The organism is Psychromonas sp. psych-6C06, from assembly GCF_002835465.1.
In the GTDB taxonomy this organism is placed as follows: Bacteria; Pseudomonadota; Gammaproteobacteria; order Enterobacterales; family Psychromonadaceae; genus Psychromonas.
Map to the genome: position 1 here is coordinate 288,358 of NZ_PIZM01000006.1, position 57,671 is coordinate 346,028.

General features: G+C 39.7%; 53 protein-coding genes (2 of these 53 only partly in view). 29 read left to right on the forward strand and 24 right to left on the reverse strand.

The annotated features are described in order from the left end of the window. From CW745_RS09855 to CW745_RS09875, 4 genes are all read right to left on the reverse strand, one after another. Window positions 1–1,278, reverse strand: the 5' portion of a protein-coding gene (locus CW745_RS09855) for an EAL domain-containing protein (RefSeq protein ID WP_101108478.1). The gene continues 999 nt to the left of window position 1, outside the view; 1,278 of the gene's 2,277 nt are visible here — the first part of the coding sequence; the start codon lies at window positions 1,276–1,278; its stop codon lies off the left edge, out of view. Window positions 1,279–1,552: 274 nt separating this feature from the next. Then, window positions 1,553–3,121 carry an alkyl hydroperoxide reductase subunit F gene (gene ahpF / locus CW745_RS09865; protein ID WP_101108480.1) on the reverse strand — a complete coding sequence of 523 codons (1,569 nt, stop codon included), beginning with the start codon at window positions 3,119–3,121 and terminating at the stop codon, window positions 1,553–1,555. A gap of 136 nt (window positions 3,122–3,257) precedes the next feature. Then, a complete protein-coding gene (ahpC, locus tag CW745_RS09870) occupies window positions 3,258–3,821 on the reverse strand; it encodes an alkyl hydroperoxide reductase subunit C (protein WP_202973190.1) in 564 nt (187 codons plus the stop codon). Window positions 3,822–3,948: 127 nt separating this feature from the next. After that, on the reverse strand, window positions 3,949–4,653 hold the full coding sequence (locus CW745_RS09875; RefSeq protein ID WP_101108481.1) for a UTRA domain-containing protein: 705 nt from the start codon (window positions 4,651–4,653) through the stop codon (window positions 3,949–3,951). A 189-nt stretch (window positions 4,654–4,842) separates the two neighbouring features. On the opposite strand from CW745_RS09875, the gene CW745_RS09880 reads away from it, so the two are divergent. The 7 genes from CW745_RS09880 (at window position 4,843) to CW745_RS09910 (ending at window position 10,882) form a co-directional block, all read left to right on the forward strand. Further along, entirely contained in the window at window positions 4,843–5,892 is a 1,050-nt protein-coding gene (locus tag CW745_RS09880) for an ABC transporter substrate-binding protein (RefSeq protein WP_101108482.1), read from the forward strand. A 12-nt stretch (window positions 5,893–5,904) separates the two neighbouring features. After that, complete coding sequence (locus CW745_RS09885; RefSeq protein WP_101108483.1) at window positions 5,905–6,708, forward strand: alkaline phosphatase family protein; 804 nt, start codon at window positions 5,905–5,907, stop codon at window positions 6,706–6,708. Next, window positions 6,705–7,601 carry an ABC transporter permease subunit gene (locus tag CW745_RS09890; protein ID WP_238596772.1) on the forward strand — a complete coding sequence of 299 codons (897 nt, stop codon included), beginning with the start codon at window positions 6,705–6,707 and terminating at the stop codon, window positions 7,599–7,601. The genes CW745_RS09885 and CW745_RS09890 overlap by 4 nt, the downstream gene beginning before the upstream one ends. Continuing rightward, complete coding sequence (locus CW745_RS09895) at window positions 7,591–8,379, forward strand: ABC transporter permease subunit (protein WP_101108485.1); 789 nt, start codon at window positions 7,591–7,593, stop codon at window positions 8,377–8,379. The genes CW745_RS09890 and CW745_RS09895 overlap by 11 nt, the downstream gene beginning before the upstream one ends. Further along, the gene (locus CW745_RS09900; RefSeq protein ID WP_101108486.1) at window positions 8,376–9,398 is read left to right on the forward strand and encodes an ABC transporter ATP-binding protein; all 1,023 of its coding nucleotides are present in this window, start codon (window positions 8,376–8,378) and stop codon (window positions 9,396–9,398) included. Before CW745_RS09895 ends, CW745_RS09900 begins: the two co-directional genes overlap by 4 nt. A 1-nt stretch (window position 9,399) precedes the next feature. Beyond that, window positions 9,400–10,065 carry an HAD family hydrolase gene (locus CW745_RS09905; RefSeq protein ID WP_101108487.1) on the forward strand — a complete coding sequence of 222 codons (666 nt, stop codon included), beginning with the start codon at window positions 9,400–9,402 and terminating at the stop codon, window positions 10,063–10,065. 103 nt (window positions 10,066–10,168) lie between these two features. Continuing rightward, the gene (locus tag CW745_RS09910; protein WP_101108488.1) at window positions 10,169–10,882 is read left to right on the forward strand and encodes a transporter substrate-binding domain-containing protein; all 714 of its coding nucleotides are present in this window, start codon (window positions 10,169–10,171) and stop codon (window positions 10,880–10,882) included. 391 nt (window positions 10,883–11,273) lie between these two features. Here CW745_RS09910 and tesA read toward each other — a convergent pair whose 3' ends face one another. Then, window positions 11,274–11,888 (reverse strand): multifunctional acyl-CoA thioesterase I/protease I/lysophospholipase L1, encoded by a 615-nt coding sequence (gene tesA, locus CW745_RS09915; protein ID WP_101108489.1) that lies wholly within the window; start codon window positions 11,886–11,888, stop codon window positions 11,274–11,276. On the opposite strand from tesA, the gene CW745_RS09920 reads away from it, so the two are divergent. Together CW745_RS09920 and CW745_RS09925 are read left to right on the forward strand one after the other, a co-directional pair. Beyond that, window positions 11,887–12,573, forward strand: coding sequence for an ABC transporter ATP-binding protein (locus tag CW745_RS09920; protein ID WP_101108490.1), 687 nt, complete (start codon window positions 11,887–11,889; stop codon window positions 12,571–12,573). The two genes, tesA and CW745_RS09920, sit on opposite strands and share 2 nt — an antisense overlap. Next, window positions 12,570–14,984, forward strand: a complete 2,415-nt coding sequence (locus tag CW745_RS09925; protein ID WP_238596773.1) for an FtsX-like permease family protein — start codon at window positions 12,570–12,572, stop codon at window positions 14,982–14,984. Before CW745_RS09920 ends, CW745_RS09925 begins: the two co-directional genes overlap by 4 nt. Before the next feature lie 484 nt (window positions 14,985–15,468). Here CW745_RS09925 and ssb read toward each other — a convergent pair whose 3' ends face one another. Further along, on the reverse strand, window positions 15,469–16,104 hold the full coding sequence (gene ssb / locus CW745_RS09930; RefSeq protein ID WP_101108492.1) for a single-stranded DNA-binding protein: 636 nt from the start codon (window positions 16,102–16,104) through the stop codon (window positions 15,469–15,471). Window positions 16,105–16,117: 13 nt separating this feature from the next. Next, complete coding sequence (locus tag CW745_RS09935) at window positions 16,118–17,479, reverse strand: MFS transporter (protein WP_101108493.1); 1,362 nt, start codon at window positions 17,477–17,479, stop codon at window positions 16,118–16,120. Window positions 17,480–17,587: 108 nt separating this feature from the next. Here CW745_RS09935 and rlmJ point away from each other — a divergent pair, with 108 nt between their 5' ends. After that, a complete protein-coding gene (gene rlmJ / locus CW745_RS09940; RefSeq protein WP_101108494.1) occupies window positions 17,588–18,430 on the forward strand; it encodes a 23S rRNA (adenine(2030)-N(6))-methyltransferase RlmJ in 843 nt (280 codons plus the stop codon). Window positions 18,431–18,731: 301 nt separating this feature from the next. Here rlmJ and CW745_RS09945 read toward each other — a convergent pair whose 3' ends face one another. After that, window positions 18,732–18,965 carry a hypothetical protein gene (locus CW745_RS09945; protein WP_153069758.1) on the reverse strand — a complete coding sequence of 78 codons (234 nt, stop codon included), beginning with the start codon at window positions 18,963–18,965 and terminating at the stop codon, window positions 18,732–18,734. Further along, on the reverse strand, window positions 18,943–20,448 hold the full coding sequence (locus CW745_RS09950; protein WP_101108496.1) for a hypothetical protein: 1,506 nt from the start codon (window positions 20,446–20,448) through the stop codon (window positions 18,943–18,945). The genes CW745_RS09945 and CW745_RS09950 overlap by 23 nt, the downstream gene beginning before the upstream one ends. A 110-nt stretch (window positions 20,449–20,558) precedes the next feature. On the opposite strand from CW745_RS09950, the gene CW745_RS09955 reads away from it, so the two are divergent. Further along, window positions 20,559–21,131 (forward strand): nucleoside triphosphate pyrophosphohydrolase family protein, encoded by a 573-nt coding sequence (locus CW745_RS09955; protein WP_101108497.1) that lies wholly within the window; start codon window positions 20,559–20,561, stop codon window positions 21,129–21,131. 17 nt (window positions 21,132–21,148) lie between these two features. On the opposite strand, the gene CW745_RS09960 is transcribed toward CW745_RS09955, so the two are convergent. Further along, window positions 21,149–22,678: a HAMP domain-containing sensor histidine kinase gene (locus tag CW745_RS09960; protein ID WP_101108498.1), complete on the reverse strand. Its 1,530-nt coding sequence runs from the start codon at window positions 22,676–22,678 to the stop codon at window positions 21,149–21,151. Between the two features lie 357 nt (window positions 22,679–23,035). Next, window positions 23,036–25,603, reverse strand: a complete 2,568-nt coding sequence (gene mutS / locus CW745_RS09965) for a DNA mismatch repair protein MutS (RefSeq protein ID WP_101108499.1) — start codon at window positions 25,601–25,603, stop codon at window positions 23,036–23,038. A 261-nt stretch (window positions 25,604–25,864) separates the two neighbouring features. On the opposite strand from mutS, the gene CW745_RS09970 reads away from it, so the two are divergent. Both CW745_RS09970 and recA read left to right on the forward strand, forming a co-directional pair. Further along, the gene (locus tag CW745_RS09970; protein WP_101108500.1) at window positions 25,865–26,353 is read left to right on the forward strand and encodes a nicotinamide-nucleotide amidohydrolase family protein; all 489 of its coding nucleotides are present in this window, start codon (window positions 25,865–25,867) and stop codon (window positions 26,351–26,353) included. Window positions 26,354–26,471: 118 nt separating this feature from the next. Beyond that, the gene (gene recA / locus CW745_RS09975; protein ID WP_101108501.1) at window positions 26,472–27,527 is read left to right on the forward strand and encodes a recombinase RecA; all 1,056 of its coding nucleotides are present in this window, start codon (window positions 26,472–26,474) and stop codon (window positions 27,525–27,527) included. 492 nt (window positions 27,528–28,019) lie between these two features. Here recA and CW745_RS09980 read toward each other — a convergent pair whose 3' ends face one another. The 3 genes from CW745_RS09980 to CW745_RS09990 form a co-directional block, all read right to left on the reverse strand. Next, window positions 28,020–30,875, reverse strand: a complete 2,856-nt coding sequence (locus CW745_RS09980) for an HD domain-containing phosphohydrolase (RefSeq protein ID WP_101108502.1) — start codon at window positions 30,873–30,875, stop codon at window positions 28,020–28,022. A 126-nt stretch (window positions 30,876–31,001) separates the two neighbouring features. Next, the gene (gene crp / locus CW745_RS09985; protein WP_101108503.1) at window positions 31,002–31,640 is read right to left on the reverse strand and encodes a cAMP-activated global transcriptional regulator CRP; all 639 of its coding nucleotides are present in this window, start codon (window positions 31,638–31,640) and stop codon (window positions 31,002–31,004) included. Between the two features lie 253 nt (window positions 31,641–31,893). After that, window positions 31,894–32,127, reverse strand: a complete 234-nt coding sequence (locus CW745_RS09990; RefSeq protein WP_101108504.1) for a YheU family protein — start codon at window positions 32,125–32,127, stop codon at window positions 31,894–31,896. A gap of 731 nt (window positions 32,128–32,858) precedes the next feature. Between CW745_RS09990 and CW745_RS10000 the strand changes: the two genes are divergently transcribed. Beyond that, window positions 32,859–33,167, forward strand: coding sequence for a cytochrome c (locus CW745_RS10000; RefSeq protein WP_101108506.1), 309 nt, complete (start codon window positions 32,859–32,861; stop codon window positions 33,165–33,167). A gap of 424 nt (window positions 33,168–33,591) precedes the next feature. Here the strand turns inward: CW745_RS10000 and CW745_RS10005 are convergent, their stop codons facing one another. The 5 genes from CW745_RS10005 to CW745_RS10025 form a co-directional block, all read right to left on the reverse strand. Further along, window positions 33,592–34,194: a peroxiredoxin C gene (locus tag CW745_RS10005; protein ID WP_101108507.1), complete on the reverse strand. Its 603-nt coding sequence runs from the start codon at window positions 34,192–34,194 to the stop codon at window positions 33,592–33,594. A 208-nt stretch (window positions 34,195–34,402) separates the two neighbouring features. Then, complete coding sequence (gene menB, locus CW745_RS10010) at window positions 34,403–35,239, reverse strand: 1,4-dihydroxy-2-naphthoyl-CoA synthase (protein ID WP_101108508.1); 837 nt, start codon at window positions 35,237–35,239, stop codon at window positions 34,403–34,405. Between the two features lie 25 nt (window positions 35,240–35,264). Continuing rightward, window positions 35,265–36,044 carry a 2-succinyl-6-hydroxy-2,4-cyclohexadiene-1-carboxylate synthase gene (menH, locus tag CW745_RS10015; protein WP_101108509.1) on the reverse strand — a complete coding sequence of 260 codons (780 nt, stop codon included), beginning with the start codon at window positions 36,042–36,044 and terminating at the stop codon, window positions 35,265–35,267. Beyond that, complete coding sequence (gene menD, locus CW745_RS10020) at window positions 36,031–37,758, reverse strand: 2-succinyl-5-enolpyruvyl-6-hydroxy-3-cyclohexene-1-carboxylic-acid synthase (RefSeq protein ID WP_101108510.1); 1,728 nt, start codon at window positions 37,756–37,758, stop codon at window positions 36,031–36,033. Before menD ends, menH begins: the two co-directional genes overlap by 14 nt. Then, complete coding sequence (locus CW745_RS10025) at window positions 37,758–39,026, reverse strand: isochorismate synthase (protein WP_101108511.1); 1,269 nt, start codon at window positions 39,024–39,026, stop codon at window positions 37,758–37,760. Before CW745_RS10025 ends, menD begins: the two co-directional genes overlap by 1 nt. Before the next feature lie 93 nt (window positions 39,027–39,119). Here CW745_RS10025 and menA point away from each other — a divergent pair, with 93 nt between their 5' ends. The 3 genes from menA (at window position 39,120) to CW745_RS17010 (ending at window position 42,566) form a co-directional block, all read left to right on the forward strand. After that, window positions 39,120–40,037: a 1,4-dihydroxy-2-naphthoate octaprenyltransferase gene (gene menA, locus CW745_RS10030; RefSeq protein ID WP_101108512.1), complete on the forward strand. Its 918-nt coding sequence runs from the start codon at window positions 39,120–39,122 to the stop codon at window positions 40,035–40,037. A 203-nt stretch (window positions 40,038–40,240) separates the two neighbouring features. Then, window positions 40,241–42,334: an elongation factor G gene (gene fusA / locus CW745_RS10035; RefSeq protein ID WP_101108513.1), complete on the forward strand. Its 2,094-nt coding sequence runs from the start codon at window positions 40,241–40,243 to the stop codon at window positions 42,332–42,334. A 37-nt stretch (window positions 42,335–42,371) separates the two neighbouring features. Continuing rightward, window positions 42,372–42,566, forward strand: coding sequence for a hypothetical protein (locus CW745_RS17010; protein WP_274521246.1), 195 nt, complete (start codon window positions 42,372–42,374; stop codon window positions 42,564–42,566). 208 nt (window positions 42,567–42,774) lie between these two features. Here the strand turns inward: CW745_RS17010 and CW745_RS10045 are convergent, their stop codons facing one another. After that, window positions 42,775–43,251, reverse strand: coding sequence for a PaaI family thioesterase (locus CW745_RS10045; RefSeq protein WP_101108515.1), 477 nt, complete (start codon window positions 43,249–43,251; stop codon window positions 42,775–42,777). 83 nt (window positions 43,252–43,334) lie between these two features. On the opposite strand from CW745_RS10045, the gene CW745_RS10050 reads away from it, so the two are divergent. The 4 genes from CW745_RS10050 (at window position 43,335) to CW745_RS10065 (ending at window position 45,403) form a co-directional block, all read left to right on the forward strand. Further along, on the forward strand, window positions 43,335–43,628 hold the full coding sequence (locus CW745_RS10050) for a DUF134 domain-containing protein (protein ID WP_101108516.1): 294 nt from the start codon (window positions 43,335–43,337) through the stop codon (window positions 43,626–43,628). Then, window positions 43,625–43,999, forward strand: coding sequence for a NifB/NifX family molybdenum-iron cluster-binding protein (locus CW745_RS10055; protein WP_101108517.1), 375 nt, complete (start codon window positions 43,625–43,627; stop codon window positions 43,997–43,999). Before CW745_RS10050 ends, CW745_RS10055 begins: the two co-directional genes overlap by 4 nt. After that, window positions 43,996–44,199, forward strand: coding sequence for a (Na+)-NQR maturation NqrM (gene nqrM / locus CW745_RS10060; protein ID WP_238596774.1), 204 nt, complete (start codon window positions 43,996–43,998; stop codon window positions 44,197–44,199). The genes CW745_RS10055 and nqrM overlap by 4 nt, the downstream gene beginning before the upstream one ends. 463 nt (window positions 44,200–44,662) lie before the next feature. Next, window positions 44,663–45,403, forward strand: a complete 741-nt coding sequence (locus CW745_RS10065; protein WP_238596785.1) for an endonuclease — start codon at window positions 44,663–44,665, stop codon at window positions 45,401–45,403. On the opposite strand, the gene ccsA is transcribed toward CW745_RS10065, so the two are convergent. Then, window positions 45,396–46,187, reverse strand: a complete 792-nt coding sequence (gene ccsA, locus CW745_RS10070; protein WP_101108518.1) for a cytochrome c biogenesis protein CcsA — start codon at window positions 46,185–46,187, stop codon at window positions 45,396–45,398. The genes CW745_RS10065 and ccsA overlap by 8 nt on opposite strands. A 138-nt stretch (window positions 46,188–46,325) precedes the next feature. On the opposite strand from ccsA, the gene ffh reads away from it, so the two are divergent. The 6 genes from ffh to CW745_RS10100 all read left to right on the forward strand — a co-directional run bounded on the left by ffh (window position 46,326) and on the right by CW745_RS10100 (window position 50,418). Then, window positions 46,326–47,741, forward strand: coding sequence for a signal recognition particle protein (ffh, locus tag CW745_RS10075; RefSeq protein ID WP_101108519.1), 1,416 nt, complete (start codon window positions 46,326–46,328; stop codon window positions 47,739–47,741). Between the two features lie 243 nt (window positions 47,742–47,984). Next, complete coding sequence (rpsP, locus tag CW745_RS10080; RefSeq protein WP_101108520.1) at window positions 47,985–48,233, forward strand: 30S ribosomal protein S16; 249 nt, start codon at window positions 47,985–47,987, stop codon at window positions 48,231–48,233. Window positions 48,234–48,257: 24 nt separating this feature from the next. After that, the gene (gene rimM / locus CW745_RS10085) at window positions 48,258–48,785 is read left to right on the forward strand and encodes a ribosome maturation factor RimM (RefSeq protein ID WP_101108521.1); all 528 of its coding nucleotides are present in this window, start codon (window positions 48,258–48,260) and stop codon (window positions 48,783–48,785) included. Between the two features lie 19 nt (window positions 48,786–48,804). Then, window positions 48,805–49,554, forward strand: a complete 750-nt coding sequence (gene trmD / locus CW745_RS10090; protein ID WP_101108522.1) for a tRNA (guanosine(37)-N1)-methyltransferase TrmD — start codon at window positions 48,805–48,807, stop codon at window positions 49,552–49,554. A 41-nt stretch (window positions 49,555–49,595) separates the two neighbouring features. Then, on the forward strand, window positions 49,596–49,952 hold the full coding sequence (gene rplS, locus CW745_RS10095) for a 50S ribosomal protein L19 (RefSeq protein WP_101108523.1): 357 nt from the start codon (window positions 49,596–49,598) through the stop codon (window positions 49,950–49,952). 124 nt (window positions 49,953–50,076) lie between these two features. Then, entirely contained in the window at window positions 50,077–50,418 is a 342-nt protein-coding gene (locus CW745_RS10100) for a YbaN family protein (RefSeq protein WP_101108724.1), read from the forward strand. On the opposite strand, the gene CW745_RS10105 is transcribed toward CW745_RS10100, so the two are convergent. Further along, window positions 50,383–52,335, reverse strand: a complete 1,953-nt coding sequence (locus tag CW745_RS10105; RefSeq protein ID WP_101108524.1) for an ATP-binding protein — start codon at window positions 52,333–52,335, stop codon at window positions 50,383–50,385. The two genes, CW745_RS10100 and CW745_RS10105, sit on opposite strands and share 36 nt — an antisense overlap. Before the next feature lie 485 nt (window positions 52,336–52,820). Between CW745_RS10105 and hldE the strand changes: the two genes are divergently transcribed. Further along, window positions 52,821–54,251, forward strand: a complete 1,431-nt coding sequence (gene hldE, locus CW745_RS10110) for a bifunctional D-glycero-beta-D-manno-heptose-7-phosphate kinase/D-glycero-beta-D-manno-heptose 1-phosphate adenylyltransferase HldE (RefSeq protein WP_101108525.1) — start codon at window positions 52,821–52,823, stop codon at window positions 54,249–54,251. 52 nt (window positions 54,252–54,303) lie between these two features. Here hldE and CW745_RS10115 read toward each other — a convergent pair whose 3' ends face one another. Both CW745_RS10115 and tolC read right to left on the reverse strand, forming a co-directional pair. After that, window positions 54,304–55,956: a M12 family metallopeptidase gene (locus CW745_RS10115; protein ID WP_101108526.1), complete on the reverse strand. Its 1,653-nt coding sequence runs from the start codon at window positions 55,954–55,956 to the stop codon at window positions 54,304–54,306. A gap of 230 nt (window positions 55,957–56,186) precedes the next feature. Then, window positions 56,187–57,530 carry an outer membrane channel protein TolC gene (tolC, locus tag CW745_RS10120; protein WP_193755582.1) on the reverse strand — a complete coding sequence of 448 codons (1,344 nt, stop codon included), beginning with the start codon at window positions 57,528–57,530 and terminating at the stop codon, window positions 56,187–56,189. 116 nt (window positions 57,531–57,646) lie between these two features. Between tolC and nudF the strand changes: the two genes are divergently transcribed. Further along, window positions 57,647–57,671, forward strand: the beginning of a protein-coding gene (gene nudF, locus CW745_RS10125) for an ADP-ribose diphosphatase (RefSeq protein ID WP_101108528.1). 611 nt of this gene lie beyond the right edge of the window; the window shows 25 of its 636 coding nt (coding positions 1–25); the start codon lies at window positions 57,647–57,649; its stop codon lies off the right edge, out of view.

Here is a 57,671-nt window from a genome sequence, read left to right on the forward strand (position 1 = left end):
TTGCTGGCGACTTTTGTTAAACGTAATAAGTACAAACTCATCACTGTTGGCACGAATCACTAAATCCTCTTTTGCTGCAATCGAATTTATCTTTGTCGCGATACTTTTTAATAGTTGATCGCCAATCAAATGGCCAAAGCTATCATTGATACTTTTAAAATGGTCAATATCTAAATAGATAAGTGAAAACTCGATATTATTTTTAATACTGGCGAGGTAGCTATCAAAATAAAATCGATTGTATAGATGTGTTAAATAATCATGGTTTGCTTGAAAAGCTAACTCACGTGTTTTCTTTTTTTCACTGGCAGCGATATTTTTAAACAGGAGGTAAATTAAGATAATAGAGAAAAAATGGACGGCAATAAGTACGCTGACTTTGTCTATAAAGTTTTGTTGTATTTGTTCAAATTTCACTGCAGTGACTAACCACAATTTATAATCCTTCATATAAACAGAGGCGTCGAGTGACTGCCTAGCCGGGTGTTTATTCTCGTTAACAATAACCACTTCATCTTGCTTTAGCTGGGCGTAAGGGGTATCTATAATCGTTGCTAAATGTTTAATGGCTTTATCAATATCTGATTGCGATATTTGATATTGGTAAATATTTGTATCGTGTATTTTATCAAGAGGAGCAAGCTGAAAATAACGATCTGTATCGCGATATAGGTAAGTGTTATATAAGCCACTCTCGTTGGCATTATGGACAAAGAAATCAAAGCCTTTATCCAGACTAACTGCGAGAGATAAGACGAAACTTGCTCTTCCACTTGCATCACGAATGGCTAATCTAAAGGGGATAATGAGTTCATTTAACTGATGGCTAAAGTAGGTACGACCAATAATCATTGAATCTGAGTTTAGGGTGTTATGAAATGATGCTTGGCTAGCTTGAATGCTTAATAGTGAAGCTTCTTTTGCAACGGTACTTTCAGGCACACTGGTATGCACAGTTCCATCGAGATTAAACAGCGCAAAACCACTGATTGTTGAATCAAGGTTAGTCGTTCCTTCCATTAATGATTTTATGGCCTGCTGATCGGTTAATTGATTTTCTTTTATTAGCTGGCTGGCCACAATATTAAGAATCGTTTCATATTGTTTAAACGCAGCTTGTAGTGAGTTTTTAGCCATGGTGGTTAAGCTCATCTGCTCGCTGATAAACTCATTATAGACTCGCTGATAAGTGCTGTAACAAGAGAGGCCTAATGAGACAGACCAAACTATTGTCACCAAATAAAATGCTAGCCAGATGTTTTTGTTAATGAGTGCCATGCAACCATTGCCCTATATGATTATCTTGGTTGCTTATAAAAAATTTCTTGATATGAGCAACAATATATTAAATCTAGATCAAAAGGATAGCCCAAAGAAGCGTATAGGGTTAGAAAGTAGAGGCGCTTTACCTGATAAAGTGTGTTTTTATAAACAACGCTTTTTCGAGGGAAGGATTTGCCGGTACGAATAGTATTTTAGATAAAATAAGAAGGGTGAAGAGTGATGGGCATGCTCTGCTCATCACTTGATAATAGAAGTCTCTGAAAAGTGTTTACAGCGGAGTACGGATTAAATAATCAAATGCGCTTAAGCTAGCTTTAGAGCCTTCGCCCATGGCAATAATTATCTGTTTATAAGGCACTGTAGTGACATCGCCAGCTGCAAATATGCCCGGTACTGATGTTTCTCCCTTAGCATTTACTTCGATTTCACCGTGTGCAGACAATGTAACTTCACTGCTTTTTAAGAAATCGCTGTTAGGTATCAAGCCAATTTGCACAAAAATACCTGCTAATTGTAACTGTTTCGCTTCTCCGCTCGCTCTATCTGTGTAGTTAAGTGCAGTAACGCGTGTACCATCGCCAATCACTTCAGTTGTTTGTGCCTGTTTAATAATATCGATATTAGCCATGCTATTCGCTTTATCCACCAAAACTTGGTCAGCACGTAATGTGTCGGCAAACTCTAGAACGGTGACGTGTTCAACAATACCTGCGAGATCAATAGCTGCTTCAATGCCGGAATTACCGCCACCAATTACTGCGACTTTTTTACCTTTAAATAATGGGCCATCGCAGTGCGGGCAATATGCGACCCCTTTATTTCGGTATTCTTGCTCACCGGGTACATTCATCTCTCTCCAGCGTGCACCGGTTGATAATATGACGCTACGGCTTTTTAAAGTTGCACCACTTTCAAGGGATACATGAATGTAGCCATCCTCTGTTTTTTCAGCGCTAACGATGCTGTCTGCACGTTGTTCGTTAATAAGATCAACATCATACTCTTTGACATGTTCTTCTAAAGCGGCTGCGAGTTTAGGTCCTTCAGTGGCTTTGACTGATATAAAGTTTTCGATGCCCATGGTGTCCATCACTTGCCCACCAAAGCGCTCAGCCACAACACCTGTACGTATCCCTTTACGGGCTGCATAAATGGCAGCAGACGCACCAGCTGGACCACCGCCAACGACGAGTACTTCATATGGGTCTTTCTCTTTAAGTGCTTCAGCTTGTTGCTCAGCAGCACCACTATCAACTTTGTTTAAGATCTCTGTTAATGAGATACGCCCTTGCGTAAAGACTTCTCCATTAAGGTACACGCTAGGTACAGCCATAATGTTACGTTGCGTCACTTCATCTTGAAAAGCCGCTCCATCAATCATGGTTGTTTTAATATTCGGGTTGATGGCAGCCATCATATTTAATGCCTGTACGACATCTGGGCAGTTCTGACAGCTAAGCGAAATGAATATTTCAAAGTTCAATTCACCTTCAAGACGAGCGATCTGAGCAATCACTTCTTGGTCCAGTTTCATTGGGTGCCCGCCACTGTGAAGCAGTGCTAGCACTAATGAAGTGAACTCATGCCCCATCGGTAATCCAGCAAAACCAATTGCGGTTTCTTTAACAGGGTTGATGACCTGCATAACTGGTTTACGTGTGCTCGCCGCTGCATCTTCAACGACACTCACTTTGTCGTGTAATGTCGCTATCTGATTGGCTAAGTCGCGTAATTTTGTTGCTGTTTCGCTTTCATCTAAGCTAAGAACAAGTTGCACCTCTGTTTTAAGGTTTTGTAAGTAGGCTTTAAGTTGCGTTTTCATGTTTTGGTCTAACATAGAGTCACCTTTATATTGTGCTTGTATCTAACGACAGTGCATTTAAAAATTGGTTTTTAATATCTAAAACCTATTTTTAAATGACCTCAGCCACGTTCGCTGTTACTGAGGTCTGATTATATTTCTCTAACTAGGATTAGATTTTACCTACGAGGTCAAGTGATGGTGCGAGTGTTGCTTCGCCCTCTTTCCACTTAGCTGGGCAAACTTCGCCTGGATTTGCTGCCACATATTGTGCGGCTTTCACTTTACGCAACAGGTCGTCTGCATCACGGCCAATACCTTCAGCGGTAATTTCCATTGCTTGGATGATACCTTGTGGGTCAACTAAGAACGTTGCACGGTCTGCAAGACCTTGACCTTCACGCATTACACCGAAGTTGTTCGTTAGGTTGCCTGACTGATCGCCAACCATGAAGTAGTTGATTTTGCCGATTGTCTCAGAGCTGTCGTGCCATGCTTTGTGTGTAAAGTGCGTGTCAGTAGACACTGAGTAAACTTCAACACCACGTTTTTGTAACTCTTCGTAGTGGTCTGCGACATCACCTAATTCAGTCGGACAAACAAAAGTAAAATCAGCTGGGTAGAAGAAAAAGATAGACCATTTACCTTTTACATCTTGCTCAGAGATCTCTACAAACTCGCCCTGTTTGAAAGCTGTTGCGTTGAAAGGTTTAATTTCAGTATTAATCATGTTGATATCCTATTTAAGTAAGTAATTTGCATTGTTGATTAGGTCTCCCTAACCGATGAACAAAGTATGCGACAACTTTTTTAATAGGTAAATTCGTTTGTTTCTATTGTATTGATAGGTTTTGATGTGTGAGTTAACGGTTTCTAATACTGATCATCATGGCATCGGGGCGCCAATATTCAAATTCACAATCAATGACCTGATGGTGCTGATTATAATTGATACGGCAGATCTTTAAGATCTGTTGCCCAGCCCGCATGTTCAGTGCTTGAGCAACATGTTCCGGTGCTGCTGTAGGAATAAAGTCAAAGTCAGATTGGCTATTTATAAATCCATATTTTTTTTCATAAAGCATGGTTAATGATTGCGCGAGATCTTCAGTTAATATATCTGGGAAATAGTCACTAATGAGACAATTTTCAACATATAGCACTGCTCGCCCATCAATATAACGTAAGCGTTCAATAACATGAATTTCAGTGAGCTCAGCGCGTTGCAAGGTGTTTGCAATTGCACTTGGGGCCATGATGCTTTTAACGTTTAAAAGTTGTGTTTTAGCAACACGTTGTTGGTCACGTATCATTTGATGAAAATGACATCTTGATAGTGGGTTATAGCTAATTCTAGGGGGAGAAACAAACCAGCCTCGACGATCTTCTCGATAAATCAATCCTTCAATCTCTAATGCATCCAGTGCACTTTTTACACTGATTCGAGTGATTGAAAAAAGCTCACTTAACTCTCGTTCTGATGGGATTTTTTGTAAAGGTAACCAGCATTTACCGCTAATTTGATCTCGTAAGACCTCTTTAATATTTTTCGAAAGCTTATTTGTCATATCAGTGTGGTCTAGCCCAGTAAAAAAGTTGGTTTCTTTTATTTAAACGATAAAAAACACAATATGCAACCTTATTGATGCGCAAATAAAACTTAATTGACTGTAAACAAATTGAAATATTACTGAAGTAGCATTGATCTGGTCAACTGGACTAGTCCAAATAACGCTAACGCACAGGATGGAAATACAATGAAAACTTTTAAAGCCACAACAGCACTACTTGCATTATCAATTGCTCATAATGTTTGTGCCTCGGAATCAATCGATTCACTGATTAAAGCTGCGCAAAAAGAGGGACAAGTATACAGTGTCGGTATGCCTGACAGTTGGGCAAACTGGAAAGATACATGGGCTGACTTGAAGCAAAATTATAATATCAAGCATCAAGATACTGACATGAGTTCTGCGCAAGAGATCGCAAAGTTTGAAGCTGAAAAACAAAACGCCACTGCTGATATTGGTGATGTGGGTTTTGCATTTGCGCGTGTTGCGACTAAAAAAGGAGTTACACAACCTTACAAACCAACGACTTGGAATGAGATACCAGATTGGGCAAAAGATAAAGATGGTCACTGGGCACTTGCTTATACTGGCACTATCTCTTTCATTTCGAATAATAATTTAGTTAAAAATGCACCTAAAACTTGGGCTGATTTATTAGAGGGCGATTACAAAGTAACCGTTGGCGATGTTGGCGTGGCTTCGCAAGCGAACAATGCAGTACTAGCCGCCGCTTATGCAAATGGTGGTAATGAATCGAATCTAAAACCAGCGATTGAATTTTTCGCAAAACTGGCCAAGCAAGGACGCCTTTCTTATACAGATCCAAGCGTTGCTAATCTAGAAAAAGGTGAGATCGAAGTAGCGGTAATGTGGGATTTTAATGCCCTTAACTATCGCGATAGTATCGATCGTTCGCGCTTTACTGTTGGTATTCCACAAGATGGTTCTGTGACCTCTGGTTATACGACAATTATTAACAAATACGCTAAAAATGCCAATGCTGCCAAATTAGCACGTGAATATATCTTCAGTGATGCAGGGCAGATTAACTTAGCCAATGGATATGCTCGTCCAATTCGTACTAATGTTGAACTACCTGCGGAAACACAAGCAAAGCTGATTGCCAATGTGCAATATAAATCTGCTCACCCAATCTCTGATTTTGCCGCATGGGAAAAATCGGCGCGTAAACTACCACGTGCATGGCAAGAAAATGTGCTTATCCATCAACAATAATTGAGACTTTAAATGAATAATAAGGTGATTCTTGTTGTTCTTGATGGCTTAAATCAAAAAGTAGCCCAGCAGTGCATGGGCTACTTATCTGGTTTAATAGAGCACAAGATGGCAAGTCAATATACGTTAACGAGTGAGTTACCCTCACTGTCTCGCCCTTTATACGAATGTATTTTAACGGGGGTGGCACCAGTTAAAAGTGGCATCGTACATAACAACATCACGCGTAACTCACACTTAGCATCGGTCTTTAGTTTAGCGAAGGAGCAGAATAAGAAAACAGCAGCCGCTGCCTATCATTGGGTCAGTGAGCTATATAATATTTCTCCTTATAACGCGCAGCGTGACCGCCATACTAATGATCATGATCTGAATATTCAGCACGGTATTTTTTATCATTGGGATCATTATCCCGATGAAGCTTTGTTTCTTGATGGTGAATACCTGCGCACACAATACGACCCAGATTTTTTACTTATTCATCCAATGAATATTGATGATGCCGGCCATCAATATGGTTTAGATTCTGCACAATACCGTAATACGGCTCGTCATGCAGATATTGTTCTCTCTGAGTTTATGCCTAAGTGGATAGCGCAAGGTTATCAAATAGTTATCACCAGTGATCATGGTATGAATAACGATAAAACTCATGGTGGAACACTTCAGGAAGAGCGTGAAGTACCGCTTTATTTCATTGGTGAGCAGTTTAGTCATCACGCTACGATCATCAAACAAACAGAGCTTTGTGGAGTGTTATGTGAATTATTGGGACTGGCGCATACAAAACCCTTTAATAAGGAATGTTTACTGTGAACAGCAAAACAATTTCATTAGCGACACAAGTAAATAACGAGCCGAAACAATCGAGCTTGTTGTTAATACTCCATCAATATAAACCAGCATTGTGGCTTATCCCTTTTGCGTTGTTTTTTTATCTATTTCAAATTGCGCCAATGATATGGGTATTTATTAATAGCTTTATTTATGAAGGGAACTGGTCATTAGAGAACTACCAAGAAATCTTTGATTCAACGTTTATATTACAAAGCTTTAGTAACAGTATCTGGATCAGTTTTTGGTCAAGTTTAGTAGGGTTAATGCTAGCCGCTTTTTTTGTGTCATCACTTAGGCACCTGAATAATCGTTTAAAAGAAGCGATTATCGCCTTCACGAATATGAGTAGTAACTTTGCAGGTGTTCCTTTAGCTTTTGCTTTTATCATTATTTTAGGTACCAATGGCGCAGTCACTTTGCTATTAAAGCAATGGGGGCTTATTGAAGACTTTAACCTATACAGCCGTTGGGGGTTACTAACCCTATACACCTATTTTCAAATTCCACTGGGCATATTATTACTTTATCCAGCCTTTGATGCGCTGAAAAAAGATGCCTACGAAGCCGCTTTATTATTGGGGTCAAGCCCTTTTAAATATTGGATCAAAATAGGCTTACCAATTCTTTCTCCTGCATTGTTGGGTACTTTCATTATTTTGTTTGCTAACGCGATTGGTGCTTATGCCAGTGTTTATGCGTTGACCTCAGGTAATTACAACATGATAACCATTAGAGTCGCGAGTTTAGTCTCTGGCGATCTTTTTTTAGAGCCTAATTTAGCCGCCGCTATTTCAGTGCTATTGATGCTTCTACTTTTTTTTATTACAGCCATCAATCAATGGTTAATTGCGCGGAGTTGTTATGCAAAGTAGTAAACAATTTGTACATAAAAGTGTTGTTTATAGTATTTCTACATTACTTTTTTTACCGATATTAGCGACCTTTATTTACTCGCTCTCATCAAGCTGGGGAGCAACGATTTTACCCGATGGCTTTAGCTTTAAATGGTACAACGCCTTATTAACGGATCCGCGTTTTATTGATGCTTTTGGGCGTTCATTACTTATTTGTCTTAGTGCGCTGTTATTAGCGACGGTATTGGTATTACCGATGATTTTTGTGGTGTTTTACTATTACCCTAAACTCGATAAAGTGATGAACCTTTTAATATTATTACCATTTGCAGTGCCTCCCGTCGTTTCTTCTGTTGGTTTATTGCAACTATATGCAGGCAGTTCAATTCAGCTCATTGGGACGCCGTGGATATTAATTGCGACCTATTTCACTATCGCTTTGCCTTTTATGTATCGTGCTGTGGCAAATAGCTTTACTGCGATCAATTTGAAAGATTTGATCGATGCTGCCCACCTTTTAGGGGCAAGCACGACAAAAGCATTTCTATTAATCATTCTACCAAACTTAAAAAAAGGGTTACTTGCTTCGTTATTTTTGTCTTTTTCATTCCTGCTTGGCGAGTTTGTCTTTGCCAATATTTTGGTTGGAACGCGTTACGAAACGTTGCAAATCTACCTATATAACATGCGACAAACCAGTGGCCATTTTACATCCGCACTTGTGATGACCTATTTTGCCTTTATCTTTTTGTGCACTTGGCTCGCTAGTCGTTTAACCAGAGGAACCAATCAATGAGTTACGTAAAAATTAATCAGCTGAGTAAGCGTTTTGGTGATGTAAGCGTTTTTGAAAATATTGAATTTAGCATTAATAAAGGTGAGTTTGTTACTTTGCTAGGACCCAGTGGTTGTGGTAAATCGACACTACTTCGCACCTTAGCTGGACTCGATCTTGCCAATAAAGGCGAGATTTGGGTTGATGGTATCGATATTACTCATACGCCACCACAACACCGAGAAATAGGGATGGTTTTTCAATCCTATGCGTTATTTCCTAATATGACGGTGGAAGATAATGTCGCATTTGGTCTAAAAATGAAGGGCATTAACAAAAAGCAAGCGCAACCAGAATTACAAAAAATTCTCACGCTTGTTGAGCTAAATGGTAAAGAAAAATTTTACCCACATGAGCTATCAGGTGGGCAACGACAACGTGTTGCATTAGCCAGAGCTCTGGTTGTAAAGCCAAGAATATTATTGCTTGATGAGCCTCTTTCTGCGCTCGATGCAAAAATCAGAAAGAACCTAAGACAGCAAATTTTAGATATTCAAAAAGAGCTTAACTTGACCACAATATTTGTGACTCATGATCAAGAGGAAGCGATGTTGATGTCAGATAGAATTTTTTTAATGAATCAAGGAAAGATTGTTCAGCAGGGGGCACCAGAAGAGATATATACCAAGCCGGCGAATGAATTTGTCGCTCGCTTTATGGGGCACTATAACCTGATTGAAGCTGATATCGCTAAAAACTGGTTCAAGATTGATAGTGGCCAGCGCCAGGTTGCGATTCGTCCGGAATCGATTTATATCAAAGAAGATGGACGACACTATGCAGCGCATATTTCTGCGCCTAAAATGGCTGAAATAACTTCTCATCAATTACTCGGTAATATTATTCGCTATAACTTATCGGTAGAAAAACAAGCATTAACTGTTGATCTTTTAAACCGTTCATCTGAACGATTGATGCCCGCAGGTAGCCAGGTTGAATTGCTATTTAACCTCAATGAAATACAGCCTGTAGGAGTTTAATATGCCACGAGCGCTACATGTTTTTGATATGGATGACACCTTGGTAAATGGTGATTGTTCAATGCTTTGGAATGAGTTTTTAGTGAAAAGGGGGATTATTACAGAGCCAAATTTCCTTGAAACAGATCGTAAAATGATGGCCCTTTATGCAAAAGGCGAGATGGATATGGCATCTTATCTGCAATTTTCTCTCGCGCCGATTGCAACAATAAGGGCTGATAAAATTGATAAGTTAGTCGATCAGTTTGTTGAAAATGTGGTTTTGCCAAGGGTTTTTCCTGAAGCGTTAGCGTTAATTCAGCAACTCAAAGAAGGTAAAGTACCTTTACTTATTATTTCTGCAACAGTTACTTTTATCGTTCAAAAAGTTGCTACTTGCCTTGGCATTGAACACGCAATTGGCATTGACCTTCATTTAGAAGATCGCTGTTATAGTCATAGAGTATCCGGTATTGCCAGTTATAGAGAGGGTAAGATTGAACGCCTAAACCATTGGCTAGAAGCCGAACAGTTTGATTTTGAAGAGATTCATTTTTATACCGACTCTATTAATGATCTGCCATTATGTTTATACGCGGATCATGCTTACTTAATCAATCCCTGTACGCAGTTAAGCGCACAGCAAAAAATCAATAAACAATGGCTGGTATATGAATGGGGAAAATAAACACTTTTCTGCTATCCATAAATGATAATAGATGGTGAAAATCTTTATGTGTGCATACACTTAGGAGATAGATATTTTTGTCTAGGGTAGCTTAGGAGCTTTTATGGCGATAGGGCGTTGGTTTTTAAATTTTGGTCTGATCGCATCTCTTATGTTGAGCCATTATGCTTGCGCTACCTCTCTGCGTCTAGTTATCCCACAATTCCCTCCTTATACCAGCGAAGAAAAGGGTATTTTTTCAGGAATAGGTATCAATTTAATTGATCGGGTGATGAAAGATATTGGCATTGATTATCAGCTTCGAGTAACCCCTAATTATGCCCGCGCTTTAGGTGAAGTTGTGCGTGGGCAAGCCGATGGCTTTTTTCTTGCCTCTGAAAATGAACAGCGCAACGAGGTTGCTGTATTTAGTGAGCCGTTGCTGATAAATCACTGGAGTTGGTTTTTTGCGCCCAACAAACAGCTCGACCCTACTTCTAATAGTTTTAAATCTACAGCAAATGTTGCCACTATTCATGGTTCAAATACTCATGTTTGGCTAACCAAACAGGGCTATCAGAGTATTACCAAAAGTAATTCGGGGTATATGTTTCCGCGTTTATTATTAGAAAAAAAACGTATTGATGCTGTCTTTTTAGCGTCTGTTGTATTTCGCAAAGAGCTTGAGTTTTACGGTTACAAGTCGAGTGATTATGTTGAAGTAGTAGAGAAATCCAAACCTTTTGGTATCTATATCAGTAAAGAGTATTTGAAAAAATATCCCGATTTTATGAGCAAGCTAAATAATGCGATTATTAAAATTCAAAAATTAGATTAACCAATCTATCTAACCTCAGTTCAGGATAACTAAAGTGAAATATCAGCGCTATTTTCACTCACTGATGCGTTAAATTATTTTTAATAACAACTCGTTATTGTTACGATAATTGACCTTGAATTACGCAAAACTAACGCTACTGAGTATTAAAAATAATCACTATCTGACCTACCTTGTGGGTTAAAAGAATAGATAACTGCGTTGCATTCAATCGCAATAGCTGACTCTCACTCAATCATGCGCCTGCGCTCTATCATTTTTCCTCAACAAGCCCTGATCACAATATTATGCGCAATGGTGTGATTTAAAATGCTCTTACGCTTACATTAACCAACATTGTGGCTTTTTAGCTTTGATCTATTGCTGTTTTTTATTCGTATTAGTGCTTAGTTTAATTAATTTCAGTGCTTAGTGCTTGTGCCATAAATTGTGCAATCCAAGGTTGTGCTTCAGCTTTAGGGTGTAAACCATCTTTCATCATCCATTCGGGCTTGGTGATCACATGCTCTAAAAAGAAGGGCAGTAATGGTACTTTGTGTTGTTCACTAAGTGTGGGGTAAATACCGGCAAAGGCTTGGCTGTAACGTTTACCATAATTTGTAGGTACATGGATTTGCATTAACAGAGGGCGTGCATCATTCTTCTTAATATTATTGATCATCTTGGTTAGATTTTTATTGACAATATTAGGTGAAAAACCGCGTAAACCATCATTTGCCCCGAGTTCTATTAATACATAGTCTGGCTGATGTTTGTTTAATAACGCAGGTAATCTTGCTACGCCGTTACCCGTGGTATCCCCTGAAATACTGGCATTAATTACGGTGACTTTTTTGCCCTGTTTTTGTAGCTCTTCAGGTAACAGTGCGGGCCAGCTTTGCTCGCTGCGCATTTGATAACCGGCGCTGAGGCTATCTCCAACAATCAGTAACGTGTTACTGTAAACCATCAATGAAAACATTAACGAACAGAGTGTTGATACTACTAAAAAAGTGAGTTTAATCATGAGCCAATCCATTATACAAGTTGATAATATTACTAAATCAGTGATCAGTAATGATAGTCAATTATCTATTCTTAAAGGTATTTCTTTTAGCGTTAACGCTGGAGAATCCGTTGCAATTATGGGCACATCTGGTGCCGGTAAGTCAACATTAATGGGCTTATTAGCGGGGTTGGATCAGCCGACTTCTGGTTCTATTACGTTGTTAGATGCCAAAATTTCTGAAATGGATGATGAGCAACGTGCTGCAGTGCGCGGTGAGTCGATTGGTTTTGTGTTTCAAAATTTCTTGCTTATTCCATCACTAAACGCCTTCCAAAATGTCACTTTGCCGATGGTATTACGTGGTAATGAAGACGATGCTACGAATACTGAACGAGCCAAAAAATTATTAGCAGAAGTAGGGCTCGCTGGGCGAGAAACACACTTACCCACGCAGCTTTCTGGTGGCGAACAGCAACGTGTAGCGCTCGCACGTGCCTTTGTCACTCAACCGAAAGTCCTTTTTGCCGATGAACCGACGGGTAATTTAGATCAGCAGACAGCACAACATATCATTGAGTTACTGTTTGAGATGAATAAAGAGCAGGGCACCACGCTTATTTTGGTGACGCATGATGCAAACCTTGCTAAACGTTGTCAGCGCACACTCATCATTAACGATGGTCAATGTCAGGAAAGCCTATGAAATCTAATAAAATGATAATTAGCTGGAGTTGGCGAGAGATCTGGTTTGGGCAACTATGGCCGGTGATGGTTGCATTAACTTTGATAATTGCCTGTGTGGTGGCTTTATCAACATTGGCTTTGCGCGTCGAAAAAGTGATGACCAATGAAGGGCGAGCGTTATTAGCCGCTGATTTAGTGTTTCGTTCGGCAAACCCCATTGAAGACAGCCTTCGAGCGCGAGCAGAGCAACAAGGGTTGATTGTCTCTGAGCAAAGCCGTTTTCAGACCATGGCATTTAGCGACAAGAAGATGCAATTGGTGTCGGTAAAAAGTGTTGAAAGTAATTACCCCTTGCGTGGCGAACTTATTTTAAGTGCTGAGAATCAGCAGTTGGTTAATCAAGTTAATCCCGGAGAATTATGGTTATCACTGCGCTTGTTGGCATTATTAGAGGTTGAGATAGGTGATAACGTTGCCATTGGTGATGCAGAGTTAAAAGTAACAGGCATTATAAAAGAAGCGCCAGAGGTTGTGTTTAACCCTTTTAATAGTATTCCTAATCTGTTTATTCATCATAGTGATTTACAGAAAACAGGCGCGGTGCAAATAGGCAGTCGTGTTCGTCATCGTTTGTTTATCAATGGTGATGCGAGCGCATTGCAGGCCCTAAAAGATAAAGTGAGTTTACAGGCGGGTGAATCTTGGGTTGATGAAAATAAGCAGGGGCGCACTGCGGGCTTAATTGATAAAGCTAAGCAATACCTATCATTGACTATTCTCATGGTTATTTTGATGGCTGCGGTGACGCTCATTTTAACTTGTTTACACTATGCACGAAATCGTAGCGAGACGGTATCGATGTTAAAAAGCATGGGTGCAAGTCGTATCTGGTTGCGTCGTTGGTTAAGTACGCAGGTGCTGATCATGTTTGTCGTCGCGTTTATTGTAGGTAGCCTTTTAGGATGGTTACTCGAGCTATTATTGCGTTTGCCGCTGGCTGATATTTTACCTGAGCAATTGCCAAGTGTCGGTGTTCAGCCCTTTCTATTTGCTATTGCTGTCGCACTTTGTATCGGTTTACCTGCGTTGTTGATCCCTTTAACGCGTCTATTAGACGCACCCGCAATTAACGTCATACAGCAACAAAAAAGCACATATTCTAAAAGTAGCTGGTGGTTATTGTTATTACCGGTGACTGCGTTGGCACTTTTTTACGGCTCAAATAATCTCGTATGGATGGTCTTAGGTGGGTTATTGCTGCTGTTCGCTTTTCTGGCCACAATCAGTTATGGCTTGTTGCAACTGCTGGCTAAATTGAAGTGGGGAGCCGCCTTTAGTTTGGCGCTAAGTCGTATTAATCGTTCCCCTAAAAATAGCATGATGCAGTTAGCTGCTCTATCGGGATCGCTTATGTTGGTGGCGCTAATTTGGTTAATTAAAAGCGATCTATTAGGCGATTGGCAACAGACGCTTGCACCCGATGCACCTAATGTTTTTGCGATTAATATTAGCCCCGAAGAGCAACAAGGGTACCTACAACAGGTAGATAGTTTTACTTTACCGCGTAGTGATGCCTTTGCCATTATTCGTGGCCGTGTTACAGAAATTAACACAATCCCTGCAAATGAATATTTCAGCGATAAGCAGGATCAGCCACGTATATTACAGCGTGAAGTTAACTTTACTTGGGCTAAACAACTGCCTGAATATAATGAGGTGGTTAGCGGTGAGTGGGAAGGCAAACAAACGGTTTCAGTAGAGCAGAAAGTTGCTAACGACTTGAATATCAAAGTGGGTGACAGCCTCACCTTTGAGGTTAATAGCCAGGTATTTAGTGCAACGGTAAATACTATTCGTAAAGTGCAATGGCAAAGCATGAAGCCTAATTTCATCTTTATTTTCAGTGAAGATGTGATTGCTGATCTTCCCGCGACATGGATGCTTAGCTTTAGAGCAGAGCAAGCACAAAATGAGTTGGTTAATCAGTTAGCGCGTTTATACCCGACAGTGAGCCTGTTAGATTTTCGTACTATGGGTAATAAAATACAGACCTTATTAAGACAGATATCTTGGTCATTAACAGGTCTTGCATCATTAGGTGTGGTAAGCGGTATTTTATTAATTTTCACGCTATTACGCTTAAGCCTGAGTGAACGGAAACGTGAGATAACGTTATACCGCACGTTAGGAGCGAGTAAAAAAAGGATAAGCCACACACTGTGGGCGGAGTATGGCCTGCTGGCTATCAGTGCTGGTTTAGTTGCTGCTATCGCTGCTGAAATGATTCTGTTTAGCTTAATGAAATGGGGATTTCAGTTACCGACACAACTCCACCCAATGATGTGGGGAATATTGCCAATATTAGCGGTCTCGATTGTGTTTTTAAGCTTAAGCTCAGTGATTAAACAGCTATTAAAACCATTGCGTTAGGTAAGCTTTAAAGATGAAAAAAGCGATCTGATTTTATGCAAAGGATAATGAATGGAGTTTTAGGTCTAATAGCAATGCAATTTAGAAAGTGATCTCGTATTGCGTAGGGAAAATAGATCAGCTATTTATTCAGATTGGTACCACATCATAGGTAGTGTAAATTTTAATAATACCAATTCCGCTAATATAGTGATTAAATATTACGCAGGAAAAAGGAGTTAGTTCAAGGCGAAAATTGATGTAAATGGTTGTTCCCTTTACGAAATTTTTAACGCTGAAATAGCTTCTTTTAACCAGCAAGATTGATCAGTTATTTAGTGAATTTGGTATAAGTAAGATAGATCATCTTTTTAATTCTTTTAGTATAACTAGAAGGCTTTCCGGACTTGAGTAAGTGACGAGTTAAACATTAAAAAAGCCAGCAATTAAGCTGGCTTAGAGAATGTTTTATATTTTATTTTTACATTATTGTAAAATATAGACGTTAGAACGGGATATCATCATCAAAATCCATTGATGGTTCATTATATTGAGCGGGCGCTTGCTGTGGTGTTTGCTGAGGTGCAGGGCGAGCAGGTGCTTGTTGTGCAGGTGCCTGCTGTGGCGTCGGCTGATATGCCGGTGCCATTTGAGGAGCTGCTTGTTGCTGCGGTGCTGGTGCAGATTGCTGAGGCGCATTACCCCAAGATTGCTGAGCCTGTTGTGGTGCTTGTTGTTGCCCTCCTTGGAATTGTTGGTTCTGCCCGCCTTGGAACTGTTGACCACCTTGACCGCTATTATTTGAGTCCATCATCTGTAGCTCAGAAACGACAACATCAGTTGCATACTTATCTTGTCCGGTGGTTTTATCTTGCCATTTACGTGTTTTTAGTTTGCCTTCAACGTAAACTTTTGCGCCTTTTTTAAGGTATTGACCACACATCTCACCAAATTTTCCGTATACAGTCAGGTTATGCCACTCGGTTTGATTTTCATATTCGCCAGTTTGTTTATTCTTCCAGCTTTCAGTGGTTGCGATTGAAAAATTTGCTACCGCATTGCCATTTGGCATATAACGCATCTCTGGATCTTTACCCAGGTTACCCACTAAAATTACTTTGTTTATGCTACGGTTAAACATCTCTTCTCTCCGCTTATACTAAAATTTGTTTGGCTGCTTGCAAGGTAAAAATTTTATTATTTACCTTAATGTAAACAGTCTGCTCTTCAATGATAATCACGACTTCTAATACACCTTCAACTTGAATTAACTGTTCAGTTAACTGCGTTGCATGATGTTCATCTTTAATGGTTGCCGTTAATGTATGCGTACGAATTTTACTTGGGTTATGCATACCCCATGAAACAAAGAACCACATCAACATTAAGCTAGCTAAAAATAAAAATAGGCCACTATTGCCAAGTAGTTTATAGGAAACGCCCCCTAATATGCCACCAAAAAATGCGCCTAAAAACTGATACGTGCTGTAGATCCCCATTGCACTGCCTTTCGCACCAGCAGGGGATAGCATTGAGATAAAAGCAGGCAGGGAGGCTTCTAAAAAGTTAAAGGCAGTAAAATACAGTAACATGCATAAAAACATTACTAGCAAAGATTGTTCAGTGAATGCCATAAATACTAAGCTCAGCGCCATTAATAGGATAGAAAACAGGTAAAACTGGCGATTTTTTTCTTTTTTCGCTGCCACAATTAACATCGGAATAATCAATAAAAAAGAGAGGAGAAGAGCTGGTAGATAAAGATACCAGTGACTTTGAGCTTCTAGATGCATCGTTTGCAATTGTAATGGCAGGGCGATAAATACCGCGGTGAGTGTCATATGTAGCGTAAATATGCCCACATTTAAGCGTAATAATTGTGGGTTTTTCGCTAACTTTCCTAGCATGGCTGGAATTGCTACTGTTTCTCCGCGAGGTGCTTTGCTAACGATATGAGGCACTAAAAAATGCACGATGGCAATGCCTATCAGCGCACCACCTGCGGTAATAAGAAACAATCCCTGCAAACCAATAAATGGTGCTAAAACAGGGCCGGCCACCATCGAGACTGCAAAGGCAAGTCCAATGCTGACACCAATCATTCCCATCGCCTTAGGGCGCTGCTCTTCACGTGTTACGTCGGCCGCTAAGGCTAAAACAGCGCTCGCTATCGCCCCCGCTCCCTGCAATGCTCGGCCAAGTGTTACGCCGTAAACGCTCTCTGAGTAAGCTGCCACTAAGCTACCAATGGCAAATATCAGTAAGCCGACATAGATAATTGGGCGACGACCAAATTTATCGGAAAGCATGCCCGCAGGAATTTGTAACAGTGCCTGGGTTAACCCGTAAGCGCCAATCGCAAGCCCGACCCACATCGGTGAATAGCCGATGAGTTCCTGTCCGTAGATTGCAAATACGGGCATGATCATAAATAGACCCAGCATACGTAAAGCAAATACCAGCGACAGTGATATCGCGGTACGTTTTTCTAATGGATTAAGGGCATCAACTTGCATAAATGTTCCAGTTCAGCAAAATAATTTGGGCGCGAATTGTAGCATGCTTAGCGCTATTACAAAAAAATCATTATACTGCGCGCACCACTCTCAGTTTTAGGAAACACCATGCTCAGCTATCGCCACTCTTTCCACGCGGGAAATTTCGCCGATGTATTAAAACATACGGTTTCGGTTGCTATTTTTAACCATATGCTGAAAAAAGATAAGCCTTTTTGCTATCTCGATACGCACTCCGGTTGTGGCGCTTATTCACTGAATTCTGAGCAAGCCTTAAAAACGCAGGAGTTCAATAATGGTATTATGCGTCTATGGGGACGTGCTGACTTGCCTGAACCGGTAGCGAATTATATGCAGCAAGTGGTTGAGTTTAACGCGCAAAGTAGTTTAAAACATTACCCAGGCTCACCGAGTATTGCGCGCCAAATGTTACGCGATAATGACCGCATGTTTTTGTTCGAGTTGCACCCGAATGAGTTTACTAATATGCGCGAAAATTTTTCTGGTGACAGGCAGATAAAAATGTCTAACAAGGATGGTTTGCAAGGTTTGGTAGCCAATATGCCGCCGAAAGAGCGTCGTGGTTATGTGTTGATTGACCCCTCCTATGAGATTAAAAGTGAATATCAGGAGGTTGTTGAAACCTTAATCGAAGCGGTTAAGCGTTTTGCTACAGGCACTTACGCTCTGTGGTATCCGGTTGTCAATCGCATCACGATAAAAAAAATGGAGCGTGAGTTGATCGACTCAGGTATTAAAAACATTCAATTATTTGAATTGGGTATCGAAGCTGATTCTGGTGAAAAGGGCATGACATCAAGTGGCATGATTGTTATCAATCCACCTTGGACGCTGAAAAAAGAGATGCAAGCCGCTTTGCCGTTTCTGGCTAAAAATCTAGCCAAAGAGGACAAAGGTTTTTATCGTATTGAAACATTAGTTGAAGAGTAATACCAAATCCACTAAATAACTGATCAATCTTACTGGTTAAAAGAAACTATTTCAGCGTTAAAAATTTCGTAAAGGGAACAACCATTTGCATCAATTTTCGCATTGAACTAACTCCTTTTTCCTGCGTAATATTTGATCACTATATTAGCGGAATTGGTATAATTCGAAGAGCTATCGCACTTTCTAATGTTGACAGCAAACATGTTCTTTCTATTCAGCACAACACGGGTTGTGCTGAAAATCTAACTGACAAAAGCTCAACTGAGGTTCACCCCCTTTACGAACAATTACTCATAGGCCGTTATTTACGGTGTTTTTTACGATGCAGATGGTTAGCAATTATACCTATCACTGATTGCAGTACTAAGGTTAGCATCGCCATAAAGAAAAATAACTGCAATAACGCTTGCTGTGAAATATCATCAACAAACAGGTAAATGCTGAATGTTAATAGCAGTAAATACAGTAAGCTGATTAAATAGCGTTTAATGGAAAATGAATAGGTCGCTTTTTTATTGGTCATCGTTATCGTCATCTATATTGGTTATTTTCTTTTTAAAGTGTAACTTTTTAAAATGTAAAAGTGTTTTGAGTTTTGAGTAGCGATCATAATTACTGATATCTTTTTTAGATGCTTCTCCTGATTTTTCTATCTCAATAATACCATTACGGTTGAGTGTTATTTTATAACGTTCAAACTCTTCTACGTACTGCCCTTGATCAAGCGCGACGACAATATTAATCTGATAACGTCGCTCAATAGAGGTACTTTGTATCTTTTCGCGGTTCGCATCCGGCGCATTCTGTGCGTAAACTTTACCGGTGCCTCGTTCTAAATAACGTGCAAAGGGGCGTAAGCTAAAAATAATCATCTCTTCTAAGCTGTCATAACCGGCTTGGAATCCTTGCTTATTCACTTTTGTTTCAATGCGATAATGTAAAAACTCCGCACTTTGTCTATTTTGTGTATGGCGTTGCGCTAGCAGGTCAATGGCTTGCTCTGGTAACTTTTGTGGTTTGATGTAATCAAGCCATACTTTTTGAGTGGCAATCTCATTTTTAGTGCTGGTATCTTTTAATGTACGTGCCCATTTCGGTCTACCTTTTCGTATCCAGCGCCAAAGCATGTTTTTAAAGTCATCCTTAAATACTTCTCGAATGCCATAAATCACCGCTAAAATAAAAATCATCAGTGCGCTCAAACCGCTAAACGCACCCTGTGTTTTGATGATTAAAATTAAAACTACACTCATTATTAACGCTGTTGCCACTCCAGTAACAACTTTACGAGTGATATTCCCTAATTCATGTGTTTCACTTTTAAAAATAACATCGTATTCGATTAAGCGACGTAATAAGCGCATCTTATTGGAAATACGGTTAGGGTCATTAAGCGTAGCGCCAGTATTGTAGCCTTTTGTTTCTCTGTATTTATTTTCCTCTTCGCAAATAGCAAGCAGTGCGAGCCTCGTTTCAGAAAATTCAGCATGGCGTGGTTTTTTAGCAAGCATTTTTAAAATAGACTGTTCAGTATACCAAGAGAGATAGTTATCTACATTTTCAAAGATTGATAATAATTTAGGGTCGCTGGGTATATGCGTACGATGCTTTTTTAAAATCATTAAACACTGTTCAGTAAGGTCAATTGCTGCATGATAAAAATTTCGTAGATTTTCACTATCATCAATATTCAGCGTTTCTTGCGTATCAGTATCGAGAGCAACAATATATTGATAAGCAAACAAGTTAAGATTACTTTTATACTCTTCTGGAGAGCGCTTCATTCTGCTTGCAAAGCGAGTATGTAAAAGTGGCAGGTGCAGCCCTTCGGTGAAATAGGCTCGTCTACCCTTAATTGCGGCATTAAAGTACTCTGTTTCGGGTAAGGTGTTTTTATTAATGCCCATCTCTTTAGGGAGTGCGATATAAATATCAATGCGCCGAGCATCGCCACGGTTAATTTGGTGGGTTAGCTTTATCGATAACTTTTCTTGCTGTTTGACTTTGAATTTACTCAATCTCCCTCCTTTGGCATTAACGTATTATGAATTGATTTTAAATCAGTGTTTTTTGCGCCTAAAGTTTGTTAACTTAAGCGTTTTATTTTTCTGTTTATATAAAGGTTTTTATGCAATTTTCACAACTTACACAAGCTATTTTTGATCATCTTTATCACGATATTAAGCAATTTCGCGAAACCTTTGATTTACCTTGCAATGATCCTAGCTCATTGGATGAAAAAGCAGATAAATTGCACACCTCTCTGATTATTGAAGAGCTGACCGAGTTGGCAGAGGCTGATTGTAAAATCGAGCAGGCTGATGCCATTGTTGATAGCGTATATGTATTAATGGGGCGATTAGTTCATTTGGGTGATAATAAAGTGTCAGACAATATCGCGATTAGCTACCTTATCGACCTTTTTCTAAATGTGGCCAAGCAACGTGATATTAATTTTTTACCTTGTTGGAATGAAGTGCATTCGAGCAATATGAGTAAAGTATGCCGTAATCAAGCAGAGTATCAAGAAACCTATGACTTTTATGCCCAACAAGGCGTTGAGCTTATTGATAGTGTGAAAGGTGACTTTATCATTGCTAAATGTGCTAAAGACGTACAACTTGAGGGAAAAGTTGTTCGCCAGGGCAAAGTATTAAAATCTGTTTATTATCGTCCGGCAGAGCTTGAACCATTGGTTTAAGGCTGTCATTTACGCGATCAACTTTCTTCTGCCAGCTGAATGGGGCAACGGATAAGAAATCCTGCGCCTCCCTGTTGCGAATCAAAATAGGTTAGACTGCCTTTTAATAAGAAATGTATTAAATTGAAGGCTACATTTAGCCCTAACCCTCTTCGACCTTGAGTGCGAAGAGTGGTTACAAAAGGGTTAAAGATACGCTGTTGCATCTGTTTATCGATTCCACTGCCATTATCTTCAATATAGATAAGTAACTGCTGCTCTTCGATAGAGAGTTTGATAAGAATTTTATTCTTATCACGCTGTGGGTTGTGTAGGTAAGCATTAAGTAATAGCTCTTGGAAAATCTGCACAAATATATCCGACTGTATAATGACATCATCTACATTGGTTTCTATCTTTGTATGTATATTGAGTTTTTTAATATCAACCTCATAGGTACGCACGCTTAATAGAATATTATTGAGCCAATCTTCAAGGCCTACTTTTTTGGCTGGAATCGCTTCTACATCAAGCATTGATAAGCGTTTGAATTCAGAAATCAACGATGCTGTACTTTCTAAGTTACCATGTAATAAATGTGCGGCATCTTTAGCGTTTTCTACTAACTGGGGAAACTTTTCCGTTTGTTGATTATTAAGCGCACTTTGCATCTCATTAAAAACATGTGGTAAGTAAGAGGAGGCCGTGATTGCACAACCCAGTGGAGTATTTACCTCATGGGCAACACCTACTACAAGATCATTCATTGCTCCGTAAGCTTGTGCATGCTGTAGCTCTGTTTGGGTTTCTTTAAGTTGTTCGATAGTGTGCGCTAGTTGGACATTTTTTGCTTCTAAGCTTAAGGTGCGTTGCTTTACCTTACTTTCAAGATCCTGATTAACCTCTTGTAACGCTTTTTGTGCAGCTACAAGTTCTTCGGTGCGTTGAATGACTTTACTTTCAAGGGTTTTATTAAGATTTTCAATCTTTTCTTGGGCTAAAAAGCGAAGCCGGTATTCACTGATAGTAGAGCCAAATAAGCGCAAAATATGTGATTGATATGTTTTAAAAGGGCGGTGATAAGTAAGGTTGTCACAGGCGATCCAGCCGATCAGTTTATCGTGCTCCCAAAGTGCAATGGCGCCATTCCAGCCAAAACCAACGACTGTTGAGATATCCCCACTCTTGTTAAATTCATAAAGTGGTTGTTTATCCCAAATACACACTTTCTCTTGGTTATCGAGTAGTCTAATTACGTCCCTTACTTCATTATCGACCGGAGATTTTTGGTCATATTCATTGCACAGCTGTCCCTCCTCATCAATTCCCCAAGTACCATTAATAAATTCCTGCGCATCATCAATGAGTAAAATACCGATACGGTCTATTTCCAGAAGAGTTGTCGCGGTAACAATAGCAAGCCTATAAAGCTCGCTCATGGATGTCGCTTTCGACATGGTCAGGGTTGCTTCATTGAGTTTATATAGCAGTCGATAAAAGGACTTGATATCTTCAATATCATCTACTTCTTGAAAGTCGGTACTATCGTAAATAGTAAGCTCTGACATATTTTCTCCTCGCTATATTTGATCAGTATAGTAATGACTTAGCTATTGGGAGAAAAAATCCTATCAATATTATCTAAATAGTATGAGAAAGGTTATGGCGATGGTCATTTATGTTTAATAGAAGCGTTATAGCCTTTTAAATCAGAGAGTGATTATTTTTAATACACACTACTTTTAGTTTTGGGTAATTTAAGGCGAACTATCGTAGTAATAGCGAATTATTGTTAGATAATTTAACCTAGAAGTCCTTGTCAATAGCGGTATTGCGTTGCTTATGCATAACTGAGGTTAATTACAGAAATGAACTTTTGCTGCGGTTAACAAGTCATTCCTCCACTTGCTAACCGAGAAAGGTAGTTAATTTTTAGTTTCTTTTAATTGATAAAGTAGAGCAAGTGCTTGTTTTGGTGTTAAGTCATCAGGATCAACAGTATCGAGCAGTGTTAATGCTGGGTGAGGTGTGTTGTCCGCAATCTCGATGTTCACGGGTTGATGGTTATCTGCTTTGTTATTTAATGCACCAAGCTCTAATTGCTGTAACTTAGCTTTAGCATTTTTGACCACATTACTCGGCACGCCTGCTAATGAAGCGACCTGTAAGCCATAACTCTTATTCGCAGCACCTTCTTGTAGCGCATGTAAAAATGCGATGCTGTCCCCATGCTCAACCGCATCGAGGTGAATATTGACTAACTCTGGTATGCTTTCTGGTAGCGCAGTTAGTTCAAAGTAATGGGTAGCAAAAAGGGTGTAAGCTTGGATTTTTTTAGCGAGCTCTTCTGCGCAGGCCCAAGCCAATGATAAACCATCAAAGGTGCTGGTACCTCGACCGATCTCATCCATTAAAACTAAGCTGTTTTGCGTGGCATTATGCAAAATATTAGCGGTCTCAGTCATCTCGACCATGAAGGTTGAACGGCCGCTGGCTAAATCATCGGAAGCACCAATACGGGTGAAGATACGATCAACGGGGCCTATTTGAGCGCTTTGTGCTGGAATAAAACTACCGATATGTGCCATTAACACCATCAAGGCAACTTGGCGCATATAGGTTGATTTACCGCCCATATTCGGGCCGGTAATAATAAGCATTCTACGTTGATCGTTTAATTTAACTGGGTTAGCAATAAAAGGCGTTTTATTCACTTGTTCAACAACAGGGTGACGACCCTCTTCAATGACAATACCACGCTCACTGTGCAGCACTGGGCGTACATAGTTCAGTGTCAGCGCACGCTCTGCTAAAGTATTTAATACATCTAATTCAGCAAGTGATTGTGCGCTAAATTGCAACTGTTTGAGGTAGGGCATGAGTTGATCAATTAACCCTTCATAGAGTTTTTTCTCGAGCGCAAGTGCTTTACCTTGGCTTGAGAGTACTTTGTCTTCGTGCTCTTTTAGTTCGGCAATAATATAACGTTCTGTATTTTTTAGTGTTTGTCGACGTACATAGTGCGCAGGTACTTGGTCGGCGACGTTACGGCTGGTTTCAATGTAGTAACCATGCACGCGGTTATAACCCACTTTAAGTGTAGCAATACCCGTTGCTTCGCGTTCGCGTAGCTCCAGTTTCTCAAGGTAGTCCGTTGCACCTTGTGCAAGGTCTCGCCATTGATCTAGCTCTTGGTTATATCCGGCTTTAATGACGCCACCGTCACGAATAATGACCGGTGGGTTATCAATAACCGCCTTCTCTAACAAACTTAATAGTTCTGGATAGTTACCCATCTCTTTGCTCAGTTTACCGACCAGTTCATGCGGTAACTCAGCAATTAAATGTTGTAGTTCTGGTAATAGAGAAAATGCAGTACGTAGTCGTGTTAAATCGCGCGGACGAGCTGAACGAAGTGCTAAACGGGCAATCACACGTTCAATATCGCCGATCTGTTTAAGGGGCTCTGCCAGCGGTCCATTTAAATCCAAATCAATTAAGGTTTGTATCATGGTTTGACGATAGTTAAGCGTGTTGACGTTACGAATTGGCTGGTGGATCCAGCGCTTTAATAAACGGCTACCCATCGGGGTAACGGTAAAATCGAGAACCGAGGCGAGCGTATTATCAAATCCTCCTGCTAGATTTTGCGTGAGCTCTAAATTTTTACGCGTTGCAGCATCTAAAATAACGCTATCGATATTTTGCTCTAACTTAATCGATTGCAGGTGAGGAAGGCTGGTGCGCTGCGTGTCTTTAATATATTGCAATAAAGCGCCAGCGGCACAAAGCGCAACTTCTGCTTGCTCAACGCCAAAACCGATTAAGTCTTTGGTGCCAAATTGCTGATTTAAAGTATTACGCGCGGTGCTTAAATCAAACTCCCACTCGGGTCGACGACGAATCGTTTGCAGGTGTTCGATAAATGCAAGATGCTCAAAGTTATCTGGGTAAAGTAACTCCGCAGGGTTTAAGCGTTGTAATTCAGCTTGTAAGGTTTCTGTATGTTGAAATTGATTAACAATAAAACGACCACTACCAATATCCAATGAAGCGATACCAAAACTGTCTTGATGGTGATAAACCGCGCACAGCAAATTATCCTGCTTATCATCTAATAACGCTTCGTCAGTGATGGTGCCAGGAGTAATAATACGCACAATCTTCCGTTCAACGGGGCCCTTGCTGGTGGCTGGATCACCAATTTGTTCAACAATCGCTACCGACTCGCCAAGTGTAATCAACTTAGCTAAATAACCTTCCACACTATGATAGGGAACACCGGCCATTGGAATCGCATTACCACCGGTTTTACCACGTTGGGTTAAAGAGATACCCAGTAGTTGTGAAGCCTTGCGAGCATCTTCAAAAAACAACTCATAAAAATCGCCCATGCGGTAAAACATTAAGGTCTCGGGGATCTCACTCTTGATGGTGAGATATTGTTGCATCATCGGCGTGTGTTGTTTTAATTGTGCTGCTGTTGGCTTCATAAATTATCCGTGCCACCCATTGTAAAATTTCCGTTAATTGAAAAATGGAAATGGGTGTTTAGTGAGCTGTTATCGCGCCGTATCAGTGAGAGTTATATAGAGATAGAGTCCTCTATTTCTCTCTATTCTGCGCTATTATTACGTTTCGATTTAGGATAACGACAGTTCAACTTTATGTCTAGATTTAGATGATTGATTTTGCATGTTCATTGGTAACAGGTATACACTTCGTTTATAGCCATTTACGACAGGAGATAGCTGATGTTTACAGAAAAAACCGTACAAGAGTTAGCACTCTTATTGGGAGATAAACTTACCAAAGCTGGGCTGGTTGCTGCCACGGCAGAATCTTGCACAGGAGGGGGAGTCGCTTATGCAATTACAGAGGTGGCAGGCAGTTCGCAATGGTTCGACCGTAGCTTTATTACCTACAGTAATGATGCAAAAATGCAGATGCTTGAGGTAAATAAAGCATCGCTGGATCAATATGGTGCGGTGTCTGAGCAAGTTGTGACAGAGATGGCAACCAATGCAGTTAAGTTTTCTGAAGCGGATATCAGCGTCGCTATCAGTGGTATTGCTGGACCGGGCGGTGGAACTGCAGAAAAGCCTGTTGGGACCGTTTGTTTTTCATGGTACAACGCACATGGTGGTGAAAAAACAGAAACATATCTGTTTGTAGGTGATCGTAGTGAGGTGCGCACTCAAGCAATTCGTTTAGCGCTGACGGGGTTAATTGAGATCATCTGATCACAGCAACGAGCAAGCAATCAATATTTATGTAAATAAAACTTGATACTGTATAAATCAGCAGTATACTGTTTGCATAAACAGTTAAATAAAAAATATATTCATATCTGGAGAGAACATGAGTCAGGATAAAAACAAAGATAAAGCATTAGCAGCTGCACTTGGACAAATAGAAAAGCAGTTTGGTAAAGGATCGATCATGCGCTTGGGTGATGGTGCCAACGCAATGCTTGAAATTGACTCTGTTTCAACAGGTTCGCTTGGACTGGATGTGGCTCTCGGCATAGGTGGTTTGCCATATGGTCGTATCGTTGAGATCTACGGTCCAGAAAGTTCAGGTAAAACAACACTAACATTACAAGTGATTGCACAAGCACAAAAACAGGGTAAAACCTGTGCATTTATTGATGCCGAGCATGCACTTGATCCTATCTATGCAAAAAAACTGGGTGTTAACATTGAAGATCTTCTGATCTCTCAACCGGATACCGGTGAGCAAGCGTTAGAGATTTGTGACATGTTAGTACGTTCAGGCGCCGTTGGCGTAGTGATTGTCGATTCGGTTGCTGCATTAACACCAAAAGCAGAAATTGAAGGCGATATGGGTGACTCACACATGGGTCTGCAAGCACGTTTAATGTCGCAAGCACTGCGTAAACTAACGGGTAATATCAAGCAAACGAACACTATGTGTATCTTCATCAACCAAATTCGTATGAAAATTGGGGTAATGTTCGGTAATCCAGAAACGACAACTGGTGGTAACGCACTGAAATTCTATGCTTCAGTACGTTTAGATATTCGTCGTATTGGTGCGGTGAAAAATGGTGATGAAATCACTGGTAATGAAACCCGTGTTAAGGTTGTGAAAAACAAAGTGTCACCACCATTTAAACAAGCTGAATTCCAGATTTTATATGGCGAAGGTATCAATAAATACGGTGAGATGATTGATCTTGGTGTTAAAAATGAACTCGTAGAAAAATCAGGGTCATGGTATTCATATAATGGTACGAAGATAGGCCAAGGTAAAACCAATGCCTGTAAACATTTCTCTGAACATCCTGAACAAGCAGACGAGCTAGACAAAAAGCTACGTGACATTTTACTGGCTAAACCAGAAGAAGTTGCAAAAGCGCTTGAGAAAGAAGATGAAGTCGAAGAAGCGTTATAGAGATTGATATACCATTCTGCACAATGGTCAGGGCTTGTTGAGGAACAATGATAGAGAGCAAAGCGCATAATTGAGTTTGTCTATCGTTTTAACTCAAAAGATAGACCAGATAGTTATGCGGATTGGTATTATACCAATTCCGCTAATATAGTGATCAAATATTACGCAGGAAAAAGGAGTTAGTTCAAGGCGAAAATTGATGCAAATGGTTGTTCCCTTTACAAAATTTTTAACCCTGAAATAGCTTCTTTTAACCAGTAAGATTGATCAGTTATTTAGTGGATTTGGTATTAATAGCCTAGACCCCAAAAAAGCGTGATTATTCACGCTTTTTTGTTTCTAAAGAAAAGTTAAGCAATGTTATACAGATTACATAACCTCAATTCTGGTTAGTGGAAGCGTTATGGCGATTTAAAATCATGGTGTTGCTACTTTAATTAGCGGTATTGTATAGCTCGCCTCAATTAGATCAGCTCTTTACTATTATTGATATTACAAATAATGATTAATATTTACCTCATCAATCTGCTCTGGTAAAAGGTACTGATGCGCATATTGTAGATATACCTCAGAAGTTAAAAATAGCTTAAACAGTGCGGGGTCAATATGGTCATCTTTTACCATAAAGCTCATAATTTTAATCGCTTCACTTAAGGTTTTACGCTCTTTATAGGGCCTATCTGAAGCTGTTAGTGCTTCAAAGATATCTGCAACAACCATAATGCGTGCTGTTACCGGCAACTCCGATGCTGGAATTTTGCGTGGATAACCTGTGCCATCCATCTTTTCATGATGCCCGCCGGCAATAGTCGGAACATTTTTAAGGTGCGTAGGAAAGGGGAGTTTCGATAACATAACAATGGTGTGAACCATATGTCCATTGATAATGAATCGATCTTCTTCGGTTAGGGTGCCTCGTTTGATGGAAAGGTTATACAGTTCTCCACGGTTAGAACGATATTGAGGCGTTTTCATATCAAAGCCCCATTCATTACCTGGCTCAGTTAGTTCAGCATGCTCACGATCGATTAAATGCTCAGCTTTATCGGCTAATATAGGTTCTGCAACGGGTAAAGTGATATCTGGAATTTTATTGGCTTGATGGGGTGCTATGCCAATTTTATTGCTAAGGGTGCGTTTCCAAGTGCGCCTTGCAATACGCTGCAATAGCGCTATTTTATCATCAGACATAAATTCTCCGCCGATGTTACACTGCGCCACAAACTCAAACTCCTGATCTAATTCGCTAAGTAATTGATCGCGCTGCTGTGCTAATAATTGCGAATCGCCATTTTCATTCAGCCCTTTCCAATAATTTGTGTGCGCTTCACTTTTTAACAACTCAAAGCGCATTCTAACTTCATTTAGACGATCATAAATAGCTTCAAGCTTTGTGGACTTATCAACGATATGTTCAGGAGTAATAATTTTCCCACAGTCATGTAACCAAGCTGCAATATGTAACTCCTCCCATTGTTCATCACTTAAATCAAAATCTTTAAACTCTACGTTTTGAGCTGTACATGCAGCTTGGCTGAGCATTTTGGTTAGTTCAGGGACTCGTGCACAATGACCTCCTGTGTAGGGAGACTTACTATCGATAGCGCCCGCAATGAGTAAAATAAAGCTTTGTAATAGCTGCTTCTGCTCTGCTAATAGTTGTTGACTCTGTATAGATAATGCTGAAAAACTGGCAATTGCTTGTGCATATTTTAATTTTCCTCTACTCAGTGGGCTGCTCGGATCTGCAAGCACAGCGAGTAAACCTAAGTCTTCTCCGGATCTATTTTTCATCGGTATCAGTTGCCAGCACAATGGTTGTGATTTTACTAGGTAGGGATCAATTATCTGCTTAATATCATTGGGGATTTGTTCGCTCGTTAGATTTTCCGACAGCGATTGACATGTCATCGTTAGCTTGCTTAATTGCTGATATAACTGCTTATTTTCAATGGAGCTTAATGCAAGTAGTTGGCTATGTTTTATCTGGTAGTTATTGTTATTGTTGAAAATGATTAATGTGCCTTTACTATTGGGAATATTATTACACTCATCACTTATTTTATTGAGTAGCTGTTGTTCGCTCTGTTTACTCACTAGTGATGCTGAAAGGTTTTGAAAATGGGAAATCGTTTGTTTCATGTTATTGGTGACTTGGATGAGTGCCGCTATCTCTTTTACTGGCGTTTTACGATGTAGTTGCTCACTAAAGTCAAAATTATTAATTTTTTCCAAATCCTTGGTGAGTTCACTAATTGGCGTGCTAATTAAGCGGGCAAAATACCATGCCATCGGCAGCGTAGTAAGAATAATCAGAATAATAATCAATGCACTTTTCTGGCGTAAATCATAAGCGTTTGCGAGTAACTCCTTCGTTTTAACAATTTGAAATAAGAGCAAGGTTTGTTTATCAGAAAGGGGTGATACTTTGCCCAACCAATCCTCTCCCTTATAATTGAATAAAACACTGCCTTTCTGGTCACTATAATTTTTGAAAACATGGGCTAATGCAGGATGTTGTAATTCAGAGATATTTTTAAAAGCATCGAACTTTCCCTGCGCTGAAAGTAGGAAGTCAGTATTTTGATAGGCAATGATTTTGCCCGTGTTATTAACAACGATTCGCTCACTGCTTGGGTAACGACGAAATTCTTGTAACAGGTTAGATAAAGTACTTAGTGTATAGTCGGCACCAATGATTGAATTATTAATTTGGTCTTTAACAGCCAGTGTGACCCCAAACTCTTTAGTCGCATGGAATAGGTAAGGGTCTGTAATAATATATTTATCGCTTATTTGCACGCGTTTATACCAGGGGCGTTTTTCTATATTAAGGTTGTAATTGGGATCATCTACCATTGATAGTAAGTTATTTTCTATATCGTAAAAGTAATGTTGTGTCTTCTCCGATTGGCGAAGCGTCATCATAAAATAACTATCTTTGGGAATATTTGTCGAGTGGTGGACTGAGTTAATTTTTTTATACAGAAAAAAATCATTATTTGGATAGGCGATAAACAATGCAGATAAGCTATTAGTCGCTTTTAGCATCTCAGATAATACTGGTAACGATGTTATTTTTTCTTGTTTACTATTAATTGCAGTTAGATCCGATGCATTTAATATTTTGAGCATGGTATGTACATGCTCGCTCTCTCGATGAATTTTATCTACTAGCTGACGACTTGAGTTGTCAAAAAGTGTTTTACCTTCGTTGAGCATGTTTTGGCTAAACTGATAATAGCTATACCAACCAAGCAACAGACCTGAAACGATAATTAAAAAAGTAAATAAACTCGTTATATGGACTTGTAAGCTATATCTGTTTTTAAATTTAATCGTGGGCATAGGATTCCTATTAATAAGGTAAATATTTTATGCAAATATTGTACTTTTATTGTAATCCTAATCCTTTGCACATAAAAAAACCGCATCAAGTGCGGTTTAAAAGTTAGCTTTTTCTATTGTTGTGATTTAGCGCGTGCCAAATACAACAATTGTTTTACCATGTGCAGAAATAAGTCCCTGCTCTTCTAGCATTTTTAAGATACGACCAACAGTCTCACGTGAACAGCCTACAATTTGCCCAATCTCTTGGCGTGTAATCTTAATTTGCATACCATCTGGGTGAGTCATCGCGTCTGGTTGTTTTGCAAGGTCAAGAAGTGTGTTTGCAATACGACCTGTAACGTCTAAGAATGCTAAGTTACCTACTTTTTGGCTGGTGATTTGTAAGCGATTTGCCATTTGGTTAGACAGACGCATTAAAATCTCAGGGTTAACAGTAATTAACTGCTGAAATTTCTTGTATGAAATTTCTGCTACTTCACAGGGTGACTTTGCTTTTACCGATGCACTACGAATCGGATCTTCTGACTTATCAAACAAGCCTAACTCACCTAAAAAATCACCTTGATTTAGGTAAGATAAGATCATCTCTTTACCTTCTTCATCTTTAATAACAACAGCAACTGAGCCTTTCACGATGAAGTATAAAGTATCTGCTTTTTCACCTGCATGGATTAACATGCTTTTTGCCGGATATTTATGAGTATGACAATGTGATAAAAACCATTCTAATGTTGGATCCGTTTGCGGTTTAGTGATGATCATGTTACTTCCTTAATCTATATTGAATAGCTAAATGGCTATCTCTCGTTGTTATTGTTTCAACAGGAGCAAAATGACAATGCTGTCATTATAAGTTTCCTGATTGTATCTCTTTTTACGTGTTGTCGATAACATTAATACCCTTATGTTCCATAAGAAATTAGACCTTTGTCAAAAAGCAACAATATTTAAAAGGCTTAATGATCATTTTAATCTAAATCTATTATGTTTTTATGAACTATTACTAACGTGTTGCTTACTTTTCCTGCATTTGTGCATTGAATTGTTGCTTATCAATAAAAGTGACGCTCTCCGATAACTCAGAATAGAGGATCACTATTTCACCTTTTTTGATCTGTTTGAGCATAGCTTGGCTTTTAGTTGCCAGTGATACTTCAGCTTCGCCGTAGTCTGTCTCTTCTCGGAGCAGAAAAGATTCGACTAAATTATGTAGTGTTTCACTATCAAGTGATTGGTACGGAATGAGCATATTATAAAGTTACTTTAGGTATTAAAAGCATGAGTCTATTCGATGAGTTATTAAAAAACAATGTACGTTGGGCAATTCAAATTAACAAAGCAGATCATGACTTTTTTCTCGCTTAGCGCATCAACAATCACCAGAATATTTATGGGTAGGCTACTATGAAAAAGCGTTTCTATGCTGAAATTGATGGTTGATTATCTAATATCAAAGATATTTATGTGCGTCACAGCGATAATTTTAACGCTGGGATGAATGCGCAACAGTGTCAAAATTATTTAACACAACTTAGACGCTATTGATCTTTTAAGTTTATTTTTGCAGTGAATGACTACGTCAAACACTACGCAATACAAAACGAAAAGATGTTTTGCTATCCGTTAGACGAAACTCGCATAGAATGCCATGTTTCGCCTGCCTTGCTCGTTGTATTCAACAAGCTTAGGCAAAAGGGGGATCTATTAACTGTCTATGGTTTAATTTATTCAGTAAAAGATGGATTGTTGAAAGATCTTAAAGTCAACTTTGAACGTATTGAAGATATTAATGAGTTTGACCAAATTCAATAGCCTCCTTACATTAATTTTAATGACCACTTTTTGCGATTAAATTCGTTTTACTATTAGTTTGCGATAAAAGCCTAATATTTTAAAAAGACTAGACGCATCATTAATGTTTGTTGATTATGAAGCGTCTACAATAGCTAATATTATGTTTAACTTTATAAAGGAATTATTATGAAAAAATTATTATTAACCTCATTACTTATTGTATTACCTAGTTTTGCTTTTGCGGCTGGCGATGCAGCAGCAGGCAAGGCGAAATCAACAGTATGTGCCACTTGTCATGGTAAAGATGGTATTGCTATCGCTCCTATTTACCCTAATTTAAATGGGCAAAAAGAGCAGTATCTTGTTAGCTCATTAAAAGCTTACAAGTCAGGGCAACGTAAAGGCGGGATGTCTGCGATTATGATGCCCCAAGCAACCAATTTATCTGATCAAGATATCGCAGATTTAGCTGCTTATTACGCATCTATGAAATAATAGCAATCGCATTAAGTATTTGATCTAAACGTTGCGCAGGAAAATGGCTTAACTCAATGTGAAATTTGACGACACTATCCTGAGATTAACTTCGTTAATACTCAAGCAAGCATTAACAACAGTACGTTAATGCTTTAATGGTGGTTTCCTTTGCTGTTATACCAAATCCACTAAATAACTGATCAATCTTACTGGTTAAAAGAAGTTATTTCAGCGTTAAAAATATCGTGAAGGGAACAACCATTTGCATCAATTTTCGCCTTGAACTAACTTCTTTTTCCTGTGTAATATTTGATCACTATACTAGCGGAATTAGTATTACTGCAATCGGCATAAAATTTAGGCAATAAAAAAGGGTGAATATTTTCATATTCACCCTGTAAAAACTACTTAGGAGAGATAGTTTTTATACGTAACTTGCTATTTACAGGTCATCTGCATTTGATGCTAGGTATTTTGCAACACCTTCAGGAGATGCATCCATACCCGCTTTATCTTTCGCCCATTGTGCAGGACACACTTCACCGTGCTCTTCGTGGAATTGCAGTGCATCAACCATACGTAACATTTCGTCTACGTTACGGCCTAGTGGAAGGTCATTAACCACTTGATGACGAACAACACCATTTTTATCGATTAAGAAAGAACCACGAAGTGCAACACCCGCTTCTTCAAATTCAACACCGTATGCTTGGCAGATTTCGTGTTTCACATCAGCAACAAGTGGGTATTGAACTGCACCGATACCACCGTCGTTGATAGAAGTGTTACGCCATGCGTTATGTGAGAATTGAGAGTCGATTGAAACACCAATTACTTCAACACCACGTGCTTGGAATTCACCAAAACGTTTGTCAAATGCAATTAATTCAGACGGGCATACAAATGTAAAATCAAGCGGGTAGAAGAAAATAACCGCTTCTTTACCTTTAGTGAATTCAGCAAAGTTAAAGTTATCTACGATTTCGCCATTGCCTAATACAGCTGCAGAAGTAAAATCAGGTGCTTGTTTTGTTACTAATACCATGAGAATTTCCTTTTAATAAAGAATGTGTTAACAATAAGTTGGTTCATTATTTTTCATGCTTATTTGAGCGCAATAGCATGCAGGAAATTATAGGCAGAATCGAATTGTTTATATCAATTAGATTGATAGATTTTTTCTATTGAATTGATTGATGTATTTAATTGGGCATTTATCATGCCCAATTAAATTGATTAATACAGATAAGCGATTATGGATTACGTCCAAATTTAGAGAAATCGGGTTTACGCTTTTCATTAAATGCGTTGCGCCCCTCTTGCCCTTCTTCGCTCATGTAGAATAGCATGGTGGCGTTGCCTGCTAACTCCTGAAGCCCAGCTTGACCATCACAATCGGCATTTAGCGCAGCTTTTAAACAACGTATTGCCATAGGACTATTTTGCAATATTTCGCGACACCATTTCACCGTTTCCTTCTCTAACTCAGCAAGTGGTACAACGGTGTTCACTAACCCCATCTCAACAGCTTCCTGCGCATTATACATGCGACATAAAAACCAAATTTCACGTGCTTTTTTCTGACCGACAATGCGTGCCATATAGCTAGCGCCCCAGCCACCATCAAAGGATCCTACTTTAGGGCCTGTTTGACCAAACTTAGCGTTATCAGCCGCTATGGTTAAATCGCACATCATATGTAATACGTGGCCACCACCCACAGCATAACCTGCCACCATCGCGATAACGGGTTTTGGACAAGTTCGAATCTGGCGTTGAAAATCCAGTACATTGAGGTGATGACCTCCTACTTCATCTTTATAACCAGAGTCACCTCGAATGCTTTGGTCACCACCAGAGCAAAAGGCGAGATCACCTTCTCCGGTTAGAATGATGACTCCAATTGCATCATCGTAACGTGCATCATATAACGCTTGCATCATCTCATTGACGGTTTGCGGTCGAAAGGCGTTGCGTACCTGTGGGCGGTTGATGGTGATTTTAGCAATACCATCTGCTTTTAAATAGGTGATATCAGTAAAGGTTAATTCACTACTCTGCCAAGTGATTGGTGCATAAAAATCGGTCATAATTAATAGGCTCTATTAGTCTTGTTTATTTTAGGGTATTGAGGAGAAACTGTGAAAACTGTGAAGCATCTTGTTGATGGATATTGTGTCCCACCTTTTCAAACTCTGTAACGTTTATATTTTTTAGCTCAAGCAGTTGCTTTGCTATTTTTTTAAATTTTTTGTCTTTTTCGCCAATGCAGTAATGGATAGTTAATGCAGTATTCTCAAGATAAGACAAGGCACTTTGTTGCTTCCCCAAACTAGTTGAAAGCAACATGTTTGCCAGCGGGACACCATAATTGTTGGCACGCTTGCTAATCACGAACTCTTTTTTACGATCGCTTAAGTCACTGAAAATACCTTGGTCATACCACTCTGAAAGAGTGTCTAAAATACCTTGAGTGGCGAATTTTTTCGCCCAACCATGGTCATCCATAAAGCGTTGTTCTTTGATTTGTGGATCAATCAATCCAATATGGCTTGATTCAAGCACAAGCGCTTGTAAACGAGTGTCATTTTGTGTTCGAGCATAATCGAGGGCAATACGTCCGCCCAATGAATAACCGATTAAGGTAAATTGTTTAATATTCAGCTCGTTGAGAACATCATTAATTAAATGATGGCATTGATTAAAGCCATCACTTCGAGAGCTGGCAGTGGTTACTGAAGCACCATGACCAGGCAGGTCGATAGCAACACAATGGAAGCGATCTTTAAGTCGATCAATGGTATCACTCCAATCATGGCAACTTCCTAAAAAGCCATGAAGAAAAACCAAGGCCGGCTGGTTAGAACAACCTTGTTGTTGCTTATAAAGTGGCATGTTCAATCTGCTCCTTAAGTTGGTCAAGTTGAGTGGCGCTTTGTTGGTTCAATAGCGTTACCTCGATAAGAGAATGTTTACCTTGTAAGCATCGATTATAAGTCTCTTGGAAATCAATAAGTTGATTTGGATTGTAATAGTCGATAGAAAATTGTTCACAGCTTGATTTGAAGTTTAGTCCGTGTGGCAATTGATAAAATCTATTTTTCTGTTTTTCTGGTACTGGTAATAAGTTGAATATCGAACCGCCATCATTATTAATAACAATAACAATGAAGGGCATGGTGAGCGATTTGAGAAGTGCTAATGAGTTTAGATCGTATAATAATGATGTATCGCCCAGTAATAGCGTGGTGATTTTATTGCTATTATGCGCGACGCCAACTGCGCTGGCTAACAACCCATCTATACCACTTGCACCGCGATTAGTATAAATCGTCGACTGGTTTTCTTTCATCAACATATCCGCAAGGCGGATAGGCATACTATTGCCAATAAACAGTGATGAGTTATCGGGTAATAAATGATCAAGAGTGTTGATCACGGTCATTTCACTGTAGGGTTGAGCGGTTAAAAAGGGAGTAATAACCTGCTTTGCGAGCGTTTTATGACATACATGGAGCGATTGGTACCACGCTTTGTTTTTTACACTGGGTGAATACTGTTGTTTATTTATCCAATCACTGGCATGGCAATTAAAACGCTTATCTAATTGATGGTTGGGATCAATACGTGTTTCACTTGCATTGACCAACCAAAGTTCACCGTCTGCATCGCTGATAAAATTGCTTAAACGTTTACTGAGTAACTGTTCTCCAAACTGTACGATGAGATCCGCTTGTTCAAGTAACCCTTTAAAGGTTGGGTTGAGTAAAAAGAGATCGTAATAGTGGAGGTTAGCGGGATAAGCCGCCTGTGAAGATTGAATATCCGCTAATAGTAATAAATCATGTTGTTGGCAAAATGCGCTGACGGCTTGTGCTTGTTGTGAACAGTGCATTTTTCCTAAAACCACAATGATTTTCTTGTCATTCAGCTCTTCGCTTCTTGATAACCTGTCATTGTTAGCTGTTATAAATGTGGTAAATGGCTGATTATTCTCAATCCACTTTGATACATTTCTTAAATAAGGCTGGTACTCAATGCAACTCTGGCTTGGGTATAGTGGTTCTGCAAAGGCAATATTCAAGTGAATAGGGGCGGGGGTGTTTCGCTGTAAATTCAGGCCATGATCAAGCGTAGTTAACAGATAATTAGGGGAAACCTCTGTACTGGGTTGCACTATTTGTGTAAAAAAAATCGGGTATTGAGCAAAAATACCATGCTGATCAATCGCTTGATTTGCACCACAATTAAGCAAGGAAACAGGCCTATCTGCTGACAAAACAATTAAAGGAATTGCGCTTTGTCTTGCTTCGATAACAGCTGGATATAAGTTAGCTACAGCAGTTCCTGAAGTGGTGACAAGTACCACAGGTTTTTGGCTTGCTTGGCTGAGGCCGAGTGCCAAAAATCCCAGTCCTCGCTCATCAAAATGTAGGTACTCCTTAGCTTTTGGGTGGTTTGCGATAGCTAAGGTTAAGGGCGTTGAACGCGATCCTGGGGCGATACAAAAATCAGTTATTTTGTGACGAATAAGCTCTTCAACAAGCAATGAAGCCCACAACTGATTAATATTGCTATGTGAAGTTGTAAAGGGCTGAAGGTCTTGCATTACTGTTCGCCTTTTAGAGTAATGATATCTAAGATTGTATGGATTTTATTATCGAGCTCTTGCCACTCTTGCTCTGCAATGGAACCTGTCACAATACCTGCACCTGCAAACAGTTTTATGCGTTTTTCTGTGAGTAAAGCACTGCGAATAGCGACGCTAAAATCACTGTGATTGGCACTTAAGTGCCCCACAGCTCCAGCGTACCAACCGCGTAAATAGGGTTCATTGTCATTGATAAATTGTAGTGCCGGTAATTTAGGGCTACCACCAACCGCAGGTGTAGGATGTAATCGATACAGTAATTCAGCGTCACTGGTTTCTGGTGGTAGTTGTGCGTGAATTGGGACACATAGGTGCTGCACATTATGTAGTTGTAGTACGTGAGGCTCTTCGCAACTAACCTGTGCCTTTAACCGTTTGAGGTTGGCAATAATAAATTCTTGTACCAAATAATTTTCACGATCAATTTTTTTATCGGTTAATAGGCTTTGCAATAAAATATTGTCTTCGCGCTCATTGCGCCCTCGGTTTACAGTACCTGCTAACGCCTCTGTCTGTAATTTATTATCGCTACGTTCAAATAAACGCTCTGGTGAGCAACCAATAAAAACATTGTCTTTGGCAAATTTAAAACTGAACAAAAAGCTGTTGGGGTTTGCTTCATGCCACTGCGCTAATAGATCGCAGTAATCAAGCTGTGTTTCACAAATAAGCTCTGTTTGTCGCGATAATACCACCTTGGGTAATAACGCTTTGTATTCGATAGCCAAATCAACAAGCTCTGCCCAATGTTGTTGGTTGGGGGAGTCGTTACGTGATGTAATCTGTGTAGAGATATTATTAAGTGGCGCACTTGGGCGAAGTGTTGCGAGTAATAATAATGTAGTTTCAATCGAAGTATTACCATCAAAGTGGCAGATAAGTGTTAACACGCTGTTTTCTTCACTAAACTCTAAGGCTGGGCGAATAAAGCGCACTGCCGGAAAATTTTGCCACTGTTTGCCCTGTTGTTGAAAAGCTAGGCCGCCGTAATAGCGTGCTTCATCATTTATCTCTGGAATATGATTGATATCATCAATCGCGCCTAAGCAAACTACGCGCCTTTGATGTGCTTTATCTTGCCAAAAAATAGCTGGTGTGATCTCTTTTTGTGCTTTTAAAAATGCCAGTAACGATAATGGTTCAAGTGTGATGTTTAGATTTTTAGTGGGGTATTCTCCGACGCGTTGTCGAAGTTGTCGTAATTTATCGCTGATTTTTTCAATCATCACATTAAAATCGCTCTTGGCTATGTATATAGAGTTGATTTTGCTAATGTAGCCTGAAAATAACCTCGTCACAAATAGATATTGGAAAATTCAATGAACAACCTCTCCGTTTGGGTAAATGCCTTACGCTTACGCACGTTACCACTCGCGACGGCATCAATTATCGTCGCTGCTGGAATAGCCGTACATGAACATATGTTTGATCCCGTCATATTTTTCTTATCTTTGATTACCGCATTGCTGTTGCAGATATTATCTAATCTAGCTAATGACTATGGTGACGCCCTGAATGGTGTAGATGATGAATCGCGTGTTGGCCCACAACGCGCGATGCAAACAGGTGCTATTTCCGCTCAATCGATGCGTTTGGGTATTGTTATTACCACTTTATTGACACTTATTAGTGGCCTGAGCTTATTAATAGTGGCGCTAGGCGATGATATTTTCAGCTGGTTACTGTTTATCGTCTTAGGAATATTAGCAATTATTGCCGCTATCACTTATACCATGGGCCACGTCCCCTATGGATATCGTGCTTTAGGTGACCTCGCTGTTTTTCTCTTTTTTGGTTTACTGGGTGTTATCGGAAGTTTCTACTTATATGGGCACCATGTTGATTGGTTACTCCTACTGCCTGCATCTAGTATCGGCATGCTCTCTGCTGCGGTGTTAAACATTAATAATATGCGTGATGTTGAAAGTGATAGTAAACATCATAAAACTACATTAGTTGTATTGTTTGGTCGCAAGAGCGCGTTTAACTATCACCTTTTTTTAGTGGTAGGTGCTCCCCTGTTAACTAGTTACTATTTATATTGTTTAGAAACGACGCAAACGTGGCAGTATATTTTCTTGCTGGCAATGAGCCCGCTAATCAAAAGTTGCTTAGCGTTAAAAGAAGCGATTGATGAAAATGATCTGTCAGGTGAACGCTTTAATGAGCAACTAAAAAACACAGCAATGAGCACGTTTGTTTTTTCACTATTATTTGCCCTGGTTTTAATCGCATAATAAAAACTTTTTATAACCGTTAGGCTATATAGGTTGAAATATGGCCGTAAATTTCCCATTTTTAGCAAGTTAAAGCAAAATAACGGCGAAAAAAACAACATATTTTCGATTTTTTGCAAATTCTGTGTTCTGTTTAACAGTAACGTTAGGTATAATGCGCGCGGAATATTGACCACGATTTTTTACTAAACAGAGTATAAAAAATGACAGATTTATCAAAATACAGAAACATTGGTATTTTCGCGCACGTTGATGCGGGTAAAACCACTACTACAGAACGTATCCTAAAACTTACTGGCCAGATCCACAAAACTGGTGAAGTACATGATGGCGAATCTACAACTGACTTCATGGAACAGGAAGCTGAGCGCGGTATTACTATCCAGTCTGCTGCTGTAACTTGTTTCTGGGACGATCACCGTTTTAACGTTATCGATACTCCTGGACACGTTGACTTCACAGTTGAAGTATATCGTTCTCTTAAAGTACTTGATGGTGGTATCGGTGTATTCTGTGGTTCTGGTGGTGTTGAACCACAATCAGAAACTAACTGGCGTTATGCAAATGACTCAGAAGTTGCACGTATTATCTTCGTAAACAAATTAGACCGTATGGGTGCTGATTTCTACCGTGTTGTTAAGCAAACTGAAGACGTACTAGCGGCTAACCCGCTAGTAATGGTACTTCCTATCGGTATCGAAGACGATTTCTGTGGTGTTGTTGATCTACTAACTCGTAAGTCATACATTTGGGATGAAAGTGGCCTTCCAGAAAACTACACAGTTGGCGACGTTCCTGCTGACATGGTAGACAAAGTTGAAGAATACCGTGAAATGCTACTTGATACTGCTCTTGAGCAAGATGATGACTTATTAGAAGCATACATGGAAGGCGAAGAGCCATCTATGGAAGAAATCAAGCGTTGTATCCGTAAAGGTACACGTACAATGGACTTCTTCCCAACATACTGTGGTTCTGCATTCAAAAACAAAGGTATCCAACTTGTTCTTGATGCTGTTGTTGATTACCTACCTTCACCAACTGAAGTTGACCCACAACCTCTTACTGATGAAGAAGGTGAGCCTACAGGTCGCGTAGCAACAGTTTCTGCTGATGAGTCTCTAAAAGCATTAGCATTCAAAATTACAGATGACCGTTTTGGTGCACTTACTTTCGTACGTATCTACTCAGGTACGCTTAAGAAAGGTGATACGATCATGAACGCTGCAACAGGTAAAACTGAGCGTATCGGTCGTATGTGTGAGATGCAAGCCGATGACCGTAACGAACTTACTTCTGCACAAGCCGGTGATATCATCGCGATTGTTGGTATGAAGACTAACGTTCAAACTGGTCACACACTATGTGATCCAAAAGATCCAATCATCCTAGAAGCAATGGTATTCCCAGAACCAGTAATCTCTATCTCTGTTACACCTAAAGATAAAGGTTCTACTGAGAAAATGGGTATTGCTATCGGTAAAATGGTTGCAGAAGATCCAACATTCCGTGTTGAAACTGATGTTGATTCAGGCGAAACGATTCTTTCTGGTATGGGTGAGCTTCACTTAGATATCAAAGTAGATATCCTTAAGCGTACATACGGTGTTGACCTAGTAGTTGGTGAACCTCAAGTTGCTTACCGTGAAACAATCACGCAAGCAGTTGAAGACTCTTACACACATAAGAAACAGTCTGGTGGTTCTGGTCAGTTCGGTAAAATCGATTACCGTATCAAGCCTGGTGAAGCTGGTTCTGGTTTCACATTCTCATCAACAGTTGTTGGTGGTAACGTACCAAAAGAATTCTTCCCTGCAATCGAGAAAGGCTTCGAAGGCATGATGGATACTGGTGTACTTGCTGGCTTCCCAGTATTAGACGTTGAAATCGAACTTTACGATGGTGGCTTCCATGCCGTGGATTCATCTGCTGTAGCATTTGAATTAGCAGCACGTGGTGCATTCCGTCAGTCTATCCCTAAAGCGGGTGCACAACTTCTTGAGCCAGTAATGTCTGTAGACGTATTTACTCCAGATGATCACGTTGGTGATGTTATCGGTGACCTTAACCGTCGTCGTGGTATGATCGCAGGTCAAGAAGCTGGTGCAACTGGTGTTCGTATTAAAGCTGACGTACCACTTTCAGAAATGTTTGGTTACATCGGTTCACTACGTACAATGACTTCAGGCCGTGGTCAGTTCTCTATGGAGTTCAAAAACTACATGCCTTGTCCAAACTCTGTTGCAGAAGCTGTGATCGAGAAAGTTAAAGAAGAAAAAGCAGCTGCTAAGAAATAATATTTCTTAATTAGTTTGTTTTTATAAAACCCTAATAGTGAAAACTGTTAGGGTTTTTTTATATCCAAAATTCGTAAATGTTTGGGTATTAAAGTTCAGTTCACTACGTACAATGACTTCAGGCCGTGGTCAGTTCTCTATGGAGTTCAAAAACTACATGCCTTGTCCAAACAGTGTTGCTGAAGCTGTGATCGAGAAAGTTAAAGAAGAAAAAGCTGCCGCTAAGAAGTAATTCTTAACTAGCTAAGGATCGGCTTCAAAATTACTTGTGCTTTTTTTTCAAAATAGCCAGTCATTTTAGGTTTTTTGAAAACAATTTAGCGTAAGTTATTGTGTAACGATCCCTGAATCTTCCGAAGCCCCTGTTATAAAAGTAACAGGGGCTTTTTTGTGCTTGTAAGAAAGCTGTTGGCTGTCAGTTATCAGCTGCCAGCGTAAGTCTATTTCTTAACCTTTTTTTTCATAAATCTTGCCTCTGCTGTCGCCATTAATTTATTTTCCACATAGAGTGCCGCTTTTACTTTATAAAGAGAGGTGTAGTTGGAAATGACCATACCTTGTACAAGTATCTCACTATCAGTCGCAACTTCATGTAGAAAGCGTACTGACATATCTGCCGTAACAGCTTGTGCATTTTTAGCAAATATTGCTTGGCACATCGCCGCATCTAAGAGGGCACATAAAAAGCCTCCATGTAAAATACCTTGATACCCTTGTTGGTGTATTGACCCTTTGGCAATCGTCCAAACTTCATTATCGTTATGATAAAAGTCCAACTTTAAACCTAGTGGCGGATGTGTTCCACAGAGCATGCAGTGCTGATGGCTGGACTGTTTATTAAGTAGCTGTAAATTCGGCAATTTCCTTTCATTTTTTAGCGTCATTACTTTTGTATTTATTGACTCTACGACGGTCATATCTTCTTCCTTTATAAAATAGTATTTGGCATATGCTAAATACTGGTATAGGATATCACTACTACTTATAAATAGGTATTAAAATGCGTCCAAAAATAAAACGTCATATTTGTAAACACAACCGACCTAAATTCAGTTTATTTAAACCGAATGGGGTGCCTACTTCTGAATTGAATAAAACGGCGTTAGAAAAAGATGAATTTGAAGCCGTACGCTTAGTAGATATGTTGCAACTTTCGCAACAGGATGCTGCGGTAGAGATGCAGGTTTCACGTCAAACCTTTGCTAATATTTTAAAATCTTCACGTCATAAAATTACTACCGCTTTAGTGCAAGGTAATGCCTTGCTATTAAATAAAGATAAGGAAGAACAATGAGCTATGCAATTGCAATGTCAGATCAAAAACTCGCACATCACTTCTCAAAGGCAGATATTTTTAGCTTTTATGATGATAATCATAGAAAAATTGCAGTATATAAGAATCCTGCATTGGGCATGAAAGGCTGTGCCGGTAAGCAAACAATTATTAACTTGTTCAAACAGCGTCAATGCCATACGGTTATTGTACGAAAAATAGGAGAGAAAACGCTTGCGAGGTTACTAGACTCTGGATTTGATGTGATACAGGGCAATACTCGCCATGATATTACAACGGTGCTAGAGGAAGCCTCGTTAAAAATACACCCATTAACCGATGCCTCACAAGGCGTAGCGAATAATGCTCCTTGCTGCGGAAAGCATGCGTGAATATATTAATGGTGTTTATGCTCAGCTTTTTTGTTTTCCTTGTCGCTGTATTTGCGATGGCTTTGGGGCATATATTTGCAAAAAAGAAACTACAAGGAAGTTGTGGCGGTTTGGCGAATATCGGCATTGAAGAAAGCTGTCAGTGCACAGGCAAAATTTGTTCTTCTCGTCTATACCAGATAAAAGAACCTCAAGGCTAGGGTCTGTTGATCTTTCGAGTTTATTTTTGCCACAAGTTGTTGGCTATTGCTGTCATGACTTCGTCAATACCACGCAATACAAAATAAAGAGTCATTTTGCTGTTTATACAAGGCTGAGCCTATGCCGTGTGGTTATTCCACATCAATAGACGAAAACGCAGTAAAAATGATCAACAAATGTTGCCCTTCGGGTTCAACACAACACGCTCTGTCCTTGCTCTATTTGACTATCTCAAACAGTACGCAATACAAAACGAAAAGACGTTTTGCTATCCGTTAGACTAAATTACCTTAGAATGGCTAAGCTACATTCCGTCTGCCTTGTTCAAAACGCGTTGTGTTAAACAAAATTTAAAAGGCAAAGATCAACAGACCCTAATGATTTATTGATTTTAATTTAAGTAAGTGAGTGGCAGATGCTTTGTTAAACTCACTTTTTTATTCTGTTCAAATCGAGTCTGTTATCCGCTATTTTATTTTTCTATTGCTTTTACCTCTCCCTGTCATTGCAAATCAAGGTAATCAAACCAATAACTCTTTCCATAAAGCTAAAAAGATGCTCGAAAAATCTGTTTATCTTGCTGATCATGAGCGTAAAACTATTTATTGTGATGCAGATTTTGATGAAAAAAAGCAGGTAACTTTTCCGCCTGGTTTTAATACCACTAAATACATAAAACGCGCTAAAAAAGTAGAGTGGGAGCATGTTGTGCCTGCAGAAAACTTCGGTCGTAATTTTAAGGAGTGGCGTGAAGGTGATACACAGTGCATTAACAGTAAAGGTAAATCCTTTAAGGGGAGGCGTTGTGCTGAGAAAATGAATCAACAATATCGTTTGATGCAGTCTGACATGTATAACCTTTACCCGGCTATTGGTGCAGTGAATGCAATGCGTAGTAACTATAACTTTGTTATGTTAAATGATCTGCCAGCAAGCTTTGGAAGCTGTGCGATGAAGATATCTTCTCGTAAAGTGGAGCCACCTGCCCAGTCGCGTGGGATGATTGCGCGAAGCTATTTATATATGGATCAAACTTATGCGTTATACTCAATGAGCAAACAGCAGCGTCAATTAATGCATGCTTGGAATCAGCAATTTCCTGTTACGCACTGGGAGTGTATACGTGGACAGCGAATCAATACATTGCAAGGAAATATCAATGATCTGTTAATGCAAAGTTGTGCACTGGCCGGTTTTAGGTAAGAATTATTTCTCGGACAAAACGACTGCCAAAATAGGCAAGCGTTAGTAACGAAGAGCCGATAATAGTGATATAAACCATTAAGCGACCTCGCCATCCCTGCTGGTAATGTCCCCACAGAATCACAGCATAAATAACCCAAGCGATCATCGATAGTATGGCTTTATGTGCTTTTCCCTGCGCAAACATATCCTCAAGGAAGATAAAGCCAGTTAACAAAGTACAGCTCAATAAAATAAAACCGATAAATATAAATTGAAACAGTGATTTTTCCAGCGTCATGATAGGTGGCATACGTATGCTGGTGAGTGGTAGTTTGTGATTTTTTAATCGGTAGTCTAAATAGGCTAATTGCAACGCTAATAAGCTGGCAATGGTTAGAATAGAGTAAGCGAGTAAAGCAAAAATAATGTGCGCGCCCACTTGTGGATGAGTTTCTAAGTGGGTAATAAAGTGACTGGGTAAAAAGGCGACAGCAATAAAGTTAATTACAGTAAATCCGTAAACTATAGGTAACAATACACCTGTATTTAACTTTCTACTTGCCACTGTGCTGAGTAATGAAATAATAAAAGTGATAGCAGAAACGATATTTAGAATCTGCAAGTTTTGCCCATTAAGCATAAATACATGATCATAAAGCCAAGCAATATGCGCTAAAAGAGCAATAACAATAGTCATTGAAAAGGAGTGAGAGAGTGGTTTTTGCGATGAGAGTAATCGGTTGCTAGTAATGACTGTTGCAACAATATAAAAAAGACCACTGGTTAATGCTAAAAAATCCATAGATATCCATATAACTATTTGGTTAGGTTATCAATTATATGCAATTTTTAGCGGATGAGAAGTTAATACTACTTTGAGAAGCAATGTTGAGTATAATATCTCCTATTCTATTTTAATTTTTAGTAACGAGAGCGAAGCATGTTTGAGAATTTAACCGACCGACTGTCGAAAACCTTAAAAACGATCAGTGGTAAAGGCCGCTTAACTGAAGACAATATTAAAGGCACACTACGCGAAGTGCGCATGGCGTTATTAGAAGCCGATGTTGCCTTGCCTGTTGTACGTGATTTTATTAAGGCGGTCAAAAAACGTGCCGTTGGCCGTGAAGTCCAAAAGACGCTCAACCCAGGGCAAGCTTTTCTTAAAATAGTACAAACAGAACTTGAATCAGCAATGGGCGAGGTTAATGAATCATTAAACCTTGCTATGCAACCACCTGCAGTTTTATTAATGGCGGGTTTACAAGGTGCGGGTAAAACAACCTCGGTTGCCAAACTCGCGCGTTTGTTGAAAACCAAAGAGAAGAAATCAGTCTTGGTTGTAAGTGCGGATATCTATCGTCCGGCCGCTATCAAACAATTAGAAACATTAGCGGGTGAAGTGGATGTAGAATTCTTCCCAAGTGATATCACACAAAAACCGATTGATATTGCCAATGCGGCGATTGATCATGCGAAAAAGAAATTTATCGATGTCGTTATTGTCGATACAGCGGGTCGTTTACATGTAGATTCAGACATGATGGACGAGATCAAAGATCTGCATGCTGCGATTACGCCAATTGAAACCTTATTTGTTGTCGATGCAATGACAGGTCAAGATGCTGCAAATACGGCGAAAGCATTTAATGAGGCGCTACCATTAACGGGTGTGATCTTAACTAAAGCTGATGGTGATGCACGTGGTGGTGCCGCCCTTTCTATTCGTCATATTACCGGTAAACCGATTAAGTTCATCGGTATGGGTGAAAAAATTGATGCGCTAGAATCATTCCACCCGGATCGTATCGCCTCACGTATTCTAGGTATGGGTGATGTATTAACACTGATTGAAGACCTTGAACAAAAAGTTGATAAGAAAAAGGCTGATAAACTAGCTAAAAAAATCACTAAAGGTAAAGGGTTTGATTTAGAAGACTTCCGCGATCAACTTGTACAGATGAAAGGTATGGGTGGTATGGCTGGAATGATGGATAAATTGCCTGGTATGGGGCAAGTCCCGGATGCGATGAAAGATCAAGTGAATGATAAAGCGACTAATCAAATGGAAGCTATTATCAATTCAATGACTAAAAAAGAACGTGCGAAGCCTGAAATTATTAAAGGGGGGCGTAAGCGCCGTATCGCTGCTGGATCTGGTACACAAATTCAAGATGTGAATAAACTACTCAAACAGTTTACACAGATGCAAAAAATGATGAAAAAGATGTCTGGAAAAGGTGGCATGCGTAAAATGATGTCAGGAATGCAAGGTATGATGGGCGGTGCTGGCGGTATGCCTGGCATGGGCGGAATGGGTATGCCTCCAGGTCTAGGTGGCTTCCGCAAAAAATAAATACGCTAGCCGTTGCCATTTAAACGTATTTAAGCGATAAGTAATCAGAATATACCCAAAAGCCAAACCTCAGTGTTTGGCTTTTTTATGCCTGTAAAGTGAGATTGAGTGCTTATTTTTTATTCAGAAATGTGATTTTGATTGTTATTTTTGTGGAAAAGAGTATGATTCGGCAGCTTTCTACAAAAGCAGGCGGTCAGCATTCGCTGGCTAATTAACGTTTAACAAATAATAGAGGACGATATGGTAACTATTCGTTTAGCTCGTGGTGGCGCAAAAAAACGCCCATTCTACCAAGTGGTAGTAACTGATAGCCGTAACGCACGTGACGGTCGTTTCCTTGAGAAAGTTGGTTTCTTTAACCCAACTGCACAAGGTAATGCAGAAAAATTACGTTTAGATACAGATCGCATCAACCACTGGGTTGGTCTTGGCGCACAGCTAAGTGATCGTGTAGCTAAATTAGTAAAAGATAACGCTGTAGCTGCATAATTGCAGTTAGGTGAGGAGATTTAGGTGAGCAACATAGCAGAACCAATTGTCATTGGAAAATTTGGTGCCGTTCACGGTATTAAAGGCTGGTTAAAAATTCACTCCTACACCGACGATGCTGAAAGTATTTTTCAATACAAGCCATTGTTAATGAAGTATCAAAGTCGTCTTCAAGAAGTGAATATCACTGAATGGAAATACCACAGTAATACTTTCGTTGCAAAGATAGAAACATTTGATGTACGTGAAGAAGCACAAGCCCTTGTTGGTATTGAACTTCTTGTTAGTGCTGATGAACTTCCTGAATTAGAAAGTGACTTCTATTGGCGAGATTTGATCGGGTGTCAGGTAAATACTGACAAAGGCTATCATTTAGGTGTTGTCACCGACATGATGGAAACAGGCTCTAAAGATGTGCTTGTGGTTAAAGCTAACTCGAATGATGCTTTTGGGCAAAAAGAACGATTAATCCCGTTCATTAAAGAGCAGGTAATATCTCATGTAGATATTGCAGGCAAACTAATTACAGTTAATTGGGAACCTGACTTCTGATATCCCTAGGAGAAAAGCGATGTGGATTGGGGTTGTAAGCCTCTTCCCGGAGATGTTTCGGGCCATAAGCGAAAACGGGGTAACAGGTCGAGCGATTAAAAATAATCTGCTCTCTATCCAAACATGGAATCCTCGTGATTTTACGATGGATAAACATAGAACGGTCGATGATCGTCCCTATGGTGGTGGTCCTGGTATGTTGATGATGGTGCAACCTTTACGGGATGCAATCAACGCAGCAAAGCAGGCCGCAAGAGAAGCAGGACACGAGGCTAAGGTTATCTACCTTTCCCCTCAAGGCAGACGTTTAGACCATTGTGGTGCACAGGAACTATCTTCAAGCTCTGATGCTTTGATTTTAGTTGCCGGACGTTACGAAGGTATAGACGAGCGCATAATTGAAAGCTTAATCGACGAAGAGTGGTCGGTAGGTGATTATGTGTTAAGTGGTGGTGAGCTACCAGCCATGATTTTAATTGATGCTGTGGTACGTTTTGTACCAGGTGTCTTAGGTCATGTCTTATCAGCTGAGCAAGACTCCTTTGCGGATGGATTGCTTGATTGTCCTCACTATACTCGGCCCGAGGTGTTAGATGGAAAATCTGTACCGAGTGTTTTATTAAGTGGTGATCATGAGAAAATTCGTCTTTGGCGATTGGAACAGTCATTACAACGCACGAAAACTAGGCGTCCTGATTTATTAAATGATCTAGCTCTGACTGACGAGCAAGTTAAATTACTTGCTGCTCTGGAAAGTGACTCCCACTAACCAGCGATGTTATCGGCTAACTAGATATAAAAGGTATTAAAATGAGCAATATTATACAAGCAATTGAAAACGAACAGTTACGTACAGACATCCCTGAGTTTGCACAAGGTGATACTGTTGTTGTACGTGTTCGCGTAAAAGAGGGTGATAAAGAGCGTCTTCAAGCATTTGAAGGTGTTGTAATCGCTAAGCGTAACCGTGGTTTACACTCAAACTTCACAGTTCGTAAAATGTCGAGCAGCGAAGGTGTTGAGCGTGTATTCCAAACACATAGCCCACTTGTAGGAAGCGTTGAAGTTAAACGTCGTGGTGTGGTTCGCCAAGCTAAACTTTACTACTTACGTGAACTTACTGGTAAAGCTGCTCGTATTAAAGAGAAGCTTGGTAAAAAGAAATAATCTTTTTATCCAATTGTAAGTAATACCATCTAGGTATACCAAGGCTCGCTTTTGCGGGCCTTTTTTTTCATTTTATTTTGTAGAGGGGCATTAATCGGTGAATGCGTTAAAACGCTATTGTCTAATGGTCATCGCCTTTGTGAGTATCCTATTAGGCCTCATTGGTATTGTGTTACCACTCCTCCCTACCACGCCCTTTTTTATTCTAGCGTTAGCTTGCTTTGCACGGAGTTCAACACGCTTCCATAAGCAGTTATTAAACGCGCCTTATATTGGTAAAACATTAACTGACTGGCAGCAGCGTAAGTGCATTGACAAACAACGAAAATTGCAAATACAGCTTATCGTTGTAGCTAGTTTTACCCTATCGTTTTACTTATTAAACCACTATTTCTATGTGCAAATATTATTGCTATTTATTATGCTGATCTTATTGTTCTTTATTCGACGTATTAAAGAATGCTGAATGGCTTGATTCAATATACGCATTAAATACTGGTAGTGTGATAATAAAGCGTGTGAATGCGTTTACTTCTGATTCTACTTCAATGGTTCCGCCATGGCGCTTAATGATCTGAGAGCATATGGTGAGGCCAATACCTAGTCCAAAGTTGCCTTCGCTTTTGCTGGTATAGTTAAGTTCAAATATCTTATCTAAAATAGCATTGGGGATACCGGGGCCATTATCTTCAATAACAACCTGGATCATCGGAGATTCGTCGTAGGGAAGGTATAAAGTTGATATCTGTATCTCTCCTTTATTTCCTGTCGCATCAATAGCGTTAGAAATAATATTGGTCCATACCTGCTCCAGTTCAATTGGATGGCATTCTATCTGTGGTAATTGTTGGTATTCCTTTGTGACTCGGTAGTTTTTTAATTTACTTTCAAAAATAATTAGCGTCTCTTCAATTCCTTCATGAATATCGGTGGGGGCTGCCGATGCACTATCTTGTCCTGCATAATGTTTTAAGCTTTTGACTAAATCAGCAATGCGCGTTGCACAGGCATTACTATTTCTTAAAATGGTGCCGACTTGATGATATTGACTAAGTAGATTGACTGTTTGTGTAAAGTCTCGCTGCGCTGTGGTAGGAATATCGACCCTATCTAAAGCCATATTGACTAACTTCTTGGCAATGTTTTTATCTTTAACCGTTTTTAATAGTTTTTTGGTGCGAGCGCGCACTTCCGATGTGGATAACGGTGTTACTGTTAATCCCTGTTGTAGTGTTTTACTTACCAAGTTTGCAAATTCACTTTTACTTCCATGGCGAAGTAATGTCGATATAAGTGTAATGAGTGACTCTGAGCCTCGTAAAATGGCTGCTACAGGGTTATTAAGTTCATGCGCAACACCAGAAACAAGTTGTCCTAATACTGCCATTTTCTCGCTTTCGATAAGATGGTTGTGTGCTACATCTAACGATTTTAGTGTTTCTTGTAGCGCAAGCTCAGTGGAGATACTGTGTTGTAAACGGCGATTAAAGTTGCGTAGTAGGAGGTTAGTGAAAGGTGCTAATAATGAAGTATTGGACTGCATTATTTGCGAAAAAATCACATTATCGAGCTTTAACACTTCTGTATCTACGATAGCTATGCCGGTACTAAATGCAGCTTCTTCAGTCAAAAAGGACATACCTCCCACCATGCTACCTGCCTGCATAATGGTAATGTCTTGTGTTTCTCCTTGCGCATTACGCTTTTTGAGTAAAACCTTGCCTTTGATGATAAACCATAAATAACGGTTCTTTTGTCCCTCGCGCGTCAGGATATGGTTTGCATGGTAACTACGTCGAATATTATGCTCATCGTTGTTTTCTAATATTTTATACAACGATGTAATCACTAAATGGGAGAGCTCGCTATCGCTATATAGCGAATAATCCAGAAATTTGTCTTTAAACTCACTGGTCGCTTTCGTGCTGTTGTGAGCTACTGATTCAGTTTGATTGATAGTTAGCTCGTTATTATCTGATTGCGATAATTTCTTACGCTGATGATGCGTTAGAGAGTAATTACTTATTTGTGTCTGAATCAGCTTTTTGAATGACGATTTTTGATAAGGTAATTGCAAAAAGTAATCGATGTGACCTTGATTTATACATTCAATCACCTGTGATAGAGAAGGAGATTGCGCATAAATAATCTTACGAATTAATTGGCATTGTGAATATCTGAAAAGTGATAGTGCATTACCATCATCAAGGCATTGTGCTGATAAAATTAACGCAATTTCGGTGCTATTTTGCAAAATAAACTTGCTAGCCTGCGCTAAGTTATTTGCCTCAGCAATATGTAATATACCATCTAACGGTTGAAGATCTTGTTTGATCTGAATAAGGCGCTCGCAGTCACTGTCTACGCATAACAGGGTTAGCATCTCTAATACTCCGCAATGTAAGCTGTGCTTAGTATAGATTGCGCGTCAGTATCTGTATGCGCTAGCCTGCCAGTCTTATGACATTTATCAATTGTGCCCCTCGTGAAATAATAAAAATGTGATAATCTTAGGGTCTGTTGAACTTTGCCGTTTAAATTTTGTTCAACACAACGCGTTTTGAACAAGGCAGACGGAATGTAGCTTAGTCATTCTAAGGTAATTTCGTCTAACGCAGGACAGAGCGTGTTGTGTTGAACCCGAAGGGCAACATTTGTTGACCATTTTTACTGCGTTTTCGCCTATTGATGTGGAATAACCACACGGCATAGGCTCAGCCTTGTATAAACAGCAAAATGGCTCTTTATTTTGTATTGCGTGGTATTGACGAAGTCATTACTGCAATAGCCAACAAATTGTTGCAAAAATAAACTCGAAAGATCAACAGACCCTAGTAGTCAGCAATATTAAATTATAAGAGAGAGAAAATGAGAATAACATTACCCGAATATGAAAATGCACAAGTATTAATTGTTGGCGATGTAATGTTAGACCGTTATTGGCATGGGCCAACTGGACGTATTTCTCCGGAGGCGCCTGTACCTGTGGTAAAAGTTGAGCAAATTGAAGAGCGCCCAGGTGGTGCCGCTAACGTTGCACTGAATGTTGCTGCATTAGGGGCTAAGGCGCGTTTAATTGGTTTAGTTGGCGATGATGAGGCGGCCGTTGCACTTGCGAAAGGGTTGCAATCAGTACATGTGGCAACTGATTTTGTGACTGTTGATAACTTTCCTACGATCACCAAGCTACGAGTATTAAGCCGTCATCAGCAATTATTACGTCTAGATTTCGAAGAAGCCTTTCATGATATCGACAGCACACCTATTTTGACCAAGATGGAAGCGGGATTAGTCGCTGAAAATAGTGTTGTTATTTTATCGGATTATGCGAAAGGCTCATTATCTGATGTGCAAAAAATGATTCAACTTGCGAAGTCAAAAAATATTAAAGTTTTGATCGATCCAAAAGGATCTGACTTTGAAAAATATCGCGGAGCAACCTTATTAACTCCTAATTTATCAGAGTTTGAAGCGGTTGTTGGTCACTGCAAAACGGATCAAGAGTTAGTGGAACGTGCGCTGAAATTAATTAAAAAGTTCGACCTGGAAGCGATGTTAGTGACACGCAGTGAACATGGCATGACACTGATTAGAGAGGGAGTTGAACCTTTTCACCTGCCAACTCAAGCGCAGGAAGTCTATGATGTAACTGGGGCGGGTGATACGGTTATTTCGGTGTTAGCTACATCACTCGCAGCAGGGAGCTCTTTTGAAGATGCTTGTACGTTAGCTAATGCTGGTGCTGGAGTTGTTGTTGGAAAAATTGGAACTTCAACAGTCAATACGATTGAACTTGCTAACGCTGTTTATAGTCAGCAAGAGATTGGTTTTGGTGCGCTTTCGGAAGAACAGTTAAAAGTAGCTGTACAACTTGCTCAACATCGAGGTGAAAAAGTAGTAATGACTAACGGTTGCTTCGATATTTTACATGCTGGCCATGTTTCTTATCTAAACACTGCCCGCGAACAGGGAGAGCGTTTAATCGTTGCTGTAAATAGTGATGACTCTGTGCGTGGATTAAAAGGCCCTGGCCGTCCTGTTAATCCAGTCGATCGCCGTATGGCAGTGCTTGCTGGGTTAGGTGCGGTAGATTGGGTGATTGAGTTCACCGAAGAGACACCACAACGCCTTATTGCAAATATTTTACCGGATATGCTAGTAAAGGGCGGTGATTACAAAGTTGAAGAGATTGCCGGTGGTGCAGAGGTTATTGAAAATGGCGGTGAGGTGCGTGTATTGCAATTTGAAGAAGGTTGCTCTACGACTGAAATAATTAAAACGATTCGTAATGAACAATAATTTTTAGGGACAAAAAGGGGCTAGTTTAGCCCCTTAAAAAACACACTCTAGATTAACAATTTGAAACAAAGCTCCAAATTCCCCACTGTTCACTATTAGTTTCAGGTGAGTTACCTTTAGTCCACCAGTTTGCGCGGTAAATTTTACCATTGATGCTACTTGTATCACCTGTGTTGTACACTTTACTTGCATCCCAAGCACCATTACAAGCCCCTGTTGGTGGCTCTGTCGGAGTGGTTGCTTTTTTAACAGTCACTGATTTAGTCAACGATTTTTGTGCGCCTTTGTCATCCGTAACCGTCAATGTAACTTGATAATTACCCGCTTGCGCATAGGTATGCGTTGGCGCTGATGCTGAACTTGTATTGTTATCGCCAAAGTTCCATACATTTTTTGCAATGCTACCATCACTATCAGTTGATTGGTTACTAAACACAACCCTTAAGTTATCAGCTTTTGCTGTAAAGGCTGCTGTTGGTAGTTGGTTTTCCACCGGTATTGTTGGTGCTGCACTGTAGTTTGCGGTTAGTTGTACATTTGCAAAATTTGCATAGCCTTCAAGCATGACATGATAAGTGCCCACTGCATTTTCAAGAGTACAACTTTCTATATTACCATCTTTCCATGGGCGACAATCATAGCTACTCGAAGAGGGTTTATTACCTTTTTTAACGTATAAGTCAGCATCACCGCTACCACCTTGAATGTTCACTGTTAAGCGACTGCTTGTCGGAACATTAATGGTATAGAACACTTGCTCAGCTTTGTTACCACTACTTGTAACAGTGTTACCATTTGTTAGTACGGTATCAACTGGTTTAGGCGGTGTAGTGCCACTTTTCTTGCCATAAACTTGTTGTAACGCTGCGATATCAAGGTCGGTTAATCGACTACGCTGACCTAGCTCTGAGTTAGCAACATTAGGGTTTTTTGATGTGATTGTTGCTTGGCCGTTAGTGCTAAACGCACGGTATCCATAATGCATGATTGATTTTACATCGTAAGGTCCAATCGAGGCGGTAACACTTGCGCCTTTATTGAAGTTACTTTCCATGCCCGGTTTGATATTTTCCCAATGAATATTAACGTGTTGATCACGATCTGCACGTGATTGTTCGTGATAAAACCCTAAAGCGTGCAAAAATTCATGGGCAATGATACCTGTTTTACCACAACCCGGCCCAATAGAAACAGGTTGCTTTGAACCTGTTCGACCTACATATGAGTAACAGCCATCACCACGAATAATTTCAATATAACCAGCTTCATTACTACGTTCAACAAAGGTGACATTAGCAACACTTTCTATCCACTGCATTGCGTTTAAAATAGTTATTTTGTCGTTACCTGGAACGCTTGATGTAAAGGTATAAGGGACAATGCCATTTGGCCAAGTTGTTTTCCCTCCCCAAGAAGCTTTTGCTAAAAAGCTATCATCATCAAAATCGCTGATCACAAATGAAGGAACACCCTCAGCTTGCAGTTCGTGGTGTTCACCAAGAATAATATCTCCTTCATAAACGGCTACATCCTGACCATCTAAAGATTTTAATTGGTAATCTACCTGTGTATTTTCACCTAAAACTGTCGCTTGCTCTGTGCTAGTACTTTGGTATTGCACATTCACTGATTCTTCAGTGGCCGCATTTACGGTGAATGGTAATAGGCCGAGCGCTAATACAATTTTGTTTAGCTTGTATTTCATATCTTATCCTTAAGGTATTAAAAAATATTGTCAATAACTTATAATTGACAAATCATTTTGACAGTTAAGTAAGAATAAGTCTTTGAAGTTGCTCGAGGATATATAGGAAATAAAGTTAATTTTTAACAAGATATTAACAGTGGGGGGAGAATATGGCTTGCTGGGCTAGAGCGAGTAACCGACAATGAAAAGATGCCAGCTACTCGTTTATATATGAAAAAGAAAATTAATTAAGGTGTTTGCGTTGTTTCTTCCGGATCTGCTTTTGGATCAACTACAACTAAACCTGCTGATACTAATGCAATATCTTCTTCAGAAAGGGTACCTGCAGAGTATTTCAGTTGTAACATGTTAATAATGTAATCGTAGCGAGCATTAGCCAACTGATTCTCTGATGCATACAAGCTACGAGTTGCATCCAGTACATCAACAATAGTACGTGTTCCAACTTCAAAGCCGGCTTCTGTCGCTTCTAGTGCACTTTTTGATGAAATCACCGTCTGTTCATAAGCGTTAATCGAGCTTAATGATGCACGCACATTATTAAAACCACTATTAATTTGTGCTTCAGTGCTACGGAAGGTTTGTACTAAATCTTCACTTGCCATTACATAGCCGTACTGTGCTTGTTTAACACGAGAAGTGATTGCACCACCCGTATATAAAGGTACGTTTAAGCTAATGCCGACAGAGCCATTGCTCATATCTACGTCACGTGCATCGATATCATAATCAGTATTGTTATAACCCAAACCGGCTGTGAAATCTAAAGTCGGTAAGTGACCCGTTTCAGCTAAGTCAATTTGCATTTTCGCAAGCTCTTTCGAGATGCGCTTTTCATGAAGCTGTAAATTGTGTTCAAGTGCTTTATTGCGCCAGAATTTAACATCGCCAGATAACTCTTCAGGATCAAAGGTTTCAGTATTAAGGTAAGAGATATTTAGCACATCTTCACCTGTTAATTCACGTAGCACATAGTAGCTGTTGGCTAAGGTATTTTCGGCTGAAATAAGATCGGCATTGGTACGATCATATTCTGCTTGTGCTTCATGCACATCAGTAATTGCAATTAAACCAACATCAAAACGCTGTTTGGTTTGCTCAAGTTGGCGTTCGACAGCACGCTTATTGGCTTTTACTGACTTCACTGCCTCGTCGGCACGCAAAACATCAAAATAAGCCGTTGAGGTACGCAATAATAAAGTTTGTGCTGCATATCCATAAATAGTAGCGTATTGAGTTGCTTGTTTTTCAGAAATATCAAGTTGTTGCCAGTATGAGCCATTATAAATCGACTGGCTTAAGCTTAGGTTTGCACCGTAGTTTGAGTTTGTAGCTGTATCTTCACTTGCTTTGGTATAACCGGCATTTAGTCCAAAGCCTATTTGTGGTAACAATGCTGCATCTGCTTCACTGATTTTTTCACGAAATAGGTCGTATTGCGCTTTGCTTTTCAGGATAACAGGGTCTTTAAATTTGGCCGTTTGATAAACTTGTAATAAGTTATCTGCATTGACCGCTGAATGAAATGTGGTTAACGCTATTATTGAAGCGACAGAGAATCGTTTGATCATCACAAGGTTTCCTATTTTAGGTATCTGTTTTTTAATTGAATCAGGCTAGCATATAATCCGCTAAGTATATTATAAAATATGAAATTGTTATCTATAAAAAGAGAGGTTAACAGCAAATGAACAAACATTCACTTTTGAGTG

Bases quoted from the DNA above. Each gene is read 5' to 3' on its own strand.
- CW745_RS10100 (WP_101108724.1), top strand. From the start codon at position 50,077: ATGGTCATCGCCTTTGTGAGTATCCTATTAGGCCTCATTGGTATTGTG.
- menA (WP_101108512.1), top strand. From the start codon at position 39,120: ATGAACAACCTCTCCGTTTGGGTAAATGCCTTACGCTTACGCACGTTA.
- CW745_RS09945 (WP_153069758.1), bottom strand. From the start codon at position 18,965: ATGACGATAACGATGACCAATAAAAAAGCGACCTATTCATTTTCCATT.
- ffh (WP_101108519.1), top strand. From the start codon at position 46,326: ATGTTTGAGAATTTAACCGACCGACTGTCGAAAACCTTAAAAACGATC.
- fusA (WP_101108513.1), top strand. From the start codon at position 40,241: ATGACAGATTTATCAAAATACAGAAACATTGGTATTTTCGCGCACGTT.
- CW745_RS10115 (WP_101108526.1), bottom strand. From the start codon at position 55,956: ATGAAATACAAGCTAAACAAAATTGTATTAGCGCTCGGCCTATTACCA.
- CW745_RS09875 (WP_101108481.1), bottom strand. From the start codon at position 4,653: ATGACAAATAAGCTTTCGAAAAATATTAAAGAGGTCTTACGAGATCAA.
- ahpF (WP_101108480.1), bottom strand. From the start codon at position 3,121: ATGTTAGACCAAAACATGAAAACGCAACTTAAAGCCTACTTACAAAAC.
- recA (WP_101108501.1), top strand. From the start codon at position 26,472: ATGAGTCAGGATAAAAACAAAGATAAAGCATTAGCAGCTGCACTTGGA.
- CW745_RS10000 (WP_101108506.1), top strand. From the start codon at position 32,859: ATGAAAAAATTATTATTAACCTCATTACTTATTGTATTACCTAGTTTT.
- CW745_RS10005 (WP_101108507.1), bottom strand. From the start codon at position 34,194: ATGGTATTAGTAACAAAACAAGCACCTGATTTTACTTCTGCAGCTGTA.
- CW745_RS09910 (WP_101108488.1), top strand. From the start codon at position 10,169: ATGGCGATAGGGCGTTGGTTTTTAAATTTTGGTCTGATCGCATCTCTT.
- CW745_RS10055 (WP_101108517.1), top strand. From the start codon at position 43,625: ATGAGCTATGCAATTGCAATGTCAGATCAAAAACTCGCACATCACTTC.
- mutS (WP_101108499.1), bottom strand. From the start codon at position 25,603: ATGAAGCCAACAGCAGCACAATTAAAACAACACACGCCGATGATGCAA.
- menH (WP_101108509.1), bottom strand. From the start codon at position 36,044: ATGCCACTTTATAAGCAACAACAAGGTTGTTCTAACCAGCCGGCCTTG.
- CW745_RS10050 (WP_101108516.1), top strand. From the start codon at position 43,335: ATGCGTCCAAAAATAAAACGTCATATTTGTAAACACAACCGACCTAAA.
- CW745_RS09895 (WP_101108485.1), top strand. From the start codon at position 7,591: ATGCAAAGTAGTAAACAATTTGTACATAAAAGTGTTGTTTATAGTATT.
- CW745_RS09935 (WP_101108493.1), bottom strand. From the start codon at position 17,479: ATGCAAGTTGATGCCCTTAATCCATTAGAAAAACGTACCGCGATATCA.
- CW745_RS09925 (WP_238596773.1), top strand. From the start codon at position 12,570: ATGAAATCTAATAAAATGATAATTAGCTGGAGTTGGCGAGAGATCTGG.
- CW745_RS09905 (WP_101108487.1), top strand. From the start codon at position 9,400: ATGCCACGAGCGCTACATGTTTTTGATATGGATGACACCTTGGTAAAT.
- CW745_RS09960 (WP_101108498.1), bottom strand. From the start codon at position 22,678: ATGTCAGAGCTTACTATTTACGATAGTACCGACTTTCAAGAAGTAGAT.
- menB (WP_101108508.1), bottom strand. From the start codon at position 35,239: ATGACCGATTTTTATGCACCAATCACTTGGCAGAGTAGTGAATTAACC.
- CW745_RS09970 (WP_101108500.1), top strand. From the start codon at position 25,865: ATGTTTACAGAAAAAACCGTACAAGAGTTAGCACTCTTATTGGGAGAT.
- rlmJ (WP_101108494.1), top strand. From the start codon at position 17,588: ATGCTCAGCTATCGCCACTCTTTCCACGCGGGAAATTTCGCCGATGTA.
- ccsA (WP_101108518.1), bottom strand. From the start codon at position 46,187: ATGGATTTTTTAGCATTAACCAGTGGTCTTTTTTATATTGTTGCAACA.
- CW745_RS09955 (WP_101108497.1), top strand. From the start codon at position 20,559: ATGCAATTTTCACAACTTACACAAGCTATTTTTGATCATCTTTATCAC.
- CW745_RS10045 (WP_101108515.1), bottom strand. From the start codon at position 43,251: ATGACCGTCGTAGAGTCAATAAATACAAAAGTAATGACGCTAAAAAAT.
- CW745_RS09885 (WP_101108483.1), top strand. From the start codon at position 5,905: ATGAATAATAAGGTGATTCTTGTTGTTCTTGATGGCTTAAATCAAAAA.
- CW745_RS10105 (WP_101108524.1), bottom strand. From the start codon at position 52,335: ATGCTAACCCTGTTATGCGTAGACAGTGACTGCGAGCGCCTTATTCAG.
- CW745_RS09880 (WP_101108482.1), top strand. From the start codon at position 4,843: ATGAAAACTTTTAAAGCCACAACAGCACTACTTGCATTATCAATTGCT.
- tolC (WP_193755582.1), bottom strand. From the start codon at position 57,530: ATGATCAAACGATTCTCTGTCGCTTCAATAATAGCGTTAACCACATTT.
- CW745_RS09980 (WP_101108502.1), bottom strand. From the start codon at position 30,875: ATGCCCACGATTAAATTTAAAAACAGATATAGCTTACAAGTCCATATA.
- CW745_RS09900 (WP_101108486.1), top strand. From the start codon at position 8,376: ATGAGTTACGTAAAAATTAATCAGCTGAGTAAGCGTTTTGGTGATGTA.
- trmD (WP_101108522.1), top strand. From the start codon at position 48,805: ATGTGGATTGGGGTTGTAAGCCTCTTCCCGGAGATGTTTCGGGCCATA.
- tesA (WP_101108489.1), bottom strand. From the start codon at position 11,888: ATGATTAAACTCACTTTTTTAGTAGTATCAACACTCTGTTCGTTAATG.
- CW745_RS09920 (WP_101108490.1), top strand. From the start codon at position 11,887: ATGAGCCAATCCATTATACAAGTTGATAATATTACTAAATCAGTGATC.
- ssb (WP_101108492.1), bottom strand. From the start codon at position 16,104: ATGTTTAACCGTAGCATAAACAAAGTAATTTTAGTGGGTAACCTGGGT.
- CW745_RS09990 (WP_101108504.1), bottom strand. From the start codon at position 32,127: ATGCTCATTCCGTACCAATCACTTGATAGTGAAACACTACATAATTTA.
- rplS (WP_101108523.1), top strand. From the start codon at position 49,596: ATGAGCAATATTATACAAGCAATTGAAAACGAACAGTTACGTACAGAC.
- crp (WP_101108503.1), bottom strand. From the start codon at position 31,640: ATGATCATCACTAAACCGCAAACGGATCCAACATTAGAATGGTTTTTA.
- rpsP (WP_101108520.1), top strand. From the start codon at position 47,985: ATGGTAACTATTCGTTTAGCTCGTGGTGGCGCAAAAAAACGCCCATTC.
- menD (WP_101108510.1), bottom strand. From the start codon at position 37,758: ATGCAAGACCTTCAGCCCTTTACAACTTCACATAGCAATATTAATCAG.
- hldE (WP_101108525.1), top strand. From the start codon at position 52,821: ATGAGAATAACATTACCCGAATATGAAAATGCACAAGTATTAATTGTT.
- CW745_RS10025 (WP_101108511.1), bottom strand. From the start codon at position 39,026: ATGATTGAAAAAATCAGCGATAAATTACGACAACTTCGACAACGCGTC.